Raw genomic sequence first — 57,671 nt, 5'->3', positions numbered from 1 at the left:
TTGGCTCTCTAGGAGTCTGGATTGCTTTAACTGCTAATTTCCTCGGAATACTTATTTACTCTGCTCGATTAGCAATGAAAAAAGAAGAGTTACTAGTAAGTGCTTCAACCCAAGGAGGTTTTGAACGTGAAGAAGTTGAAAACTTATATGAAGAACTGGGCGAATCAAATAACATTTTTGAATATGTTGGTCCGATTGAAAGAGCCAAAATTATCTATTTAATAAGCCAGAGAGGAAGAAACCTAGAGGAAATAAAAAAATTAGCAATTGTTATAGCTTTAATCTGGTACGTACAGAAGTTAGACCTTGAAATTTTAGTGAAGAAATTCGACAGATTATTGCGCTTATGGGATAAAACTGTTGATGATGCAATGGATGTTGCAGACACGTTGACAAAAGGGAACCAAATGTCAGCCGCTGATTTTGAAGAAAATTTAGATGCAATGATTGCATTCAAAGATCCTTTTTAAAAAACGCCCCCCAAAAAGGAAAATGTCAGAAAAGCCTCCCGGCACTAGCTTTTTTAAGTTCCGTTCATTATTTAGCTATTCAACATTCGTACGTCCCTTATGTGCAATCTCGCGAGACTGTAAAACTGCTCAACCGGAGTAAAATATGCTTCATTCAAGTGAATATTTGGAAGACCAAAGTATGCTTAAGGTAGGCAGTATTTGTTCAATACTTGCTGGTATTTTGTTTGCTGTGAGCGGTATTGTATTCATCATTTTCCTGCTTGGTCGTTTCGACTGGAACTCGATTGCCTCAATCACACAGTTCTTCATTGATAGACCATTGGCTTCAAAAGCTTGGCTGGTGGTCAACTGGGGGGCTTCGATTGCGTCCTTGTTAGCAATCGCTGGGGTCCTTGCAATTACCGATGTAATGCGATCTACGAATTCCGGCTTAGTGCGATGGCTATCTACCTTAGCGATCATTGGCTATGTGATCATTGCCGTTACCAACACAGCTGATTACTATCAAATCAACCGTCTTGCCTCTGGTTACAATCAGCTAGACGCCGCAGTCAAAGATGCAGTAGATCTCATCGGCATTGCTTCTCTCGATGCAAGCCTGAACCTCAGATTCGTCACCCTTAGTCCCTGGTTTTTCTCAATAGGCTACCTGACTTTTAAAAATAACCGGTTCCCTATTTCCATTGGCTATCTTGGAGTCATTGCTGGAATCGGAGGAATCCTAACATTCATCACATCATTTTTGGGGGATGATCAGATTATATTGATTGCAGCAGTCATTGCTATTGTCATACACCCTATATGGCTTGTCATGACTGGCCTTCACCTTGGGAGACTGGGCCGGGATAAGACAGTTTAATTTGGCAGTATTTTGCCTTGAGTACAGCATTTCAAATCATTGGTACGGACCGGGGATGGCGGCGGGTTTAATATCAAAAAGAAATATAACTAAGCCGATGAGCAACTGGTGAAGGGCCTCAAAAACCATTCCCACCTAAAACATTTTGACTAACCCCCCCCATTCGACTTTTTATTATTGCTATAATTTCATTTATAGTTTATAATATTAAGAATAGATCGTTTAAAAGAATTATGATAATCACTTCATTAAGTGGGGTGACTATTGGGTTAGTTAGTAACTTACCACAAATGAATTGGTATACACTTCCTGTTGAATATAGTTTATAACAACGTGTTTGATCATCTAATTCATTTGTGCTAGTTGGAGTTTGGTTTAGTCTTTACACATTTAAAAACAATGCTAAATATGGCTGAAGAAAAAATAATGACACTCCATCCTCAAGGTAAGCAAGGAGTTAATATCCTAAAAAGAAGATACGATACCATCAAAGAATTTATTCTTCAAACAATAGCTGACCATAAAGAAATTAGCTATGAGGATCTAACAGATTTGGCAGTTGAAAGTTTAGCCGACACATTTGATGGAAAGGTGGTTTGGTACATAGTAACCGTAAAACTTGACTTGGAAGCTCGCGGCATTATTGAACGTATTCCCAAGACTAGTCCACATAAACTACGACTGAAATGATGATGGTCAGTTATCCATAAAGAAGAAGGTGCATAAAAATCATTACTCCGGGCACAAAGGGTTGCAAGGCGGGGGTAATCGTTTACTGCTGCTTCTGCAATGGGTAGCCTAAAGAAACTTCGTGTTTTCATTGCATTTATTGCCTTCAAGATGGAACCCATTAAACAGCAAGCGCTACAGGAATTTTAAAATACAGCGCCTCTATTGAAACAACCATTAATCTCATGAAAAATAAAGTTCATGCTTATTTAAGGAAGCCAACAATTGTCATTTCCATCATATTAATCAGTTCTGTTCTTTCTTATTTAACAGGTGGATTGGGCTATATATTTGGAATAGCTGTGGCTTTGATAACTTTTTGGGCCAGCAACTATAATTGGATTGAATTCGGGATTGGTAAGCTTAAGTGGAGAAAAACATTCGTTCGGGCTGTTTTGTACGCAATGCTGATTTTCATAGTCATGGATTTAGTCATTCAACCGTTTGTTGAACTCCATTGGGGCTCCATCGATTTAAGTCAACTGGATAGTATTCGCAGTAACTTTGGTAATTATTTAATGTTTGTTGTGTTTATGTGGATTGTTGCCGCTTTCGGAGAAGAGTTCTTATATAGAGGCTTTTTTATGAAGAGATTCGCAGAAATTCTTGGCGGTACGAACAGGGACTGGTTAATTTCAGCATTTGCAATATCAACTCTATTTGGTATGGCTCACTTATACCAGGGTATTTCGGGAATGATTACTACAGGATTAATTGGTCTTATCTTGTCGATTATATTTTATAAAAACAGAGACAATTTAACTCTGAATATCCTTATCCATGGTATTTACAATATGATTGGCATAACACTCATTTATTTAGATCGCGAAAGAATGTTTATTGATTGGGTTCTTCAATACTTGTAACTCAATCCCTATTCCTCTTTGTGCTTTTATGTTCAAGTTCCTAAAAATACTTATAAACAGAAATGTAACAATCGAGATATGCAGTCTAAAAAATGGAAAAATTACCTTTTTGAAGGAACCCTGATCGTATTCAGTGTAATGCTTGCGCTGTTTCTGAATCAGGTTGTTCAAAATATTGAAACCTCCAGGCAAAAAGAAAAAGCCATAAACAAGATCACTGCAGAATTAGAAAGAAATCTTAGTGTGCTAGAAAACTGGTTAACGGTTCATGACCGGATCAGAATACGGACCGAACAAATTGTCGCAGGAGAGAGTGACAGTTTAAAACAGCAATTAATTGCTCAGCCATTTTTCAATTTGCAAATACTGACAGATGACCGCAGTTTCATCGATTCTAACCTGAGCAGCACGGCATGGGAGACTGCAAAATCTACTGATATCGTAAATGAATTTAATTTTGAAACCGTGGAAACATTAACCGGTGTCTATGCGCTGCAGGATGTAATATTCAATCAAACAATTCAGGATATATCTAAAATTTTTTTTGAACGTGAAACCCACAATCTCGAAAATATTGATGCAACGCTGATTCAGTTTCAGTTACGGTTTTCAGAACTGGTAGGCCAAGAGAGGCTGCTCATTGAATATTATCGGGAAGTAATTGATGGTTTGAAATAGATACATCAAAACGTTTAACCCGGAGATTGGGCGTACAACCACATAGGATGATGTATTTGTACAGTAGGTTAACAGATCCCTCAATGACGGACAAGTGCCTGTTCCTTATCTGCCTCCCATTTATTGAGTACTCTTAGCATCAAGCGGATTCAGTGCCATTCTTGCCCACTTCCCTTTTTATGGTTAATCTTTCAATTGTAAACAATTTCAACACTCCTGCGCCTGCCGGTTAATCAGCGGGCGTTAGCCCAACTACTTAACAAATAAGGGGATTCAGCATGTGTATCAACAAATACTGTTTGTCATTTTTACTGATCTGTTTTACCAATATCGCGGTAGCTCAAACAGCTCCTCAACAATCACTCCCCATTATTGATGTACATCTGCATGCCACAAATGAAGGATCTAAAAACATAAACTCGGATCTACCATCGGTACTGCAGCATATGAAAGACTATAACGTCGTGTTGTCTGTGTTATCTGGTGCTAACCGAACACTGGCTCGTCAATGGAAAGAGTCGGCCCCGGATAAATTCATAATTGGCCCTACCTTTCCCTGTACCGACGGCACCTACCCAAGAATGTATCCCTGTTTTAAAGAAAACAGCGGTTGGCCTGAGATTAGTTGGTTGGAAAAACAGTACAAAGCTGGACAAATGGATGTAATGGGAGAACTGCTATACGTCTATTATGGTATTAAACCCTCGCATGATCACCTGGACCCCTATTTCAACCTTGCTGCAAAATATTCGATTCCCGTGGGGGTTCATGCAGCTGATGGGCCACCCCCAAAGAAACGCATGTCGGGTTGCTGCCCAAACTTCAATGGGGAAATGGGGAATCCCCTGCTACTTAAACCGGTTCTGGAAAAATATCCGAACCTTCGAATTTGGTTGATGCATGGTGGGGAAGTCAAATTTCATAAACAGGCCATTGAACTTATGAAAACGCACCCCAATGTGTATGCAGATATGTCGATCCTAAACAGTATTTATCCGGATAAAATACATAAAAAGCTCTTAAAAGACTTTATTGAGGCCGGTCTTGGAGATCGCATTATGTTCGGTTCTGATAATGTACCAATAGGTTCAATGATCAAAGGACTAAATTCCTTTAAGTTCTTGTCCGACGAAGAACGTCGCAATATTTTTTATGATAATGCCGCTACTTTTTTTAGGCTCAGCAAGCAAACAATTGCAACACATCATGGCAAGTAATTAAACATTTTGGACTATCCCTTTTGTCAATTCGCCGGTAAGCGGAAGCGGTAGCTGGCAACACAACTATCTAGGATCTTCAGTCGGCACTATATCCTCTGGCGGTTGAAACCGACTGCTACAGGGGAAGCTCCCTTGAAGGGAGCTTTTTTGACAGCGGGATACTTTCGCATCAAGCGGATTCAGTGCCATTCTTGCCCGCTTATTTACTCTTTTATTTGTAATTAATTTGCTGCGTTGGGGCCTGCAGCTTATGCGCCAGTTTGTTATACCACTTACTCCTATCATCTCCACATCCTGGGAAATTTTAATCGAAGAGCTTAGAAATCTGCAGCTTCAATTTATTGAAGTGATTCAACGGATAGAAAAACCTAAGAGAAATTATCCTGGAGCTTGCGGTTCTTGGTCTCCCAAACGAGTTATTGCTGATATAACGGGATGGGATAAAGAAGTCATTCAATAATTTGGCTTTTTCCAAAATGGGCTCAAAAAAGCTATTGAAAACGACATTTATGATGTCTAATAAAGAATACAGAGACTGGATAGAAGTACAAATTGAGCTTTATATTCACCATACTGAGCAACTTAAAAATGGGTGTAGAGTGGTACAATAGCGCATCAACCGGCAACCCCGAAAGTTATACGGAATGGTTTCCGAGATCGATTATTTTAAATTTATAGCCATTTAGTAACTTATAATTTCCGCGCCGATTAAGCCCCGAGTAGTTATAGCACTTTCAATTCGAAATGAATTTATGATTAAGCATTGTATCAATAATCAAGAGCACAGATTTAAAAAAATCAGGAAAAAAGTGTGAGATATTAAATTCTCATGCGAATAATTAGATAAACAGTTAAACAAACACTAATTATTGTCACATGAGAATGATCAATAAACGCACAAAAATTCTTCTCTTTCTCACCATTATTGTATTTACAACAAATTCGACAGCATGGAGTCAGGCATCGGACAGTACCTCTGTTGTGGAAAATGCATTGAAGCTCATCCATTCCCCTGAACCCGAGTTTTCCGCTGTACCACAAACGGATACCGATCCACAGGTACTGGCTGATATGGGTTTTGAACAGGTGTATCAAAATAAGCCGTACCGTTTCAATGTCAGCGATGGTAAAACACTCTTTGCTTACAAATATCCGCAAGAAAACAGCATGACTACCATCCTTTTACTGCATGGAGTTCTTTCCGGCGCATTTATGATGAATAAAACAGCCGGGTTACTCAGAGAAGCAACAGATGCCGAGGTGATAGCGCTGGACCTCAGGGGCCATGGTCAATCCGAAGGTACACCGGGGGATGTTGAAATGATCAATCAATATGCTTTAGATGTGGTGGATGTTATTACTGCTATTAAAAAAGAAAAGTCCGATCAACGTATCATTTTAGCCGGTCATTCTATGGGAGGCGGAATAGCGTTACAGGTTGCTATGCTGAAAAAACCTGATCTTGTGGACGGCTATCTGATGTTCGCCCCTTTGCTTGGATATAAATCTCCGACTATTTCAAAGTCTCCAGCTACTAAGGCCGGAAGAAACAGCCAGCAATTTATGCGTATCCATATCAAAAGGATCATTGGGTTAAAAATGTTAAATTCTGTTGGCAATCATGAGTATGATCACCTGCCGGTGCTTTTCTTTAACCTGCCTGATAAAGTGCCCATCAGAACATATAGCTACCGAGCTAATGAAAGTATGACCCCGGAAGATTATAAAGTTGGCCTTGCAGCTGTGGACAAACCTCTGCTGGTATTGGTTGGCTCCAATGATGAATCTTTCGTAGCAACTGAATTTGAACCGGTTGTTACTGAAAACAGTGACGGAGAGGTTTTGATAATTGAAGGGGCCACACATAACGGCATTCGGCATGATGAAAGAGCTATGACAACGATTAGAAAATGGATTTCTAACCATAAACTGGGTGGTTATGCACGTTGGCAATAACAGCGAGGATTTTCTTAACGCACTCGCATCCCATAAAGGAATAGTATACAAAGTAGCCAACTCCTATAGCCGAAACGACGCCAGCAAGAAAGATCTGATCCAGGAAATAATCGTTCAGTTGTGGCTCTCGTTTGACAAATATGATGATGACTATAAGCTGTCTACCTGGATCTACAGAATTGCCCTTAATGTATCTATCTCCTACTACAGAAAAGAAAAACGAAGGAGAGTAATTAGTCAGCCATTGCCGGATGAATTGCTACATATTGATACCGTGGAAAAGGAAGTAAGCAAGCAGCCGGAAGTTGAAAAATTGCAGCGTTTAATTAAGGAACTCAAGGAGCTGGACCGTGCCATTATAATGCTCTCCCTTGATGGCTACGACCAACAGGAAATTGCGGACATCATGGGGATCTCCGTAACCAATGTATCCACCCGAAAGTCACGGGCTAAAAAAAAATTGCGACAAAAATTTGAAACCGACACCTAATAGCATCATGAAAGAACCTGAATTTGAAGAACTCTGGAAATCATACGATAAGAAACTGGAAGAGAACCTTTCCCTGAATAAAAAAAATGCCCGGGATATCACTTCGTTAAAAGTGCAGTCTCTACTATCCTCAATGAGACCCGTAAAGCTGTTTGCACTCATTACAGGTCTGCTGTGGGTAGGCATTGGGTTCCTTATTATAATCCCGATCTTTTTGTACGGATTTGAATCGGCAAACAAGTTTTTCCTGTTTTCAGCAACAATACAGCTGACCGTAACCGCAGCGGGACTGTGGATCTACCTATATCAACTAATCCTGATAAATCAAACTGATATTACCGAGCCGGTGTTGGAAACCCAAAAAAGACTGGCAAAATTAAAATCGTCTACCTTATGGGTTGCCCAGATTATGTTTCTTCAACTCCCGGTATGGACTACCTTCTGGTGGAACGAAACTATGTTTAATGAATGGAATCTTATTCAGTGGTCTATTGCCCTTACGGTAACACTCCTGGCATTATATGCGGCTGTTTGGCTTTTCATCAATATTGATGAGAGTAACAAAGATAAAAAATGGTTCCAGCTCCTGTTTGGAGATCAAGAGTGGAGTCCGATTATCCATTCAATAGAACTAATAGAACAAATCCAGGAGTACAATGATGAAAATAAATGAGTTTCCAGAATATCTGTTTTAAAATGGGACTGCCCTTCAAAAAGAAAAATGTAAAGCAGAGCCCGTCGAACGGGCCAGCCGGCACCTCCCTCCTTTCTGCTTCGCCGGCCGGTGGTTTCGGTGTAGTTTATCCCCAGTTTATTGCCCCCCTTCCTATTTTATAAGTTACCCTTTCGATTGGTAAACAATTGCCTTCACATAGCCCATAACATTAGATCTGCTTTACCAAAAGAGGTTCTGAATCATGAGCAATTAACACGTAGAATAGTTACTATGGTTCACTGGACATAATTCGAAACCACAGAAAAAATTAAGAGGTATCAATATTGAAGAATTTTCTAATTTTACATTACGGCTTTGAAAATCCTACGCCAAAAGATATGGCTGCCTGGAATCAGTGGTTTAAATCAATTGAAGCTATTCAGGTCGACCGAGGTGGGCTTCGAGGTGGACTAGAAATATCAAAATCAGGAACTACCGATCTCCCCTTTACTAAAGATTCTATCACCGGTTACACTGTTATTGAAGCGAGGGACCTCGATGAAGCAGAAAAAATAACTGCGAAATGTCCTATTGTTGATAGCACAGGGGTGTATGAAATACACAGAGGCTAAAACCCTCCTTTTAAAAGGGGGATGCCCCCTATAAAGTCCAGTCCCAGCCTGCGAGGCACCTCTGACAACCGGGGTCGGTGTCCTATTCTGGTATCCATGATTGCTGACCTGAAATAGAACAACCGACGTTAAATATTGGTATTTATAGCCCGTCTAAATTGGCTATATCAAACAGACCGGTTAAACCTCTTCTACCTAAGCTGAGATCTTCTACCCAAACTTAACAACGGTAACCATAATTAGTACTCAGATTCAGAAGATACTGTAAACTCTTTGAACGTAGCTTTGCTGACGGGTTGCTCCGATATCCAGGCATATCGGCCCGGTTCCAGCTCTACGGTAAAGTAGGCCGTATTACCTTTTGGCATTTCGTGGGTCCCTCCTATGAAAGTAGTGGGAGCTGGATCCTCAGCGGTAGAAACAAGCCCTTGAGCATTATTAAAGTCTATCCAGCTTTTTATATCCTCTGGATTATCATTTTCGCCTAATTTAGCAATATGCACATCTCTGGCGATCATCCCGGGATTTTCTTCATTAAACTGCACTTTAACCAGATGTTTGCCCGGGCTTATCTCCCCTTCGATATCCAAGCCATCATCGGTGGTAGTTACTACTACAGAAGGTGACTGTGGTGGTTGGACTTCCGTTGTATCAGAGGTAACATGTAGGTCTCTGGTCATCCCTTTCGTCCAGTGAAAAGTACCGTCAGCTGTTTTTATGTAACATTCCATTACATAACTGCCAGGCTTCATAAAAAGGGTGGTTTCGGTGGTCTGGCCGGGCGAAACGAATCCGGCGCCCCCGCGAAATACGACTTTCCCAAACCAGTCCGGAAGTTTCGAAAAGACTTCCTGCGCCGAGTCTTGTTTTCCCTCCATCAATAAATAAGAGGATTCCTGAAATACCGGACTTATCTCTGACAATAAATCTTCACTTGTCTTCCCTTTTGGCAAGTAATCAAAAAACAAAAAGTGCACCATTGGACTTTGATTAATGAATCTAAATGTAGTCCAACCAGCCGGTATAGTATCGGTTTCAGTTTTAAACAGGTGACGATCATTTTCGGCTTCGTAAATTGCACTAACCTCCACTAAAGTACGTCCGTCATCTGATGTTTTCTTCTCTTTCTTTTCGGTACAGGAAAGTAAACTTACGAATAGTATACCGAAGAGCACTGCTTGATAGAAATATCTCATAACACCTTTTTTAGTTTAACCCTTGTTTATTCAACCCTTTATATGTGAATATAGTAAACAAAAAACGGATAGCTTGAAAATTATATTTACTGATTCACATCTTATCCAAATAATATGTCTCCCTTTTTTAAAAGAAATCAATTAGCCTGCAAGCCAATAAGTATCAATTAGTATTAGCTCTTTTTTCAATATATTTTTTACTTACATTCTCTACTAAAAGCAAAAGCTCACACTTTTTTCTACAATTGCAGCTGATTTTTTACTATTTAAAAACTAACAATTCATCATTTAGAGAATATTTATGGAAAGTGAAGTCAAACAAAAATTCAGCTCATACCCTGATCATATAAAACCTAAGATGGAAGCACTCCGTAAGCTCATTTTGGAAGTAGCGCGTTCAACGGAGGGCGTTGGAGAGCTGGAAGAAACCTTAAAGTGGGGTGAACCGGCCTATCTTCCATCCCAAACAAAGAGCGGCACCACAGTAAGGATTGATTGGAAATCAAAAAGTCCCAAGCAAATAGGTATGTATGTGAGTTGCAATACCAGTCTGGTTCGTACCTTCAGGTCAATGTTTGAGGATGAGCTGCAATTCGAAGGAAACCGAGCGATTGTATTTCCGGTTGATAAACCAATCCCCAAGAAACAATTAATGATCTGTATACAAATGGCATTCCGGTATCATCTTGACAAAAAACAATAATGAATATTCCAGCACTCCCAACTCGATTACTTGTGAAGTAGCGTATCATCTTCCATCATCCCGCCTAAAAGAATTATCTACACGGACATATTCCATCTTTCTCAAATGATTGGTCTTGTGATAGCCATACCTCTTCAACAGCACCGACCAGCAAAGCTGTTCCATTGAGGGCCTAAGATCACTTATCATTCTCCATATAAAAAGCATTTCAAAGTACTGGACTTTTCGGATTGCCTTCTTTATTTACTGAGTCACTATTCTGCATCTTCAATACTGGTACAAGCTGCCTTATTTATCTGAATTCTGACTAATAACATGTGTACTGATCTCAACTTCTCCCTCGATGAAATTGCCGTAAAAAAGGTCCTGAATTACCCGAACCGCCCTACCCTGGTCTTTCTGCATGATTCCCTGGGCTGCATTGAACTCTGGCGGGATTTCCCGGAAAAAGTAGCAGAACGTACAGAATGCAATCTAATCATTTATGATCGGCAAGGATATGGGCAGTCACCGCCCTTCTCCTATTCCAAACGTGATAACAACTATATGGAGCTGGAAGCCGATATCTTACACGAACTGCTGGATTTCTGGGATATTGACGATGCCATTCTTTTTGGTCATAGCGACGGTGGTTCAATAGCCTTAATGGCGGCCGCAAAGTATCCCGAATCAATTTTGGGGATCATAACAGAGGGTGCCCATATTTTTGTGGAGGATATTACTATCAGTGGGATCAAAGAAGTTATAAAGCGATACGAAAAAACGGATTTAAAAAAGAAACTGGCAAAATATCACGGAGATAAAACTGATGATATGTTTTGGGCCTGGGCCGACACCTGGACATCAGACCGCTTTAAGAAGTGGAATATTGAAGACTTTTTACCATCTGTTACCTGTCCCTCGATGATTATACAGGGAAATGAGGATCAATTTGGCAGTCTGGAACAGGTCCATACTATTGTTAATCAGACCAGTGGAAGATCAGAAGAGCTGGTCATCCCCGAAACCAAACATACGCCCCACAAAAAACGGCCTGAACTCGTATTATCTGAATCCGCAAAATTTATTCAAGAACTGGTAGAGTATTCCTAGCGATTCTCAAATATTATGAAAATTACTGAACAGTAAAGGTAATAAAGGTAAATCATCATCGATATAATCTGAGTTCAGCTGATAACTGCAACATGAAGTAAGATCCCGGTGAAACCTCTCAGAGACCTTCCGCCAAGCAGCTTATATTAATTCTGTCTGGCTAAACCACTGCGATCAACTGGCCAGTGGTGAAGTTGCAATTCCAGTTCGGCAACCACCCCTAACCCCTCCTTGATAAGGAGGGGAACTTTGTAGCTGAGATCTAAAACTAATAGCATAATACATTTAAAGCAGTTCCTATATTTTAAGGCCGAAAATCCTAAGCCTTCATTACTGGCATGCTAACCCACTCCTGGCCTCTCCCTACTTCTCGCAGGGAGAGGAACGCTTATCTACAATATGTGCTAGGTTTAAATGCGCATATCCCTTCAGAGAATCTCGGTTTAATTTCCGGCTGATCACTTAATAAAAAAGTCTCTTCCCCTGACTCCAGGGGAAGAACAAGAAGGGGTCAGAACAAACAACCGAATCTGCTAAATATGTACCCTTTTTCCCTGTAGAGCAGAACCCAACTTTTGATTAGTGATCAAAATACCAAATCGACATGTCTTGGCTCGTCTATTTCTCCTCCTTATGAAGGAAGGGACCAAGAGGTGGTTGGAAATAATGGGGATTGGGCTGGTTAAAGGTCGAAAATCCTAAGCCTTCATTACTGGCATGCTGACCCACTCCTGGCCTCTCCCTACTTCTCGCAGGGAGAGGAACGCTTATCTACAATATGTGCTAGGTTTAAATGCGCATATCCCTTCAGAGAATCTCGGTTTAATTTCCAGCTGATCACTTTATAAAAAAGTCTCTTCCCCTGACTCCAGGGGAAGAACAAGAAGGGGTCAGAACAAACAACCGAATCTGCTAAATATGTACCCTTTTTCCCTGTAGAGCAGAACCCAACTTTTGATTAGTGATCAAAATACCAAATCGACATGTCTTGGCTCGTCTATTTCTCCTCCTTATGAAGGAAGGGACCAAGAGGTGGTTGGAAATAATGGGGATTGGGCTGGTTAAAGGTCGAAAATCCTAAGCCTTCATTACTGGCATGCTGACCCACTCCTGGCCTCTCCCTACTTCTCGCAGGGAGAGGAACGCTTATCTACAATATGTGCTAGGTTTAAATGCGCATATCCCTTCAGAGAATCTCGGTTTAATTTCCGGCTGATCACTTAATAAAAAAGTCTCTTCCCCTGACTCCAGGGGAAGAACAAGAAGGGGTCGGAAAATAGCAGCCAACCTGACTTGCAAAAGGTATAGCCCTTTTCTCCTCTAGGCCAGAACCCAACTTTTGATTAGTGATCAAAATACCAAATCGACATCTTTTGGCTCTTCTGTATTTCCTTATGAAGGAGGAGACCAAGAGGAGGTTGAAAAAAACGGGTAGTTAGGCTATTCAAAGGTCGAAAGTCAAGACTTCACTATTGGCATGCTGACCCACTCCTGGCCTCTCCCTACTTCTCGCAGGGAGAGGAACGCTTATCTACAATATGTGCTAGGTTTAAATGCGCATATCCCTTCAGAGAATCTCGGTTTAATTTCCGGCTGATCACTTAATAAAAAAGTCTCTTCCCCTGACTCCAGGGGAAGAACAAGAAGGGGTCAGAACAAACAACCGAATCTGCTAAATATTTACCTTATCATTGATAAACTCGTCGGTAGCAATATGGGCCCCAAAATGAGGAACAACGTGATTTAAGACGTAATTCTTCTGCTCTGCCGTAAATGCAGCGGAAGCATCCGATATCAAAATGGTGTTGTATCCCCTGTCGTGAGCTTCCCGAAGGGTCGACTCTACACATACGTGCATGGCATAACCGGTCAAATAGAGCGTATCGATATTGTTATTGCGCAGGTACACATCCAGGTTGGATCCTGCAAAAGCGCTACTGCCAACCCTACCGGAAACCACAAATTCATTATCTGCAGGTGCCAACGATTCATAAAAATTACTACCGCTTCCATCCCGGGGAAAGGTCCCTGCATTGGGGATCGCATTTCGCAACCCAAGGCTACCCTGCCCCATCTCCGGGTAACCGGACTGAAATTGCAATCCAACATGCACAACGTTTCGATTCTTTTCCCGGGCATCAGCCAAAAGACGTTCCAGATTCTTTACCGACTGCTCAAAAGGCTGTTCATCTTCAATATATCCCCGAAGTTTGCCATCACTTGCCAACCATTCATTCTGAGTTTCAATAAGTATAAGTGCTTCGTTATTCATCATTTTCAGTAGTATAAATTTGGGATTCCTGTTTTTGCTGTTGATAGGGTATTATGAGGTCAAGCATTGCTTCATGATCATCCGAAGAAGACCACTCTCTTAATTGATCCAGCTCTTCAAAAGTGAGATAAAGCAGGGTGCGGTCGTTTTGTTGAGGATCAAAAATTCGTTGTAACGACCGAAATCCTTCGTAGGAATCAAGGACATTTCGCACCTCTTCAATCCAGTCATCAAAATATTCTCTGCCATCCCGGTTAAGGAAATGTTCAACGATGACAACCACAGCATTACTTTCCATATTGTTGAATATCTTCTTATCAAGTAGATATTTTACTTTTATTGCAGATTATCTACAATTGATAATAACGGGAGTTATTAGTAACTTTTCAACAATTATTGTAAATAATCTACAATTGCGTTATTTAATGGAAAACAAACCCAGTAAAGAAGACCTGGCATTCGATTTTGATTTTTTGGATAAGCTCATCGTGGGCATCGGAGAGGTTTCCGATATAACCGGCGTTCCTACCCGGAAAATCCGCTATTGGGAGGATAAAGGAATCATTCATTCCTCTAGTGAATCGGGCAAAAACAGGCGATTCGACTATAAGAACATCAAAAAGATACTGCTGCTTAAAGAGCTGGTTGATGAAGGCTATACCCTTGAGGCTGCGTCAGAAAAGGTTAGTAAGCGCATGGAGATGATTAATAAGGCCCTGGCCTCCCTTAAAAAGAAAGCGGATGAGTAACCTTATCCTATAGCTCCTTTGCCCAACCTTAGTTGGGGCTCGTATTGCTCCTGAATTGCTTTCCTTTGAAGGTCTTCATCAGGAAATAGAGAAATGGAAGGATAATACAGGAGCCTACTATTAAAGCTATCACAAGCTGGAATAAAGTAGCCGAGGGTGCCGCGGTATTGTAAAAGGTTAAGGCTGCTTCTGATCCCTCCATGTTAATAACTACCGGGTACTGTATCCAAAACCAGGCCAGCAAAATAAGAACGACCTGACCAGCAGCCAATATTCGAGACCATACAACCTTTGCACCACGAAGGCTCATCCACAAAAGAGGTAACATGAGGGTCGCAACCGCAGCGGCAGTCAGCGCTACCGGGGAGTTCAAAAAGATGTCAAATAAAGGTAAGCCGTTGAACCCGGCAGCGACAAATACCAGTGCCCCTGTGATTACCGCTGCTCCATTTAGCTGTTTGGCAGATTGTATATAAGCATTGCGCTGCTCTGAATCAGTGGTTTCTCCAATCAGGTAAACTGCTGCTAAAAAGGTAAACAGTACCAGGCAAAACAATCCCACGGAAAAAGAGAACAGGTTCAACCAGGGAGCCATGAATGCCTGGTAAAAAGTATCAGCCTCGGGACTCATATTCCCCAGCATGACAGCCCCGACGAGCATCCCCAACACAATGGGCGTGACCACACTCGAAATTTTAAAGATTGCGTTATAGACTTGGTTACTTTGATCTTTAATGGCATCGTAGTTCATAAAAGTAAAGGCCGTGCCTCGGAATATTATACCAACCAACATAATGAGCAATGGGATATGCAGATGTAATGATATGGTGGAGTAAATTTTGGGAAATCCCATGAACAAAATGACCACCACAAGTATCAGCCAAACGTGGTTGGCCTCCCACACGGGCCCGATGGCATGGGCGATCGTTTGCCGGTCTTTTTTTCCTGATATAAGTTCTAAAACCCCCGCCCCGAAATCCGCACCGCCAAAAAGAACATAGAATACCAGTGAAAGTCCCAAGAAGAATATGGTGATATTTATGAGCATGGTTTTTCAGTTTACAGTGAACAGTTCATCAGTTTGCAGTTAACATTAGTCAGTTGCCTTCACCGTCTTTCATCAAATTATATTTTATCTGTGCTCGCAATTCCTAATTACAAAATTCCTAATTCGTAATTTAATGTGCGGATTCATAGCGATCACTCAAGGTGATAATCTGCCGGTACATTAGCCAGCTGACAACCGCAGTAAGCAGCAGGTACAGCACAGTAATCATGTAAAAAGAGTAGCGCAGCCCGGGCATAGGCGACAGTGCCTCTTCTGTTTTCATAATTCCATAGATAATCCATGGCTGGCGTCCCACCTCGGTGACGGTCCACCCGGCCTCAACGGCAATAAATCCCAGCGGCGTACAGATGCCCACTAACCACAAAAACCACCGTCTTTGAATGAGCTCATTCTTTCGCCACAGAAAGTAGAAGTACAGCAGGCCTACGAGCATCATCAACACGCCTGTGCCAACCATAACCTGGAAGGCAATATGAGTAATCAGCACCGGCGGCCACTCCTCCCGCGGGATTTTATCAAGACCGGTAACCTCGGCATCAAAATCACCATGGGCCAAAAAACTGAGCATATAGGGAATTTCAATCGCATAGTCTACCTCTTCTGCTTCTTCATCGGGAATGCCACCCAAAATCAGTGGGGCCGGCTGTGAGGTTTTAAAATGTCCCTCCATAGCTGCCAGTTTTGCCGGCTGACGTTCGGCTACATCTTTTGCTGCATAATCACCACTCAGCGGCTGCAAGATAGCTGCAATACCGCCTACAAGCAGCGCAATTTTAAATGCTTTCTGATGGAAGAGGTTATTCCGGTCTTTGAGCAATAGCAACGCATGCAGGCCGGCTACGGCAAAGCCCGTTGCCACAAAAGCCGCCAGCGTCATATGCAGGGCCTGCGAAAACCAGGCGTCATTAAACATAGCTGCAACGGGATCAATATTTATGGCCTCCCCGTTTACCCAGTCGAAACCGGCGGGGCTGTTCATCCAGGCGTTGGCGGCAACTACGAAGATACCCGAAGCCACGCCCGATATTCCCACAACTAATCCCGTACCCCAGTGCACCCAGGGACGGAGTTTATCCCAGCCATATAAAAACAACCCAAGAGCAATCGCCTCTACAAAAAAGGCTGTGCCTTCCCAAGAAAACGGCATCCCAAAAATAGGTCCGGCATGTTCCATAAAGGTGGGCCACAACAGCCCCAACTCAAAGGAGAGCACTGTCCCCGAAACGGCCCCCGTTGCAAAGAAAATGGCCACTCCCTTGGACCAGGCCTTGGCCAGGTCGCGATACACCTGCCGCCCGGTTTTTATCCATTGATATTCGGCGATGGCCATTAAAAACGGCATGGCCATACCGATGCATGCAAAAATGATGTGAAAGCCAAGCGAAACAGCCATTTGTAAACGGGCAGCGAGCAGATCTTCCATAACCAGATTTTAGCCTACGGGTTAACACTGTTAAGGGATAGAACCAATCAATTTATTATGAAGCATATATGAATATGCATATAAATATTAGATTAATTCTGATATCAGCGCTATCTGCTAAGAGTAATTTCAAAAGTGTATCCAGCTCTAATAGACTTTTAGCATTCTTCTCGTTATTGTCTACTAATAACGTTCATCTAGTTCTCTATATTAATAAACATTTATTCATTATGGTAAACCGAAAGGCTTCTCTCACCTTCATCCTGTTATCAACGCCTGTCATTGCGAATAAAGTGAAACAATCTACCTGAAATGATTTGGGTAATGCATGAACGCTTTTTTTGACGCTAGACGAACTTATTCTGTGAGATATCCCCGACTCCGCTACACTCCTCTCGGAATAACATGTTTTTTCAATCGGGGGGTCTGGGGGAATCGCGGGAAAAACTTGCCAGCAGCAACTACCGGGATAGAGCAGTACGCGATCTTATTTTTTAAACTTGAACAAAATCTACGATTCCCCCAGCAGTTTTTTCGCTGTGCCCCGTTCGACGTGGTCTATTTTTTGCTGACAAAAAATGGACAACACATTTAGTGGAGACTTATTCCAGCTATTTAACACTATACTCTCACAAATCGTAAACGGCCATCAATATGGGAGGCGATCCTTGTTATCTTTATTAAGTCAATAGGCCCACCCCACCCCGTACCTCGGCACCACTCCCCGAAGGGATTTTTCTTTGCTCTTAGCTGCTACGCAATCCTTTTCAAGGAGATCCTGAAAGAGATACTTCGGCAGGTCAACCTATGCCAAGGCTTCGGTTGATATACTCAGTACATGGTTCAGGATGACATTGCTTTTAAATTTCAAAACCAACGCTTCCCTCGGAATGGCCTGATTTTGTCAGAGAAAGGGGGTTCACTCCCTAAGGATTAGGAAGGGATCAAGGGTGGGTCATAAAAAATCTTTCAAAATCCTGCTTTATATCATTCGCCGGACGACAATACCAGTCGTCCGACGAGAGATGGGGTTGTGCTTGTTTTTCAACTGAGTTACCAGACAACCCCCATTCAGATTCTGCCTCTGAGATCTGGTTTTAAAACTTCTAATTTGACCCCTTGCTAATTATTTAACCCTCAGAAAGAAAAACAGGTATCGTCACTGTTTAATGTAATCCGTTCTTAATAAACGCAACCATCATCGTTATCACTTATGAACAGTTGCATTGAATGAAAAAGAAGAAAAATTCATTCTTTTATTTACCGAGCAGTATTATCAACAGTTGATAGATGAAGGGAGCACACTGTTGGAAAACTATTTTCAAAAAGAATAGACCTAAGAATCTATGCTTTATTTTGCCTATGGTTCAAATATGTGTAGCAAAAGACTAAAAAAGAGAGTGCCATCTATGGTAACGGTTACCATTGCTGCTCTACCGGGCCATCAACTGGCATTTAATAAAGTCGGTAGCGATGGATCCGCAAAATGTAACCTTGCCTCCTCTGAAGATTTTATCACCTATGGTGTTATATTTCAGATCGATGACATACAGAAGTCTACTCTCGACCGCATTGAAGGCAAGGGGTACAAGAATGTCCGCATAGATGTGGAAACCCATGCAGGTGTTTTCGACGTTTTTACCTACCGTGCCAAAGAATCGTACATCGATGATACCCTTTCCCCTTATAATTGGTATAAATCGCTGGTTGTTGCGGGGGCCAAAGAACACGACTTACCAGCACACTACATCAAAAGTATTCAGGAGATCAACTCTATTCCGGATACGGAAACTAAACGAGCCCAGGCTCACCTGCAGCTTTTATAAGCTAACTTTACAAACTTCATTTCGGTTTTAATACATTCCCAATACCATATTTAAGCATCTGCTATATTCTTAAATTGTATCTCTCAGTAGATTATAACTCTTAATCAAAAACTGAAACCTTTCTCTATATTCTCCGAATAAAACATAGATCTGTAGAAATAGACCATTTACACTTCATCAATAATTTTGAAAAAGTATTGGCCATTAATTTCAATATTGTGTCTGTTCAAACTGGTTATCCACTGGTTTGGAAATCAAAATTATGGATTTCACAGAGATGAACTCTTGCACCTGTCAGTTAGTGAACATCTGGATTGGGGTTTTATGGAATTTCCCCCCTTCATCGGATTGGTGGGCAATCTTAGCTACCTGTTATTCGACTATTCTCTAATGGGAATGCGATTATTCCCGACCCTTGCTGGTACTGCTATTTTAGTACTGTGTTGTTATATGGCTAAAGAGATGGGAGGCAAACGATGGGCCGTTATCTTGGCCGGGCTATGTGTACTGGCCTTTTTACCCTATTATCGAAATCACATGCTATTTCAACCGGTTGCATTCAACCAGTTTTTTTGGGTCCTCGGTTTTTTTGTACTACTCAAGTATCTGAATACCAACAAAACATATCTGCTATACCTTCTGGGAGTAATTGGTGGAATAGGGCTGATGAATAAATACACTATGTTAATATGGGGATTCGCATTAGCCATTGCATTTGTATTCCATAACAAAGCTCGCATATATAAAAGACCTGCTCTATATGGAGCTGCCCTTACGGCCTTGGTTATATTCTTACCCAATATTCTGTGGCAATCTCAATACGACTGGCCCATTTTGCGTCATCTCTCTGAGTTACAGTCAACTCAGCTAGGCGAACATAACGTTTTCGAATTTGGACTGGACCAACTGAAATATCCCTTTACCTTTGCCATCTCTTTAATTGGTTTTATTGTATTTTTTCGAGATAAACATTTGCAATATTATCGAACTGTAGGTATCGCAATTGTTGTTATCTTTTCTCTACTGTGGATTTTTCAGTCCAAGAGCTACTATTTTTTTGGTGCTTATCCTGTATTATTTGCTGCCGGTGCCGTAAAAGCTGAACAGTGGCTAAAGCAAATTAACATAAATTGGAGCTATGCGTTAGCAGCATTCATTTTATTACCTTCTCTCCCATTTATTCCTGAGTCGATTCCTGTACTACCAATTGAACAACATATCTCATATAGTGATAAAAAAGTACAAGATGGGCGTGTGGAACTGACAAGTGATTATGCTGATATGTTCGGATGGCCTGAACAGGTACAATTGGTAGACAGTGTTTACCGCTCGTTGTCTGCTGAGGATAAAAAGAATGCCATTATCTGGGCCGAAAACTATGGTGAAGCCGGTGCAATAAAGATTCTGGGTGACCAATACGGTTTACCTGACCCTATAAGTCGACACGGCAGCTTTTGGCTTTGGGGATATCAAAATCCAGATGCAAACGTATGGATCAGCATAGGCAATGAAAAAGAAGTATTGACAGAGGTTTTCGAGGAGATAACCCTTGTAACAATGATATCCCACGAATATGCTATCGATGAGGAAAATGGAATACCACTCTATATTTGTCGTAAACCCAAAATAGATATTCCAAAATGGTGGGCTGACTATGAAAAACATATTTTTGATTAGTAGTATCGGCTATAAGGTGTAGCAATCAACGGTAGTGCTTTCGCTTTGCTTCTAAAGCTTACAAATGGTATGCTATACAAAAAATGAACTGGACTGACAGCAGGGCCCTGAGACAGGTAACTGTTGATATCCACAGAACAACAGATTTATGAACCACCGATACCTGGCATTTGATATTGAAACGGCAAAAATATTGCCCGAAGATTTTGACGATCTCCATGCTCATCGTCCACTGGGCATAAGTTGTGCGGCTACCTGGTGTACCGATAACGATGAACCCGAAGTGTTCTATTCGAAGCTCTCCAATGATTCCCCCGCCCCAAAAATGTCTCCCCAAGATCTGTTTGCCTTTATCAAACACCTGGAATCAAAAGTTGAAGAAGGATATACTATCGTTACCCATAACGGGCTGGGTTTTGATTTTGATATTCTGGCCGAAGAGTCCGGACAATGGAACAGTTGTCGTAGTCTGGCTCGTAATCATGTGGATATGATGTACCATTTCTTTTGCGGCAAAGGATTTCCTATCGGGCTCAATGCTGCAGCAAAAGCCATTGGCATCAGCAAACCGGCAGATGTGGACGGTTCAGTTGCCCCTCAACTCTGGAAAGATGGTGAACATCAAAAAGTGTTGGACTATGTAGCCCAAGATTGCCGCCTCACACTCGATGTAGCTGAGGCCAGTGAACAAAACGGGCGGATCAGCTGGATTACCCAACGAGGCAGTCAATCTTCTTTCCCCCTACCCTCATCAGGGTGGCTCACCGTTAAAGAGGCATCAGAGCTTCCTCTCCCCGATACCTCATGGATGGACAATCCCTGGCCGCGATCAAAATTCACCGGCTGGCTCGAAGAATGAATATAGAGTAGTTAGTTATGCTCTAAAGTTTTCTTAGCAGGATATTCCAATGTATATCGAAGCTGTCTTTTTTGGGTTTCTTGCGGCTTCAAACCCAGTTGCCAGGTTATTTGCCCTGTAGCTTTTTCCAGAAGTCCCTGTGAATGCTTATGCAGTGAAACAGCAATTTCTTCATTTCTTGATACTGGAATCTGGTCTACTAACTCCAGCTGAATGGGTTGACTTTTGTTATTTTTAATCAACAGCTCCCATGCTTTGGTTTCTTTGACTTTTCTTCCAAAGAAATTCTTTTCGGAAAACGTTTTCACCTGCTTCCGTTCAACGCTTATCGCTTCATCTTTACCAAGTGAAAACCGCAGGGTGTCTCCTGCTGTTTGGGGTGACAGTGTTGACTGCCCCACAAAAGTTTGCCCAAAATAAAGATTGGTTTGCCCGGGCAACAGATTGAGTTCTTCCCAATTGGTTAGCCGGGCTGTTAGAAAGGCAATTTCTCGCTTTTTAGGTACAGCATAATATCTATAGTCTGCCGGTAAATTATACTCTTTAACAGCAACTGTTTTTGATTTTCCATCACCACTTATGGTATATGGTTGTTTGATCGTAAAGCTAAATGAAGTTTGGGTACTGGCTGTCGTTGTTTTTACCGGTCGGATGTTTTTTTCAGCCTTTCTGGCACTTTGAGCATCCTTCGCATAACCGCTAACCACTACCTCATTCAGCCCCTGAATGTCATGGTCCAAACGAACATTCATATTCCTGCGAATAGGTATTCGTTTTTTGCTATATCCAATAAAGCTAAATTGCAGCGTTTTTGCATCTGAGGGTACCGAGATATGAAAACTACCATCCTGTTCAGTACTGGTGCCAGTTGCTCCACTTCCTGTTGTTATATTTACACCGGGTAATGGTTTACCGGACTCCTGATCCACAACTCGGCCTGTAACTCTTGAAATCCCTAACTGCCCGGCATCAGGAAGATTTAACGCATCGTCTGTTTTCCCTTTGTATCTCGGTGCATAAGATTGCACTGGAGTATAAAAACCCACATAGTCTGTTTTTAGCAGGGGTATGGCAGAATTAAATGTAGGGTCTGCCGATGATATTGTTAGCTCAGCCTTTTTCCAATCTATACCGGTCGACTGCCTGATATTTGCCTTATAGACCATTTCCATAGGACTGGCAATATCCTTTACTCTCACATCGTAACTGGGTTGCCAACCGGCTCTGGAAACAAAATATGAAAAGTTTACCGAGACGTTCTGTTCAGAATCAGATTTAATCTCTGCAACTATTTCTGCCAACTGTCGATTTTCTTGCCTCTTTATCTTGTTCATTTGATTTCTAAGTTGCCGACGTTGAGCACGCAGTTGATCGACCTGTTGTTGCAATGCAATTTTTCCTTTCTCAATTTTACTAAGTCGCTCCCGGAAATAATCCATCGTCTGTTGTAATTCAGAAGAAGAAATAGCTCCCTTATCCCCTTTCAGTTTTTTGTTTTCCATTAAAATCTCAAGCTCATAATCTAATACCTTCTTTTCTGCATTCTTCAGCTTCAATTTATGTTCTATCTTTGCCAGCTGTTTCTCCAAAGAATCGAGCTGAACTGTAGAATGAACTTTTCGTTTACGTTTGCTCAGTGAAAGAATGGTGATGGGGGTATCCGTAGTTAGTGTAACTGATTTTTCATTTAGCACACTGCTTAAGTTTGTAAAAACGACTTTATTAACACCCGGAACTAGCTCTATCATGGCTGTTCGACTAACCTCTGCTCCGGACCGAAAAACTGTAACTTTATCAACGGTAGACTTTACCCTTTTTACCTCTGACTCAATACCGGAGTGGGCAAATAAAGAGAAAAACATTGTAGTAACAACAAGTAACATCTTCATGACAATAGTTTAAATGTAAAAATTAAAGGGGATGCTTCTGATACTGATCGAACTTATACCCATCAAAATGACATAAGTTATCTATAATGAGCAAAAACAGTATTTGCAACTTAATACTCTAAAGATGAATTGCAAGTAAGATCAAGAATTCCAAAAAGCGACATAAAACGATACACCAATATTGACTGGCTTTTTAGAATGAAACTGGCTATTTAGGAGATCCAAAATTGGATCAAACAACTATCAAGCACCAACTTATGAATATAAAATCAGGAACAAACAAGTACATGTTCTTAGGGGCTACCTGTAATGGTATTATTGCCCTATCCCATATAGGGTGTATCATATTTGGAGAAGCTTGGTATAGGTTTTTGGGGGCAGGTGAGAAAATGGCTCAAATGGCAGAAAAGGGAATGGCGTATCCAACTGTTATAACCTCTATAATTACAGTTATATTTATCATATGGATGTTATATGCTTTGTCAGGTACCGGATTAATCCCAAAACTACCCCTGTTACGCACAGGGTTATCTATTATTACTGCTATCTACATAGGGCGAGGTATTTTTTTCTTCCTTCTTATGCCCTATTTCCCTGGTAACAGTATATTATTCTGGATCGTAAGTTCTGCAATATGCCTCATAATAGGCATTATACACCTGCTGGGGTTAACTCAATTATAGTCCCCAGTAAGTGATTGACAAAAAGTTAGTCCCCAACTGATAAATAAATAGCCAAACATCTATCGAAATCTCGTAACCTTAACTCCAGCTGGCAGTTTAAAGGATTCAAAAATATTGACGATGCGCGTGAGTGGATAACCTCCTAAAATAATAGAATATACCACCCTTATTTAGCCTGTTTATAGTAGCCATATTCATGCCTTTTGGCCTGCATAATTTGAGATACTCTTGATAATTACTGCCGCCATTACTACCTACCCAAAATAAGAGCTTTTTATTGCTCTTTATAACAGCTGCATAAACATAAAGTACCAACTACTTCTTCTTTATTTGAATAACGATCCATATAATCTCTATAGGATACCATCTTTCTTTTCCCAATATTACCTGTAGATATAAAGAGATACTGTTATCAGTGATTTGCGCTTACCATTTCAGATTATTGCTTATAACAACAGTTGAATATTAATGTCTCAATGGCACTATCTGAAAGGGCACAATCATGGGTTGGACAAAACAAAAGAACGTCGCTCAATAAAGCCAGTCTAATTGGGATAATTTTATCCGCCGGGAGCCAAACTGACACCGGAAAAGCTAAACGAATAGCACTTCAAAACCCAAAGAGCTCTTTCTGGCGGGGCCTGTTTATGAAAGGTATGGTCCTTTTAAGGAGGTGGATGCGATATTCTTTAGTGGTAAACCATGGTATGGTGAAGCTCCACAATGTGACGGATACCCAAAAGAGAGATTATCGATGGCTTATGTTTCGCCCAAAGATCCTGGACAGTTCCTGGAAACGACATGCTACCGCCTCGATAATGGCAGTACTGTCATAAATATAGTGTGTATTTTTGCTGGTAACCTGGTACTCAATAAACGGCCCTACCTAAAAGCAAATAACGACCCCAATACTAAGCAGCCACTCAATCCCAACTTAATGGAAGTGCTCACCAACGGCTAAGTACAAAAGCTACAAAAACAAGGAGTGACGGTACTGCTCACTATCATGGGCGGACATCATAAGGGCGGCTGGTCAAATTTTAAAACAGAAGTAGTCGACAAATATGATCTGGATCGTATTGACATTGATGATGAATACCAGTCATTCTCTTCCCTGCTCGATGAATGCAAAAGCTTCTTAACAGAAAATAGAAGTGAGCTGCTCATCATGTCACTGATGGTTAATGACTGGTCTGGGCATGGCGGTGATCGCAATAATATTGTTAACGCACTGGAAAAGCTACTTTCTTCATATCTGATTGCAACTTCAAAAGTACTGCCTCAGATGGGAGATATACGAGGTGAAATTTTTTTATACAATCGGATCAATGATCAACTCCGTTTCGGTACCCCTATTAACTGGCCCGATGCCACCAGCGGAGCATATGCTAAAGATTCGCCAAACCGATTTTATCAGGTATATGTGCAGGATAAATACAAAGGGTTACCAAATTTTGGTGCTTTTTGCACCAAAATTTGGTAACCCTTTGCAAAACTGATCAGAAAAATGTAGTCTATTAGATAAAATAAAACTGGGTATTTTATGGTAGGTTTTGGCAAATCAATACTGTTCGGATGCACTCTAATAACCGGATTATTCATGTCAACCGGTAGTTATGGACAAACTACAGACCCAATAACCCTGCCCCGCCTACAGGGTTCTATTGAGTTAGATGGGATGCCTGATGAAACGGCCTGGCAGAAGATCGATCCCCTGCCTATGACCATGTACCTGCCGGAATCGGGCCAACAGCCTACCGAAAAATCCGATATCAAGGTTGGTTATACCGATGATTATCTCTATATCGGGGCCCGACTCTACGATTCTGAACCCTCTAAGATACAGACCACAGGCCTATCTCGAGACAGTGGTTCTCCCACTGACGACTGGTTGGCTATCCTCCTTGATACTTTCAATGACAACGAAAATATGCTCGGCTTTTATGTTACACCCGGTGGAGCCTTGACAGATCTCACGGTCTTTAATGATGCACAGGGAGACTTTCCACTTAATCCTAGCTGGAATACGTTTTGGGATGCCGAAACAGTTCAAAACGGGGAGGGCTGGTTTGTCGAGATGCGCATTCCCTTTAGCAGCCTGCGTTACCAAAGTACAGAAAGCGGTACAGTTACCATGGGACTTATTGCACATCGCTGGATTGCGCGAAAATCAGAATCATCCATCTTTCCCGCTATTTCCAATGACTGGGGTTGGTGGGGACAACACAAACCTTCGCTGGCCCGAAAAGTACAGTTTACAAACCTGGATCAGCAGCGCCCATTCTATGTCACCCCTTACCTGCTGGGCGGTTTTAGTCAACAACATCAGCTTAATGACCCCGAAACAGCCTACTACCGCGATGATGAATTTACTTATGATGCAGGGCTGGATGTTAAATATGGACTTACCAGCAATCTCACCATGGACCTTACGGTGAATACTGACTTTGCCCAGGTTGAGGCCGATAACCAACAGGTTAATCTAACACGATTTTCCCTCTTTTTCCCCGAAAAACGGAAATTCTTCCAGGAACGGGCCAGCCTTTTTAATTTTAGCTTTGGTGGTCCAAACCGCCTGTTTTACAGTCGCAGGATTGGTATTAATAGTGGTGAAGAAGTCCGAATCTTGGGAGGAGCCCGGCTAGTGGGACAACTGGGCAAATGGGACCTGGGGCTTATTAATATGCAGACCGCCCGACAGGGGCCTGATATCCCTTCCGAAAACTTCGGGGTGCTTAGGTTGCGACGCAAAATATTTAACAAATACTCATTTCTGGGCACCATGTTTACCAGCCGTATTGGGGATAACGGCACCTATAACTATGCCTATGGCCTTGACGGCAATATCCGTATTAACGATGACAACTACCTGACTGCCATCATTGCTCAGACCTTTGAAAATGGCAACGCCAACAATTTTGCCTCTCCCGGCAACAGCAGGGTACATCTTGAGTGGGAAACACGGCGAATCGATCGATTGGGCTACAGTCTGAGCTATTCCCGTTCTGGTGCCGCTTACAATCCCGGTATAGGTTTTGAAGTACGAGAGAACTACAGCCGATTGGGTAATAACATCTACTACGGTTGGTTCTCGGAGAAAGATTCCTCCCCTTTTGTAAACCAGCGTTTGTTTCTCAATGGATCTATCTTTTTTGATAACACTGACGGATCTACACAATCTGCCAGTATTGGTCCGCGCTGGAATGCTAACTGGAAAAACGGAAACTCTATCAATCTGGGACCTTCCGTGAGTTATGAAAACTTATCGGAGAGCTTTGAACTCTTTGGTCGTATTACCATCCCAAAAGGCGGTTACCGCTTTTATAACTTTAAAGGCTCATTCAGTACTTCAGAGGCCGATTTAGTTACCGTTAAGTTGAATTTAGGCGGTGGCCAATTTTTTGATGGATACCGGGGTACAGGAAACCTGGGGGTAAACTGGAGTCTCTCTCCCCATTTCAAACTCAACCCCTATTATGAGATCAATCGGGTTAGTTTTCCTGATCGGGATGACCATTTTACAGCTCATATTGGACGTATCCGCTTACAGTATTTCTTTAATACCGAACTGTCGGTGAGTACCTTTGCCCAATTCAGTAATGCTGCCGATGCATTTATCTCCAACTTCAGGCTGCGCTACAATCCCCAAGAGGGAAATGACCTTTATATCGTTTATAATGAAAATCTCAATACCAACAGGTTTGGTTATACTCCCGTGAAACCCCTGAATAACAACCGCACAATTCTGATCAAATACACCTATACCTTTGGGTATTGAGAAGCAAATACCTGCATCCTTTTTTACTACAGATTCAACATACCCTCCCGCAGCCAATCTCAGCAGAAATTAAATGAGTATCTCCTACATCAGCTGTTCCTTTGATCTGTTGAAAATACCATCATATATCAGTAGATAAGATTTAGAATATATTTCATCTTCAATAGTAAATAATCTATGCTATAAACAGCATAAAATTGTAATGGTTATACTTGGCTACGATCTTTAATCCCAAATTAATAAACAAAATGAGATTATTGTTTCTTTTCATCTTTGTAACAATACAGCATGTGACCTTTGCCCAAAATCTACCCGAATGGGCTCAACAAAAATTTCAAGAACAATCCTCATTTCTAAACATTAGTGATTCCTTAACTCCTAGATTTTTAGAAGCTGATTTTGACGGGGATGGGAACGAAGACATCGTTATTACGGTCAAAAATAAGGAGAAAGGAAACAAAATCGGCCTGATCTTTTATTTACGTTCAGGCAATCAACATATAGTTGGAGCAGGAGATCCATTTGGAGCCGGAGGTTCTGATTTTAAATGGGCTGACAAATGGACCATTTTTACCAATGAAAAAACCTATCAAACAACCTATAATTCGAATGGCGACATTCAAGGAACTGAGCAAATTCTACTCAAAAACCCAGCCGTACATATCCAAACCGAGGATGGCATTGGGGGACTTATTTACTTTGATGGCGAACAATTTATCTGGATCCAGCATGGAGACTAAACCCATTACAAACAAACCCATGATTCACTTAACTAAAAGGGAGCTTTGCAAAACCGGCATGTCATCCTAAACCTGTGCTACGAAGCCATACCTACACCTAAGGGTTTCGGCAGATTACACCTTGGCGTAGTAGTAATCAGTTCAGGATCTTGGTTTCAAGGTTAATAACTGAGATGCTGAAACAAGTTCAGCATGACAAGGTGCGACTATTTTTGCAAAACTCCCTGAAAATAGATAGAAATATAACCTGTTCCCGGAAAGTAAATTATTAAATACCTTCTTTGTTTCATATTCAAAATTTATGCAACGGCAATACAGCTTGTTATTCGAAATGCGATTTTATAGATTGGTAATAGTTCGTTACTAAAAGAGAGTTTTTTAACAATTGTAGGTGTAGGTTATCAAGAGTCTCCCTGTTAGTTCAACCAAGGAAGCAACCTGAATAAAGGGAACTAACTCAATGAATGTAGCTACCTTGTCTATCAAATTTAAATGAGATTCGTGTTCTGCTTCCATCGATACCCTAAATATCCTGACGAATAACATACAATTCGTTAGTGTACTTGAATGGAAAAAGGGTTCAAGACCAAGGCAGATGATTTGCCGACTGCTTATGCTAAAAAAACGGAGAAGTACTTTTAGCACCAATAGATCCATCAAATTGAGTATGAGATAACTGGAGCAATGTAATTCATCAAATAAAAATGTATAGCAACTTCAAGACATAAGAGAGTGCTATACTCAACCAAAAAGAGAGAAATACAATGAGTTCAATATCAGACCTTATTAAAAAAATCATCGATGGTGTCTCCAATTGGATTGAGCGCTGTATACCGGAATATGAGCCCAATGCTTGGAATGACGCTAACGGTATACAGTACAATAACAACTGCTATAACTATGGGTGTGACATACAAACCAATACCTACGCCCAACCAGGTCGCGCCCATGGCATTACCTTATCCCCTGGTGACCTTGAAGACTGTGATGCGGTACAAAATGGTGCCATCGCTGATGGTCTTAAGCCCGTCAATTGTGACGAAGGCTGCGGTTGTAAAGACTGCCAGCATCAGGTTGCCTTAGTAATTTGGCCGGGCGTTGATTACCATTGGTATCGTAAAGACCAAAATGGGAAATGGTCACACAAGTTGGGTGGTACGCCCGCCACGAACCTGGATAACAGCGGAAACTTGATATCAAATCCTAAAACTGCTGATCGAGGTAACTATACTTTATTCTGCGGGTGTTTCTGTGTTGATAAATCACAAGTCACTATTAATTGAGCCGCAAATCAATCATATTATTAATCACTAAACTTATTTACTGATGAAAGACGAAAATAAAGATAATATAACGGCAACTGTGGGACTTTTTTCGGGCCGTCCCAATCCCAAAATTACATTAGAAAACGACTTAGCTGCTGAATTCTCTGAAATGATTCATGCAGCAATTGGAAAAGAAGCAGCTAATCCCCCTCCCGCCCCCAAATTGGGATCATACTACGGTTTTACCGTAACTATGCCTCGTAATAAGGCCCAAGAATTGGAGCTTCCGCAACAGATCAGAATCAATAATGGGGTTTTAACAGTAACACGTAATAAGGAAGAGAACCACTGGCGGGATGTCGCCAATATTGAGGAACTGTTGATAAAACAGGCATATGAAGAGGGCCTCGGCGACCTACTTCAAAAATTTGATATTCCAAATCCCAAATAAGGCTTGCCACAAGTAGTATTCGTGCCGCCTTACCAAAAACCGTTTCTGATTATAAGGCAAATTACACAAATAATATCAAGAGGTTTCAGCAGAGTGCTGGGGATGCCGGCCCTGCTGTTAATTCGGCTCTATCAATATTTATTATCCGGTAAGAAAACAACCCGGCGGTGCCGGTATACCCCAAGCTGCTCGGAATATGCCTACCAGGCAATTATGAAATTTGGTCTTTTTAAAGGAATACAGTTGGCTCGTGAGCGCATCAGCCGGTGTACTCCTGACCATGAGGGCGGCCACGATCCCGTACCTGCCAATTATGACTGTAAGTCTAAACATTCATCCTGATATTAAATTTACTACCAGTCTTTTATGAGAACACTTAACTATTTTCTTATCGCCTCAATATGTGCCGTACACCTTCTATCCTGTAGTACTACCAAGCCTGATATCGTACCCACTGATCTATCATTTAACACGAATAATCGACTTGAAATAACATTCGAAAATCAGGATCAAGCTAATATACCGGCTAATACAGGGAACCTTGCGATTTTTATTAATGGAAAAAATATCGGCACATATAGTTTAGCGAACCTATCTGATCAATCTTTTCGCAACCCAAACACCCCATATACCTTAGAAACGAACTTTCGACTGGCATCTTCAAAATACCGGATTGGTGTTGCCCTGGATACCAATGATGAGATTAGTGAATCAAATGAATTGCAAAATACCTATAGTCGAACGCTAACCCCTCCTGCTATTTCAGGACCCGATTTTGTTATTAGTGACTTACACCTCAATAGTTCAAATGAGCTCAATATTACTATTAAGAATGTTGGTAATACATCCTCCCCAACCAATCTTCCAGTAGACATAAGGGTAATTGTTAATGAAACTGTTGCAGCAGATTTTACTCCTTCTATGCCATCCCTGGTACCCGGACAAAATACGACGATATCCCCAAACCAACCTGTTACCATTACCGGCAATAAGGAAGTCCGTGTTCTATTAAACACGCAACAGTTTACAGATGAAACCAATAACATTAATAATACCCGCGAAGAAATTCTGCCCTCAGGCCCCTCTTTTGGACCCTACCAGTCGTTGTTAAATAACAGCAGTATCTTTTCAAATATCAGATGGCAATATTCAGGTGGAATATCATCCTACAACAACTGGTCGCAATCGCAAAAAAATGATCTCCGTAATGCTATTATTAAATTAGAAAACGGCCGATCTCAAGCACTTGACTCCCCTCCTTCCCTCTCATCCGGGCGAATTTCGAAGGCTGACGCCTGGAAAATTTATATTCAGCATATAGCTCAAACACTGTGGATAGAAAAAAACAATTTGGTGCCATGGAGCATCCAAACATATTCCAACAGTGAGTTGCAGAACTTGTTAAGTAGTAAAGAATTAATGGTTTATGATTCTAATCAAGACCGTTATGCTTTTACAACATCTATCATGGGAAAAGTTACCCCGTGGAATCCCCGTATCAATTACCGTTTTCTTAAAAACTATGACATGATTAAGCAAAATCATCGACAAACGTTATATGCTTTTACAAATTGGATGCGGGCCCATTTACGGCACTGGTCAGGAAACGATACGTTATCTGACCTATTTGGCTACGAAGGATTTCCACCTGCAGATAAAGTATTATACCCACTGCCGGGAAAGAAACATATGGCTGCGGGCTGCTGGGGTACTTCGGGCCTGTATGCGGCCGTACTGCGGAGTGTTAATATTCCAGTAGAACATGCATACACAAAATTTGGCAGTACCAATGCCGTACACAGCCGCCCCTACTTCCCGTCGCTTGACCTGAGCATGCCACATGCCGACGACGTATATACTTCTTCATTAACTCCCTCAGGTAATATTATTCCTGCATCAAAACTATTTTACACTTCTCAGGAGATGGACAACAAGTTTCTTAACCCTCAGTTAGACTGTAACGGTACAGATTGTAACACTGTTGGAGAACAGGCCAGCTATAATAGTGGTAAAGAGCATCTCGAAATATCTTGGCAACATCATGCAGACTTTTTGTTATACCAGTATGCGAAATATGGTGAGAGTTATGTCTTGGGCACCCTCCGGGGACCTCGTATTGGCGGAAGTATTAAAGAATATGTGAATCCCTACTTCAATGCTTCGAAACGGCAAACAATGGTTGATGAAATTAAAGCATATTTAAAGATTTTGGGCGGGGGCGACCTCAGTGAGGGCAAGAATATTGTGATACAACGAGTGTCCAAATTCAGAGAAAATAAGTAACAAGCTGACTCTCAAATAAAAAGATCACAAATTTACCTATGAGCCGTATGGAGTACAACGCTGATAGAGTAACTTCTATGAACAACATCTAAGCGATCGGGCATTAAATAAGAACAAATAAACGTTATGCGGTTGCTTCTCCCCACTTCCGGATTAGAACACTACCAGTAGATATAGGAAACTAATACTCCGCTACATTCTTCATCGCTCCCTTGATCATGGTGTGAGTAATGGAACGCATGTTGGCAATATCGGAGGCCGGATCATTCTCCAGTACAATTAGGTTAGCCAATTTCCCCTGCTCAAGAGTCCCGAAATCATCCAGCCGCTCCATCGCCATGGCCCCGTTTTTTGTAGCCATCACAATGAGATCCCGTGCAGGAATACCCGCCTTTTGCATCGCCTCCATCTCCTCATAAATAGAGACACCGTGCAGCGTTCCCGGATTGCCAGCGTCGGTCCCCACCACAATGGGAATGCCCGCCTCATATACTTTCTTCAGATTCTTCATATTTGTAGCGCTCACACGATCCGACACCGGATCAAAGGATTTCAAACGCTCTTTAAAATCTACAGTGAGCTTGGGATGTTCACTGAATTGTGAGGCATTTGCCAGCAACTTATTTGTTTTGGGATCAACGCAGCCGTTAGGATCCTCAAACGGAAAAGGAGCAATTCCTGCAGCGGCCCGGTAGGCCAACATATAGCCCGAACCCACAATAAGCGTGGGATTATAGAGGGTTTCCTCCCGCTTGGCCAGATCAATAAATTCTTGATCTACCTCCTTGTCCTGTACGCTGTGTACCAGCAGCTTCGTACCATTTTCCAGTGCGGCCTTGGCCTGCTTCAGCGTAGTAGCATGGGCAATCATCTTATTATCTTGCCTTTCAATCTCTTGGGCCACTGCTTCCACGCGTTCCATATACTCCTCACTATCGGCATCCAACTGCCAAAATTTAATACCCGTCGAACCCAGAGCCGACATGTACTGTACCGTCTGGATACCGGCTTCTTTGGAATCCAAATGAACCAACACTTTATTCGACGGCAGATCAAAAGGGGCACCTGCTACAGGAGTAATCAAAGGACCGGCGGCAGCAACATGGGGTGCTTTTGGATTTTTCTCGGCACTCTGCTGCAGTTGCACCGACCAGCTCATACCGCCCACATCATACACCCCGGTTATACCGGAACATAAATAAGCATTATAATACCGCTGGGGATGTTGCTGCTGGTATGCAATCACCTCTCCCATCGGAAATGTGTCCCGAAGGTCCAGGGCATCGGGACGGCTGTCAAAAAATCCGGTCTGAAAGAAATGAACATGGGAATCAATAAGTCCGGGGGTTATATACTTACCGCTGACATCCTTCACTGTTGCCCCTCCCGGTATTGTGCAATCTCCTTCTCCTCCCACACAGTTGATAGTATCCCCTTTTATTACAATCACACTGTTTCCAATGGATTGTCCACCGGTGCCATCATAGAGGATAGCACCCTCGAGTACCAAATATTCACTTTTCTCATTCGTGGAAGTACAAGCTACACCCCACGCAAATATCATGCACAGGGTTGTAAGCAGGAGCTTTTGTTTTTCTTCGAATAGAAAGTTCATAATAGAAATCCTCAATTTGGGATGAATAAACAGACAGTTTGAAATCTATTCCGAGATAAAATCCCTCATCTTTACTGCCGTTTTACCTCTTCAAGATATTGCCTGATACGGTGTGCGTTGACGCCGATATCTCCGCGCCCAATACGGGATACCGAACGTACGTCGATCTTGCTCTTTCCACCGCCCTCTGCAGTATCAACACGGATAACTACATCATCTTTAAAACCGAACCACGCTAATTTATCCACAGCTTCAATTCGTCCTGTAGATTCATCGGCAGTCACGATCTTCTCCCATGGCATCTGTTTGGCTGCCTTTAATGCACGTTCAAAGGCCCCGGCATATTCCACATCCAGATAGAGAGTTTGAAGGTCCGGGTATGCTTCTCGCTGTGTATCGGCTTTCTCTTGATCCCCATAGGTAGTATCATTGGGAGCCTCAGCACGCAATGGAACTATCGCCTGAAAGGTCGGAGGGTTTTCTATATCGGTAGTGATATCATGAATAGGCGGATACTGCTGTGCTTCATTAAACCAGTACCCGATAGTTCCTATCACGGCCAGGCTCAGCACAACTCCGAGCATCGCCCACTTGGCCCCTTCTACCTCCGGTTTCTTCCACCGTAAAAAACCAAAAACAATAGCCAGCGAAAACCCAATAAGTGCCAGCACCCCACTGCCCGGGAGCAGCCAGGTAAAAGCAGTACCCAGTCCCCACCATCCCCATTGATATCCGTAGCCAGAGAGTATTAATACCAGTACCCCTAAAAAGGCTATGCCTATACTTGCCAACGCCCACTTCGAAATGTTCTTCTGCTCCATAACACTTTTCTCTTTATTGTGATTTGAAAAGAACTTAAGACACATTTTACCGAGCGGCAACTTGTTTATGAGACTTCACAAATTTTGGGACCTTGTAAAATCTATTTTTTCCCCAGCCTTAATCCCTGCAGGTTGGGAAACGCTTTGATGGGATCCATGGACTAAACGCCTTCTCATTTGGCATCAGCTCCCATCTCTCGTCGGGCGGCTGGGGCCGCCGTCCGGCGAATGGTACAAAGCAAGATAAAGAATGCTCCATTCGACTGACGCGGTAAAAGCACTGTCATCCTAAACGCAACGAAGTGAAGTTGAAGGATCTCCCCGAATATGTTCGCCAAATACACCGAAACCGTAACGTGAGCAAGTGCAAAACTGAACGTATTATGTTTTAAATGACTTCCTGATCCTGAAATAGACGCAATGACTCCCCCTTTGGGCAGTTTTTTACTGAAAAAGCACAGAGTGATGTCCGAAGGGGGCTTGGGGGATGTTACTGCTCATTTGTTTAGGGAGATTCAGCCCTCCGATTGTAAACCACATTAAAAGTAATGTCATCATGTCCATCGGGAGGCTGGACCAGCAGAGTTGGAAATGCTATAGTAGTTCGTAAGTCCATATAAGCCTATTGGTTTGAACGTTCTACACCTGGCAAACAAAGATCTCTCCCGCTGATCGAGATGACATTGGAGAGCCATCGCTGGATAAATGTTCCCCGTTAAAAAAACGAGTCATTTCGAGCGTAGCGAGAAATCCTTGTTTTTCCGTTATCCTGTTCCAATGCACATTCTTTCAGCCGTTTTCTGACCCACCCTTAATCCCTCCCTACAAGCAGGGAGGGAAACGCCTTACTCCAGCAAAAGTGCTGTCATGTAGCGAAGTCGGGAAATCGCCCATGATGAGTTCGTCTAGCGTCACAAAAGAAACCTTCATGTATTAACCAATCATTTCAGGGAGATTGTCACGTCGTACCGTCAAACCACAGTACTCCTCACAATGACGAACGTTGTTTAAAAAAATCAAAAGCAGTGTCACTGCGAGGAATTCCGGCGATTTTTCGGAAGACCGCGGCAATCTACCTTTCTTAATTCGCGAAGTCCACCGAAGCCTGATGTCGTAGGTGTGCGTAGGATATAAAGGGTAACCTTTATACATCAACCAATTGCTTCATGGAGATCGCTTCTCCGCCGGATGGCGGATCGCGATGACAACCGTTAAAGGGCAAAAAAAAGTCACAGCATTCCTTGTGGCGGAGGGGCGCGGACGCCTCATAGAAACCTACTACGGCGCAGCTAGGCCTTTATCAACGTGGCAGTACAAAGGCACGAGGCGTAGTGGATTACCCAAGAACAAAGACGTTATCCTGTGAAATTGCAATAGTAACATAAACCTTTCGCTGAAACAGATCACCGGCCAATAGCATGACGCTTCGTTTTCTTCAGCTGAATAAGCACCACAGCCGCAAGTACTAGCACCATACCCGACAGTTGGAAATACGTTAATACTTCATCAAAAAAGTAAATCCCCAACAAGGTAGCCACTACCGGCTCAATAGTGGCCGTAATAGAAGCCCTGCTGCTCTCTATCATCGAAAGTCCTACCGTATAAAGCATATAAGCCAAAGCCGTCGGAAAGAATCCCAGACCGAGTATATGAAACCACACTTTTGTTGAGCTTAACTGCGATACTTCAATGGTAATACCGCTTAGTGGTAACAGCACGGCAGAGGCAAAGACAAAAGTATAGGTAATCACCGTAAGAGAAGAATATTTTTTGAGTGCATGTTTCCCGAAAATGCTATATAGGGCATAACCGAAACCGGAACCCAATCCAATAAGAAAGCCAATCAGTGAAATCTGTTTATCTGCAAAAGGTATCACCTTGATAACGAGCGCACATCCGATAAGAGTTAACAGCAAAGCCCATATTTTGCGCCGGGTCATCGGTTCCTTAAACAGCAGCCACGAAAGAATGGTGACAAAAGCCGGCCCGGTGTACAGAAGAATAACGGCCACAGAAAGCGAAACCTCTTCGATTGCAGTAAAATAACACCAGTTGAAGAATACAATACTGAAGATACCGGTACCAATAAAACTGAACGAATCTTTGAGCTCGATCTTGAGCAGTTCAACATCTTTGATCGCTAAAAATACGGTAAGCATCACAGCAGCACTCGCCACCCGGAGCGTTACGATTTGAAAAACGGTAAAGCCGGCTTGAGCAAGCGCATCGATAAAGAGGCCGATAATTCCCCACAGTGCTGCGCCCAGCAGCACATATAAATAGGCAAGGCGATTGTTAGAAATGACCACGGTTAATTATCTATCCTATACTTTGTTCGTTGAATTAGCGAGCAGGATATTCCTTGTGAGACGAAATTGCAAATGGTTTAAAGTACTAGGAAAAGGAGTCCCCAAGAATAGGATCTTAGAATTGTGGCGGTTGGCAAAGGAGGTGATCGTGTATTTTCCTCCGGTCAACACACTGCCACAAGTTCTAAACTTACCAAGGTAGGGAGAGATACGTTCCGACGCAGAGCCCAACTATGCTAAAACTTCGTTGAACAAGGCATCGGAACGAGATAAACAATCCAATCTTTTAATTCTTCCCCTGAGTAACCAAAGATCTCTCCCGTCGGTCGAGCTGACATTGAGGAGTTGTAAGGACATAAATGCTCGCCATTTTTAATCAGCGGGTCATTTCGAATACAGTTAGAAATCTTTGGTTAAAAGCATCGGAACGAGATATATATGCAATCATCCTCCGCCACTATGTTAAAAACTTCGAGGCGCATAGCTGCACCTCCTTCGGATCATCTTTTCAGCCCCATCAGTGATAAAACCATAAGGAGGACTTATTCTTACGAACATCACAGTTTTGTTTTTGATATTATATAATCGCGCAAGCGTCGCGCTTGTGCGGTAACATTTGTAGTTAATATAGGATTTCACCTTTAGGAGTCCCTCTCCCTGCGCTTAAAGTAGAGAGGACAACTGTGGTCAGATGATAGGCCGATTTCATATACCTCTTATGGTTCAATAATATCTTTCACAAAATTGGGGAGGGCAAAACAACCTCGGTGCACCTCGGGATTATAATACTTTAACTCATCTTCAAAACGCATTACACCATTTTCGACCCGTTGTAGCACTACTTCAGCCAAAGGATCTGTACCCCCTTTACTGGCAAAAGAAAACGACCACATACCTGCAGGATAGAGCGGAATATAGGCCAGGTACATTTTCGAGACCGCATAAATATCATCCAGCGCAGTATATACCTGCTTCATGCTGGGATGATAGGATTCTACCCACGGACTTTCGGTCTGGGCTGTTAAAATTCCATCCTCCGATAACCCATCATAACAAGCCTGCATAAACTCACCTTCGAATAAGCCGGCAGCCGGCCCCACCGGATCCGATCCGTCGATGATTATAACATCATAGGGCACCGAAATATCCTTAACAAATTCGATACCATCACCAATAACGACATTCAGCTTGGGATTCCCCCAGTCCCCTACTTGTGGCAGAAACTCTTTTGATGCTTGTACCACCACTTCATCAATCTCTACCATATCCACCTTCTTTACGCTTGGATGACGCATCACCTCGCGGGCTGTACCGCCATCTCCTCCCCCAATAATAAGCACTCGTTCGGGTTGAGGATGACTAAACATCCCCACATGGGTCAACATCTCATGGTAGACAAACTCATCTTTCTCGGAAAGCATCACCATTCCATCGATAGTCATCATTCGTCCCCAGCTGTCGGTCTCAAGAATTTCGACCTTCTGATAGGGTGTTTGCTCGGAAAACAGGATTCCATTCACACCTATCGTGAGCCCCGTTTTTTCGTTATAAAATTCGTTAAACGTTGAAGACATGTTATCAGGATGCAAGGTTCAGGATACTACGTGATGCGTAATGCGTGATATTGGAAATTCCATTGTATAAAAACTCACTCATTACGAATTACGCATCACGAATCTTTATTCATACCATAGAACAGCACCGGCGAAGGTAGCCCCGCAGTTTTCAACCTGGTGCTCAATACCAATCGATTTAATCTCCTTCAGTGCCCTGTTTCGATAATCAAAAGCGTCAATAACCATCTGTTCTACGATCTCTTCTACATTTTTTAACCGACCGTGATCTTCATACTCCATAATAACGCCGGGTTCAGTTTCATCTTCCGGAATTCCAATAGCAACAGCTGAGGAGATATACCGTCCCGGTGTGGCAGAATCAATATGGGCATAAGCCAATGGAATCAATCCCCCGGCCGGCAAATCAACATCCTCGATATTGTATTCAACTGCCCCAGGAGGAACAATGCTGCTCATACGCATCAAATTTGTATCTCCCACCCCGGCATTTAACAGTGCATTATCAAATGCATTCAATCGTGTACGTCCTTCTGATGCTCCTTTTACCAGGCAATATATATTGGGGGTTTTCAACATCATCTGTTCTTTCGTTGAAGTAGTTGGTGATAGTTCTGGCATTATGGTGTTACTTCTCTAAGATTTGTTGTTGTGGTTTATGTAGCAGTTTCTTGCCGGCCTTGGGTTTGATCATCCCCCGTTTTATTTCCCTGCTGGATATCGTCTCGGCTTGGAAATCTTTTTTAAGAGTATCCCTGATTATCATTGGGTCAATGGTATCGCCACAGGTGAAAATATCGATAGCCGCATAGTTGTATTCGGGCCAACTGTGGATTGAAACATGGGATTCCGCAATCACCACAACACCACTGACACCATGGGGACTAAATTTGTGAAAATTATGAGATATGATGGTGGCTCCCGATGCCCGGGTAGCGGCAAGCATCGAAGATTCGATATATGCTACATCATTGATCTTTTCATTATCACAATTGTAAAGTTCAACCAATATATGTCGACCAAGTGCTTCCATTCAACCCCGAAAAACTAATTAAAAAAAGTGATTGTGAACCTTTCGCGCACGTTCAATAACTTAAATTATTATCATTACTGTCTAAACCCATGCTATTTTCCACCTCCATCTACTATCAATCTAAACAAAAAACCGTTACACTATAATTAAACAGTGATGTTTGAGTCACCAAGTTTATGAACCCTCTGCCAACTGAAAATCTTGATACGAGGGTTGCAATTATTGAATAACTGCTGCATGTTTGGCTCACGTTTTAGAACGAATAAACTACAGAATTTTCAGTAATAATTAATGATCCAGCCACAAAAAAAATTAACTGATCAGCAAGCCCTCGAACACTACAAGAATCTGCTTTTGCCTCGCCGTATTGAAGAGCGCATGCTTAAATTACTAAGGCAAAATAAAATCAGTAAATGGTTCTCGGGTATGGGACAGGAAGCCATTTCTGTGGGAACGGTATCGGCCCTCGCTGATGATGATTACTTGTTACCCATGCACCGCAACCTGGGCTTGTTTACCACCCGCGGCGTAGATCTATATCGACTTTTCTGCCAGTGGTTGGGCAAAACCGATGGTTACACCCAGGGACATGATCGCTCTTTTCACTGTGGTATCCCGGAAAAGCGCATTGTGGGTATGATCTCTCACCTCGCTGCAACTATGCCCGTAGCAGACGGATTAGGACTGGCTTCGCAACTTCGGGACAGTGGATTTGTGGCCTGCAGCTTTTGTGGCGACGGGGCCACCAGTGAAGGCGAATTCCATGAAGCATTAAACCTGGCTGCTGTGTGGGAACTGCCCGTCATTTTCATGATCGAAAATAACGGCTACGGCCTTTCCACCCCTACCAGTGAGCAATACGCCTGCGATGACCTGGTAGACCGTGCCCAGGGCTATGGACTAAAAGGCATGCAAGTGGACGGCAATGATGTCTTTGCCGTTATGGAAGCTGTTACGGAAGCAAAAGAGGCAGCTCTCGATGGAAATCCCACCCTTATTGAAGCCAAGACATTTCGCATGCGGGGACACGAAGAAGCCTCGGGAACCTTTTATGTACCGGATGAGAAGTTCGAAGAATGGGCTAAGAAAGATCCTATCGAACGAATGGCCAATTGGCTAAAAGAGCAAGGTATTGTTACCGGGGATGATGAATTTGAAGCTATCCGCGAAGAAGTTGATAATTCTTTTTTACCGGACCTGGATCGAGCACTAAATGCCGAAGACCCTATCTTTGATCTCCACAAAGAAAAAGACCGCCTGTTTACCCCTGTTGATCTGCCGAAAAAACAGCATAACAATGGCAGCGAATCTGAAAAACGAATGGTCGATGCTATTCAGTTTTCATTACGAGAAGCTTTTGAAGAAGATGAGGAATTTCTCATCATGGGTCAGGATATCGCCGAATACGGGGGCGTTTTTAAAGTTACTGAAGGATTTGTTGAGCAGTTTGGAACAGAGCGCGTACGCAACACCCCCATCATTGAAGCCGGGGCGCTGGGCTGTGCCGTGGGTCTTGCCCTGGAAGGATTCAAACCTGTGGTAGAAATGCAATTCGCCGACTTTATCTCCTGCGGTTTCAACCAGATTGTCAATAATATTGCCAAATCGCAGTATCGCTGGATGCCCCCACTTAATATTACTATCCGGGCACCACATGGTGCAGGTGTTGGCGCCGGGCCATTTCACTCACAATCCCCGGAGGGGTGGTTCATGCAGCATCCCGGACTTAAAATTATAGTTCCCTCGTCTGTTGAAGATGCTCAGAATCTGCTTTACAGTGCGCTCTACGACCCCAATCCGGTACTCTTTTTTGAGCATAAGAAGCTATATCGCAGCATTCGCACGGTTACCCCCGACTTCTGTACTCCAGAAGAGCTTGGAAAAGCAAAGGTTAAACGAGAAGGCACTGATGCCTCTATCATCACCTACGGCATGGGCGTACATTGGGCGCAAGATATAGCTCAACAATACGCTGAAAAAGATATCAACCTGGAAATAGTTGACCTTCGGTCGCTGGCGCCTCTCGACTTTGAAACCGTAAAGAAATCTGTAGAAAAGACGAATAAAGTTCTTCTGCTGCAAGAACCTTCTCAAACAATGGGACCGATGAGTGAACTCTCTTCCCTCATCAGCGAACAGTGTTTTGAAGCTCTTGATGCTCCAATCATGCGCTGCTCTTCACTTGATATACCCGTGCCTTTTAGTCCCAAGCTGGAAAAACACTACCTTGCTGATTCGCGCCTCGAGCGAACCTTGAATAAATTAATAGCCTATTAAAATACAGTTTAGTGGCCAAGCATAGCTTATGCTTTCGACTGACTCCCTAATAACCGGTCGTGACCTAAGCCGTGGAAAACCATAAACTCATTAACATTTTCCCGATCTACCGCCCCTACTAACTCGTCCCCTTCCAAAACCGGAAAAAACGACTTGGTTTTCGACTGTATCATGCGATAGATAGTTGTTAAATCATCACTGGCCTGGATGGTTTTAACATCCTTATCCATAATATCTTTCACCCTTAAGTCACTCCTATTGCTCTTAAAAGCTTCAATAAGAGCAGATTGATACAGAACACCTTTTACTTCCCCGTTTTGGGCAACGATAAAATCACGTTCAGTACCGGTAAGAATAATATCAATTACTTCTTCCAATCTATCCTCCGGCAGCACCGTCGTGATATTGGTCATCATTGCCTCTTCAACGTTGTGATCTTTAAGAATTGCAAGCTGCTGAACCATCACACTTTCTCCCTGAGCACCGAAATAAACAAATATAGCGATAAGGATGAGGATGGGATTATAAAACAAACCAATAAACAAGAAAAAGAATGCAACCAATTGTCCCAATTTAGCAGCCATTCGGGTAGCCTGTACTCTACTAAATTTAAGGGAAAGAAGTGCTCGGAAAATGCGCCCCCCATCCATGGGAAAAGCCGGAATCAAATTAAACAGTACCAACAAAACATTGGCTGAAAAGAGAAAAAACAAAAAATTTGAGCCATTAATGGTACTTAGTACCTCTTCTGCCATTTCAGGATCTTCTACAAGGAACTGCTCCATGGGTAGAACCATGTAAAGGATGAGCGCTATCACCACATTCACTGCCGGACCGGCAATAGCTACTAAAAATTCTTCTTTGGGATCTTCCGGCATTTTTTCAAGACTGGCTACTCCTCCAATTGGTAAGAGGGTAATTTGTTGTGTGGGAATATTGAACCTCTGCGCTGTTAAAGCATGTCCCAATTCGTGCAACACCACACATCCGAATAAGACCATTATAAAAAACGTGCTCCAAAGAATAGCCTCTGTACTGTTCCCCTTCGTTAATTCGAGTACAACAATCCACAATATCAGCAGTAAAAAGGTCCAGTGTACCTGGATTTTGATCCCGGCAATACGTCCCAGCTTTAGTGATCCTTTCATAATTATTGTAACCTATTTTGATAAACGAAATTTTCCTTCATGTTAAACCAAATATTTATATACCTATCCGCAATATTAAGATATATAAACTGGCATTCATATTGTACGGCTGCCTTTCCATGCTTTCAGTATTTGTCCGATGAAAAGCGGTGATAAACTTAACGTAAATACCACTATCCATCCACTCCATTCCGGTGCTGATAACTTCATAACCAGAGCTATTGGCGGAATGTAGAGAGCTCCCAAAATAAGAGCAATACATAACAGGATTGCACCCCAAACCCAATAGTTACGAACAATTGAATTATTCATTAATGTGGACTGCCTGCTGCGCATATTTAAAACATGCCAAAGCTGGGCAAAAGCTAAGGTTAAAAAACTTATCGTTACAGACGCTCTTTCTGACAGGTTTAACCAGTATAAACTGAGAAATAGTGCAGATAGTACCGCCATTGTTATTAATAAGCCATATCCTCCAATTCCCAGCCAATGCTGTTTTGTTAAAATAGGCTCACCGGATTTTCGAGGAGGCTTTTGCATAATATTATCATCTCCCTCCCCTACCCCCAGTGCCAGTGCCGGAAAAACATCTGTTACCAAATTGAGAAAAAGAATCTGCAGGGGTAAAACCGGCAATGGTGCTCCTACAAAAGAGGCCAACCCAACTACCATTATTTCACTGACATTACAGGAGAGTAAATAATAGACAAACCGGCGAATATTTCGGAAGATAATACGCCCCTGTTTAATAGCAGTGACAATAGTAGAAAAAGCATCATCCAGCAACACCATATCCGAAGCTTCCTGTGCTACCTGCGTACCTCGTTCTCCCATTGCAATGCCAATATCTGCTTTCTTAAGAGCCGGAGCATCATTCACGCCATCTCCGGTCATAGCCACAACCTCGCCCTTGCTTTGAAACAGATCGATAAGATCTAACTTTTGGGCCGGACTTATTCGAGCAAAAATATTGGTATCTACGAGTTTTTCATCACTTATCCTATGGTCCCCGGCTTTGGTTAACTCCTGCCCGTGAACTACACTGTCCTGTTCTCCTATTATACCCACTGCTTGTGCTATATATTGGGCTGTTTCCGGTTGATCGCCGGTAACCATAACCACACGAATACCAGCGCCCATACATGCTCCGATTGCCCCTTTCACATCACTGCGCGGGGGATCCAACAATCCGGCTAACCCTACAAACACCAACTCCTCATAAGGGTCTCCCTCAGCAATATTACTTTTTCGATAGGCCAGCCCAATTACTCGCAGCCCATCAGCCGCCAGTTTTTGATTCTGTTCTCTCCATTTGTCACGATCTTCTTCTGAGATCGGTTTTTCTTCTCCCTGTTCCAGCTTTTTCGTGCAATGAGCTAACACCGTATCCGGAGCTCCTTTTACCGAAATCCGATATAATTCATCATCTATAGCATTCCAGGTAGCCATCATTTTAGCTTCCGCGTCAAAAGCCTCTTCCCGTTCCTCCGGATATTCAGCAATCAACTCTTCGCGAGCTATACCTGCCTTTCGAGCGGCTTCAAGCAAAGCTACCTCTAGGGGATCTCCGCTCTCTTCCTCCTTCGCGCCATCATCAATTGTTGCATTATTACAGAGCACTCCAATTTCCAGCAACAGCCTGATATCATCATCCAGATCCTCGTTTATATCACTAAACTGCCGATCGGAAGTCGTTTCTTGTACACCGGCAAACAGCTGTTCTACGCTCATTTTATTTTCGGTAAGTGTGCCGGTTTTATCTGTAAAAATGGTAGCCGTTGCCCCCAATGTTTCTACTGACGATAATCGGTTAACCAGTGCATTTTTATTGGCCATAATACGCATCCCTTTGGCAAGGGCAATAGTAGCTACAATAGGAAGTCCTTCAGGCACTGCGGCAACGGCAAGAGCGATGCCGGTTTGTACCATTAGCATCAACGCTTTACCGGAAAAAACGCCCATAACAGCGATCAATACCACCAAAACAAAAGTCAATATTATCAGACGAAAGGCAAGTTGGTTAAGCCGTTCTTCGAGTGGAGTTTGCTCTTCCTCAGCCTCTTCGACCAGAGAAGATATATGTCCCAATTCAGTATCTTGACCGGTTGAAACCACGACACCTTCACCGGCACCACGTGTTACCGCCGTACCTTTATAAAGCATTGAGGTCCGCTCTGCCAATACTGTTTGTTGGTCTACTGCTTCCGCACTTTTTGAAACAGGCAGGCTTTCACCGGTAAGAGCCGATTCATCAGCCTGGAGTTTTGAAGCCTCAATCAGACGAAGGTCTGCTGTTATCACATCACCGCCCTCAAACAAGACGATATCCCCGGGAACCAGCTCATGTGCATCGATATGCTGGACCTTCCCCCCGCGCCGGACCCTTGTTTCAACAGTGCCAAGCTTATATAGTGCCTCCATAGATCGTACTGCTCTGAGCTCGGTAAAAAAACCGATCGCAGTATTAATAATAATCACTATAACAATGGCCCAACCCTCGAGGATATCCCCATATAAAAATGCTGCGACTGCAGCCGCAGCCAGCAACAATATAATGAGACTTTTAACCTGGTTATACAGGATTTGCCAAATACTCTTCTTCTTACTCTCTCGAAGCTTATTTTTGCCAAACTTATTTTGACGCTGGCCTAACTCATCGTCATCAAGCCCTGCATTCTTCGTTTTTAAAGCCGTCATAATGTCCCCGGAGTTTAGAGCCCATGCGTTATCCGGACGGCTAAAAGCAGCAGATCTATTCATATGCCATTATAATCGTTTCAGGTTCGCAGCTACTTCTCAATACTTGTTTCTAGTGTGAATTTACAACGGACGATTGATTTTCGTAGGCCCCGCTTTTTCTTTTGGAGATAAGACTTGCAATCTGGCTTCCAAGTTCCTCCATTGAATAACTTTCATCCGCCAACCCGGATTCGATAATAGATTTTGGCAATGTATCGGCAAACGCACTTACGGGATCTTCCACCATAATATGACCGCCTGCTTTTTTTATTGCCTGGGCTCCAAATATTCCATCTGTTGCGTATCCACTTACTAACACGCCCAAAACTTCACTACCATATAAACGAGCCGCCGACTTGAAGAGCACATCGATGGAGGGACGCACCCCGTTTTTTCGGGGACCTCGATGAAGTTTTAAAGATGATTGCATCCCCACTTGCTGCACTTCGCAATGGTATCCTCCCTTTGCAATCCATGCCCTATTGGGCATTAAGGTAATATTGTCCTCTGCTTCATTTACTTCTATTGGAGATAGCGAATCTAACTCATCTGCTAAAAGCCGGCTATATATTTTGGGCATATGCTGGACTACCACAATAGGTACAGCTAAGTCAGCTGGAAATTGCTTAAACATCGTTCTAAGTGTATTTATGCCTCCAATACTTCCACCAATAACAACTAGTTTAATTGGACTATCAGCAAAAGCTATATCTGCTGCATATTCTTTCTCTCTTGGAAAGGTTAGGCTGCTTTTTTGTGTAACTTTATCTTTCGTTATTTCATTAATAATAGGGAGCAACCGTTTTTCTAAATGATCTCCACACAGCAGTTGGGAGATCTTATGTTTGGGTTTAGTAATAAAATCTACCGCACCTTTCTGCAAAGCATTAAGCACCGCTTCTCCACCAATCTTTGAGCGCGAACCCAATACTATAAAATTGATATTCGGGAATGATACCTTCAGTTTTTTTAAATACCGTAAAGCTTCATCTACGGGGTTTTCAATATCCAAAAATACAATATCAGGATTCTGTTCCCTAATTACCTTTTCACTATTCTTAAGATCTTTAATACTATGGACATCGGCGCTATACTTGTTTTTTAGAATATTTGTGATGGCGCGACGGACCAATATATTTTGATCAATAACTACAACATTTAGTTTTTCCATAACCGGCGCTCTCTGTCATTCAACTTATTTGCTAGATTAGATTATAAACGATTCCACCCACATTATTTGTACGGCCTATCATGGGGGGAGGTGTGAGAGATTTTACCACATCATTTTAGAACATCTCCTATAAAGAGTCTGTGATCTGCAAAACTACGTTATGTTCTTTTTTGTCCTCTTCCAACGGTACTTTAGCTTTTCCCTCAGGGAATTCAACTGATTCGCCGTCAACTTTACCTTTTAATGCCCCTTTCTCTATGCCCTCAGGATTGTTGATATGGATATGGTATACGGTTTCCCCATCGTTTAACGTCCACTGAAGCTGATAGCTATCCCAGTAAGAAGAAATTACCGGCTCAATTATCAACATCCCATCATTCACTGTTATTCCTAAAATCGACTCCAGGGCCACACGATACATCCATCCCGCAGAGCCGGTATACCAAGTCCATCCCCCCTGACCGGTCAGTGGTGCTTCCCCGTAAATATCTGCAGCTACGGCATACGGTTCAACTTTATACTGTGCAACTTGAGCCTTGGTCAAAGCATGATTTACCGGGTTTATCATATGAAGATAAGATACTGCCTTATCACCGTACCCCATTTGGGCAAATGCTTTGATAGCCCACATAGCCGCATGCGTATATTGGCCTCCATTCTCGCGAACGCCCGGTATATACCCTTTGATATAGCCCGGATCTTTCTCCGTTTTATCAAAAGGAGGTGTTAGCAATCGAATAATCTTATTGTTATTTGATACCAAATGCTCCTCAATTGCAGAAAGGGCTTGTTCGGCTTTTTCGGGCGGGGCAACCCCGGAAATAACTGACCAAGCTTGGGCAATGGCATCAATTTTACATTCCTCATTTTCAGACGATCCAAGAGGCGTTCCATCATCATAATAAGCGCGGCGATACCAATTGCCGTCCCAACCTTCTTTATTCAGATGGGTTGCCAGATCTTCAGCCTTTTTACGGTATTCACCGGCCTTATCGTTGTGCCCCAGCATGTTACTATAGCCTTTAAACTGTTCGAGTATCGTATGCAAGAAAAAGCCCAACCAGACACTTTCTCCCTTTCCCCGGTGGCCAACCCTATTCATACCATCGTTCCAGTCTCCGCCCCCAATTAAAGGGAGTCCGTGGACTCCCATCTGCAATGTCACATCTATTGCCCGAATACAATGCTGATATAACGATTCTTGTTGCCCGGGATCGGTAATAACCTCTGGGTTCAGATATACTTCATGCTCGTCGTCTTCTAATGCTCTTGCCTTCAAATACGGGACCTGTTCATCCAGAATATCAGAATCGCCCGTGGCCTTTATATAATGGTCTACTACATAAGGCAACCAAAGCCGGTCATCAGTAATTCGTGAACGGATCCCACGCCCCGTTGGCGGATGCCACCAGTGTTGGACATCCCCTTGTTTAAACTGACGGGTAGCATGGAGTAAGATCTGTTTCCGGGTCATTTGGGGATCCACATAAAGAGCTGCCATCGAATCCTGCAACTGATCCCGAAAACCATAAGCTCCCCCTGCCTGGTAAAACCCAGTTCGCGCCCACATCCGGCACACAATATTCTGATACTGCAGCCAGCCATTCATCAACACATTTAGTGAGTTATCGGGTGTTTTTACCTGTACACGCCCAAGCCGACTCTTCCAATAGCCTTTCACCTTCTGCAGTGCATCGCGAGCCTGGGTCGCATCACTGTATTTTGTAATAAGATTTTCAGCCCTCTCCCTATTAGCCGTTTCGCCCAGCATTGTAACAATTGTTACCTCTTCCCCGGCCTCTAACGTTAACCTCTGATGAAAAGCGGCACATGGATCACAGTTATTATTTACAGTACTATCCAGCCTGTTTTCTTCTGATACTGCTCTAGCTTTAGGTAACGAGCCGTTTCGGCCGATAAATGCCTCCCGGTTAGAGGAAAATGAGGTGTCAGTTTGCTTCCCGGAGAGCTCTGGCATACAGGCAAAAGCAAGACGTTCAGCAAATTCATTATTATATGGGTTACGGGCAAAAAGTGCATTTTGGCCAGGGCTAAACTCTTGAACTACATGAGGAGCAGATGCTTCTCTTGTAATTCCCAACACCCATGCCGTATAGCTAAAAATAGAGATCTCTCGATTTTCTTCACTGTTATTTTTGAGTGTCAAAAGTGATATTTTTACAGAATCTTCTAAAGGCACAAAATGCACTAGCTCACTTTTAATACTGTGAGTCTCGTGTTCAAATCGACTGTAGCCGAAACCATGTGACACCTTATAGCCACTTTGCCCCGGCGTTGGTCCGGGAGTGGGAGACCAAAATTCTTTTCTCTGTTCATCACGAATATAAAAGGCTTCTGATGCCGGATCGAGCAGTGGATCATTTGACCAAGATGTTAATTTATTCTCGCGACTATTTTCACTCCAGCAATATCCGGCTCCTTTTTCTGTCATCAGGAAACCAAATGTCGCATTCCCAATCACATTAATCCACGGTGCCGGTGGGAACTGCAATATTGCTTCTTCTTCTGACGGTGTAATATGTATCTCGTATTCATTACCATCCTCAGTAAACCCTCCGAATCCGTTATAAAATTGTAGCTTCTCAGATAACTCTTTCTCTTCTGGACCCTGGCTATCCAACAACGGCGATACAGGTATATATAAAGGTTCCGCTTCTCCATCCCCCCCTTCAAAACGGGGCTCGGTTTTGTCCGGTTTGATCTCAATATCAGGCAATCTCCCTTCCGTCACTACCGATGCAACTGTTAGAATGAGTCGTAGATCTTCATCAGGAACACGATCAGAACGAATCATAAAAATATTGGCCTTGTCCATTTCTCGATAGCTGCTGTGGATACCCTCGATCGCCTGCTGTATTCCTTCCTGTAACTCATCAGCATAGCTGGGCGGATGATCATTTATAATAACAAGATCAACCTCAAGGCCCCTTTGCTTCCAAAACAGGTGACCCTTTATCATTTTCTCTAAAGAGGTCAGCTGGTCTGTTTCATTTATTCGAAATACGAGAATGGGAAGGTCTCCCGAAATACCATAGGCCCACAAGCCCGATTGTTGTTTAGTATTCGCGGAACGAGTTTCAGCAGGTGCCCTAAACTGATTGCTGGGATAAATCAGATATGCTGCTAATCTTTGAAAATACTGAGACAAGTTGCTGCTAATTCCAATATGCTCTTGCTCAACAGTATTATAGATATTTGCCATATCAAAGGCGCGTTCAACAGCAGGGGGATTATCAAACATATCGGCCAATTCCCCGGCTTCATCACGGCTAGCAGCCCATCCAATGCCAAAGGTAATAGTCCTTTTCTCACCTGCCCCGAGTGATATAGTTCGACGCAAACTCATTATCGGATCTGATATGTTACCGCGTGCGCCACTCAGTTCCTGGCCTAATGCTATAACTTTGGGATTTGATCTCCCTCGGCCACGACCAATAAAATTTGAACGTTCTGTTTCGAATTCCATGGAATCACCAGACAGATCGCTTTCCTCTTCGGCAACAGTATGTATCATATACATAGGGGACTCCTCGTCGCTGCGTGGTCGTCGCCAAGCAATTATAGCATGATGCTCCGGCAGATAGTCTGTTTGTATGAAGAGCTTGGAAAAAGCCGGGTGCGAGTCGTGATTTTCTGCCTCATTGAGCACTATCTCGGCAAAACTGGTAAGCTCCAGCGACCTTGACTGATCAGAATAATTAGTAAGGGTTATTTTTCTCAGCTCAATGGGATGCTCGGGAGAAATACAGATCTCAGTAGTCGTTTCAATCCATTCATCGACTCTTGAGGTTTGCAGCTTACTATTGTGGAACCAACTTTCATAACGATCGGGTTTACGTTTAACCGGCTGATGCATGGCCGACCAGTACTCTCCGCTTTCGCGATCTCTTATATATACAAATACTCCCTGGGGATCCTTGGTTGTATCTGCTTTCCATCCTGTAAGCCGGATATTATTAAATCGTGTACAACCGGTACCGGCATGACTAACGAAACTATGCAGATCACCATTCGAAAGCAGATGAACACGTGGTGGAGTCGCATCCAGGCTGGAGATATCAGAATGTTCTACAATATCTTGTACCTGCTGCTGTTCACCCGGTTCCATTTCGACATCAATGGGATATGGCTCTTTTACCGGAATACCTTTAGGAATACGCTCTTGTAACAGCAGTTCGCACCCTTTTATCATTGGCTCGGCGTGAAAATCATCCCGAATTTTCCAGTCATCCAATACATTTAAAAATGAAGCCAGAGCCATACCGTGATGATGAGCCATATACATTTTAACCACTTTATATGGCTCATCCCCTTCCATACGAGAGGGAGTAAAATCTACCGCATCGTAATAACCTTTCATACCCAATGCCCCTAACTGCTCCAGATCTTCGAGATTTTGTAACGCCGTTTTAGGTTCTATCATTAGTGCTAAAGCAGAAGCATAAGGAGCTACTACATAATCTTCTGCAAGTCCCCGTTTCAATCCCAGACCCGGTACTCCAAAAGAACGATATTGATAATGGAGATCCAGATTTAATCTATTATAAGCACTTTCTGAAAAGCCCCAAGGGCGGTCATATCCCTGGGCATATTCTCGTTGCCATTCGACAACCCGATCATAAGTATGACTTAACAATGTTGCTGAATAGGAACGATTGAATAACTGCGGCATCAAATATTCAAAGGTTGTCCCTCCCCACGAGAGTAAAAACTCTTTATCATTTCTGCTCGTCAAACGCCTCCCCAACCGAAACCAATGTTCCGATGGTATATCACCCTTGGCAATTGCAATAATAGATGCTATACGAGCCTCACTGGCCAGCAGGTCGTATGTACCCTTATCAAGCTCAGCCTTTTCAACATTATATCCAATACTAAAAAGGGATTTCTTTTTGAGATACAGAAATGTGAAATCCATCTCTGAAACCAACCGCTGACATTTATTTCTAATATCTTTTACCTTTATTTGCCACTCTTTTAGTTTCTTAATGGCATTGGGATATTGATCATCTCCCGACGACAATTGCTCCAGTGATTCGGCAGGCGATGACATTAATTCCTCGGGTGATATACCACTAAAATAGGACAACTCGTCTTTATAATTTTCAATTTGTTGTAGTGGACGCTCCAACCAAAAACGAAAATCTTCAACTCCCTTATCACCCAGTGAACTACGCAGCTGCATTAAATTTTCTCCACACAACCTACAGGCAACGTCTTTGAGCTTCTGTAATAACGCTATACTCTCTGCAACGGTGTTAGGGCGCTCATCATCGAGCAATATTAACATATCATCAACACACTGGTTCATGTTCTGGCAAATTTCAGAATATCCCGCTGTTTGCCTTTTCATATCACTAACCACGGACTGCACAGTACTAATAGTAACCTCTAATCCATCCCAAAACTTATTATTTAATGGCTGCTTATAGAATAGGCGTTGTACAGCCTGCTTGGTCACAATAAGACCCGCAGCTAAATTACCTGAATCAACCGTTGAGATATATTTTGGACTTAAAACCTCTCCCAGGCGGATTTCATACCAGTTATAGAAATGTCCCTTGTACCGATCCAATTCAGTGAGACTTGTCAATGTATTATGGATGCGATTTAAAAACTCATCAAAAGTTATATATCCTAACTCATGTGCAGCCTGGGTAGCAAGCAGAGTCAATCCAATATTTGTAGGAGAAGTACGTGCGGTAGTCGGCTGTGGCGGGTCTTCCTGATCATTATCCGGCGGCAACCAGAAATAGGTATCATTTACAAATTGCTCAAAATAGAACCAAGTACGTCGGGCATAATTGTGTATTTTATCCTTGTCAGCTTCAGACAGTTCTTCATCTTCTTTTTCATACGGTCGACCAGAAACCCAGGCAAGCCAGGGAGAACCAATCCATAACAAAGCAAATGGACTGACCAACCAGAGTTTTACGGGGTCGATGAAAAAAGCTGCTGTAAGAACACCAATCCCCAGTATTACTGAACTAATCATCGTCCTAAAGTAGTGCTTCAAAGTAGATGAACTTTCTTTTTCGGCCTGAAAGGAAGTTGTCCATTCTAGCAAATTCTTTTTTGATACGCTCAATCGCCACAGGCTTCGGCAGACAGCATCGACCTGGATAACAGCCTGGTGGGGTAAAATCGCCAACGTTGAAACAGATTGAATCGTATTGATTCTTAGATTTGAGCGAACCTTCTCAAAATAGAGTTTCCACTTAACTCGCTTGGGACGATTTACAATATCAGTGGAAAAACTTATAAAAATGGGAAAGGCGATAATGCCAAATGCAGCAAGGGTCCAGAAGATCGCGGACCCCGGCACTAGAAACCATGCGGAAATAAAAAACAGAGTTAAAAACAAAGGATTCAATGAGCGCCGGAGATTGTCAAATATTTTCCATCGTGAAAGCAAGTTAATAGGATTTTCAACCTTTTCTTCTGCAGTTGGTACCGTTTTGAACATCCATCGGGCAATTTGCCAATCGCCGCGCGTCCACCGGTGATTTCGTTTACTATAGCTGTCATAGTTTGTTGGATAGCCATCAAAAAGCTCGATATTTGTCATAAGCCCCGCACGAAGGTAGGTACTTTCTATGAGGTCGTGAGACAATATTCTATCCTCCGGAAACCGCTGATCTAAAACCCTGTAAAAAGCACGCACATCATATATTCCTTTGCCGGTATATACTGCTTCTCCCATCAAGTCCTGGTAAATATCAGAGACAGCGGTGGTATACGGGTCGATACCAACATTGCCCGAAAAAATGTGAGAAAACCACGATTTATTCGCTTCATCCGGGGGAATAGATATGCGAGGCTGGATAATGCCATACCCCTTAGTGATACGCTCTTCATCTTTATTATACCACGCCCTGTTCAGCGGATGCGAAGCAACTTCAATCAGTTCTATAACACTATCCGGAGGTGTTCGCGTATCGGCATCAAGGGTTAAGACATATTGCACCTCTGCTTTTTGAATACTTTCCCTAAAATCTCCAAAAACATATTCAAAAGGCATCTCTTTTTGGGGATTGCAAAGGCTCCTATTTAACTGCTCCAGCTTTCCACGCTTACGTTCCCACCCCATCCATTTATCTTCGGCGGGGTTCCATTTGCGTTTACGATGAAGAACAAAAAATTTATCTCCATAACGAGAAGAATACTGTCTGTTGAGTCGGGCAATACCTCGTTCCAGTTCTTTAAGAATTGCTTCATCCCGGGGCTGATTTTGCTCATCTGCATCAGTAAAATCAGAAAGCAATACAAACTGCAAGCCCGATCCCTTGTTCGCCAACGAGGAAATTTCAAGTTTCTCTAACTGCTCCCTAACCTCCTCCACAGAATGCAAAAGAGTAGGCACCACGACCATCGTCCGGGCCTTATCAGGTATTTTGTCAGTAAAATCCATTTTGGGCAAAATCCGTGGTGGAACCGAAAAGGCAAAAAAGCGATTAACAGCTGAAATTGATAGCTCCAAGGCCGGAAAAAAAGCGATCACCAAAGCGACAATGGTCAGAAACTGCGACTGCCAGGTCAAGTTGGTAACTGCTGTCAAGGTACCTAACAACAAAAAGGTTACAGTCCCAACGCATCCTATATAGTATAAGGTATTGTGTTCCAGTCGTTCACGAATACGTTCACCCAAAGATTTCTGATAACCAATTTGTGAACATAATTGATTGTATCCCTCCCCCTTCAAGTAATATCCGACGTGTTTTTTTAAAACCGTATAATCATCTAGTATATCCGTTTCATGCTGCCCTGAACCATTGAGATGCTGTTCAGCTAACAGTAATACCTGTTCGGCAACTTCTTTTTCTGAATAATTTGACCTGTTACTCAACCGTTCTATTGTATTCCGATACTGATCCTTTGTTTGTACATCCATATCTTTATAAACTCCCAGAGGATCGAGCTGTAATATCCTGTCAACTATAGAACAGTGAGCTACAAAGTCTTGCCACTGCGCTTCTGAGACCTGTCGCAGTGAACCGATAGCATTTTGTATGCTAACCTGTATCTTCGACTGGCGCTGGGCTTCCTGTCGAAGAGCCTCATCAACGGTAATGCCAAAATTACTAAGCTTATATTCAAACCATCTTTTTATCTCATCGGTAAATAGTTCAACCGAACGTAATTGCCGAATTAAATCGATATACAGCTCTCGCTCTTCGTACTCATCTTTTTCCTCTTTCAGCCAATCTGTAATACGATGTAATAGCCAACCCGGCTCGGTGTGATTGTCCGGATGCGTTAAATCGGCTATAAATTGTTGAATTTCTGAACGTATATTACGGTGCTTTATGACTCTATTGGCTTGCTTTTTTAGCTGTTTAAGCAGCGCAAAGCGCATCATAATCGGTATAGCCCAAAGTTCGCCGATCATCAACGTAATCTCTTCCTGATAACTATCGGTATACTGAGTAATATTATCCAGCCCAACATCATTGTCGGTATTCATCGCAAGGTTCTGCACCAATCCATAGACCCTGGGCTTTCCCTGGTTGGGTCCTGTGGTAAGATGTGGAAGGTTTCGTTGAAAGCCGATAGGAAAATCGTGCTCAACCTGGACAAGCTGTTCCTGAATAATATAAAAGTTGTCGATGATCCACTCAGCAGCCGGTGTAATCTCTTTATTTTGTTTAGCCGATGTTGCTAATAAGCGATATGCTTCGGTTAGCTCTTCTTTTATTTCGGCCAGCTGAGGTTTTATTGGAACTACACTCTTTTCGTCATATGAATAGGTCTGTCGTTGTGCCAGCTTTTTAGCATCTTTCCGCAACAACTCGGGCTGATACATTAAAGGAGTTTGAGTAGCCATATAATTACTACCTACCGAGTCTCAATAATGTTTTTGGTGCCATCTTTTTGAATAACTTCTAAATTAAGGATCCACCCCTCACGACTTTCAGACACATAAATTTCTTTTGGGTGATGTATTATTCGGTTCGAATCCTCTAATCGTATATCTAACAGATCCCCTTTTTCATCATAAGTAATACCGTTTAACAGCACCCATTTTGTTGCTTGTTGGGCTCCCATAGAATCGTCAAAAACACGAACTTCCGCATACTCGGGCTCTTCATCTTTTAAATATTTTTTAGAAAAAGAGTCGAAATATGCTTTCCATTTATTTTTCTCAATTTTTTTAATAGCCATAGTCCTTTCTTCTCTTTAATAATTTTGCACTTAATACTTACCTCAATTCGAACCTAAATTAAAGAGGGTATATCACGGTCATCAATGACAGAAAAAGCCCTACATAAACAGCATTGAATAGACATTTTTTTAATGCAAGATTAACAAAAACAGATTCCACTCCTACCCGTCTAAATGCCCAAAGCATAAATACTAAGGACAGGTATCCCTTATCAGGATTTTTCTTACGCCAATTTCAGCATCTCTTCTACAAGTAAACCCCATTGAGACCGTTATTTATGGACAACAGGTGAGAAAAACACTCTTTAATGCTAATGATAGAGAGCCCAACAATGAAAAAACTACTGCTCATTACTGCACTGTCATTAATAACTTGCCAACTGTCAACGGCCCAACAGACCAATTACAAGAGTGGAAAATATGTTCAGCTCACTAGAACTGATTCCATTCAAACGCAGTTAATGGCTGCTGCCCAGACTATCGATATATTTGGATGGTTGGGGAACGATCTGTTTGCGGCTGCCGAACTCATTTCTATTGATGGCTATGTTACTGATGATGCTATCCTTGCCAGCAGGCGTGCCACAATTCGCGGTACAGTTGGTGATCTCCTAGCCGGTGCTGCCGAAACATTCATTATCGACGGAGAGATAAATGGGGATGTTTTTGTGGCCGGCCGAATGATCCGAACACTCATCGAAATAGAAACTATCACTGCCGACGTAATAAATTCATTCGGTATTGAGGTAATTCTGCTGTTGAGTATCGTTGTTCTATATTTTTTCTACAAGGGATATAGAAGACGTATAGGTAATCGATTCTCATTTGATGAAATTGGTAACCAGATTATTCAAATACCGGCATATATATTAATCATCGGCTTGCCACTGGCATTTAGCCTATGCTGGACCTTTGGTATTGCCTTCGTCATCTATGGTAATTTCAATATCATGACCGCTACCCTGGGGCTACTGCTTTTTGGGATGGGGATTGATTTCGGTATCCATTTTTTTGCTCGATATACCGAACAACGGGAAAAAAACGAATCCGTTGCAGAAGCTAGCCATTCGATTTGGCGATCGGCTGCCGCTGGATTTACCACGTAACCACAAAAAATTAACAGCCCGGACAGAGTTCAGTTTACACACCCGAACTGAACAGCTACTTCACTGGTACATTTTTATTTCAAAGGCACGGGTCTTAAGCTCGTGCCTTTTTCTTTTACCTCCCCTATTTTGTATCCCTTGCATACCGAGATCCTGAAACAAGTTCAGGATGACAAGTTTTT

46 protein-coding genes (1 of these 46 running past the window's edge) are annotated in these 57,671 nt (G+C 42.5%); 29 read left to right on the top strand and 17 right to left on the bottom strand.

What is annotated here, in order from left to right; genetic code table 11:
* The 12 genes from G3569_RS16350 to G3569_RS16295 all read left to right on the top strand — a co-directional run.
* Positions 1-470, top strand: partial view of a hypothetical protein gene (locus tag G3569_RS16350; RefSeq protein WP_165271157.1) — the 3' portion only. Its footprint begins 145 nt before the window's first position; only the last 470 of its 615 coding nucleotides appear in the window; its start codon lies off the left edge, out of view; it ends in the stop codon at positions 468-470.
* A gap of 145 nt (positions 471-615) precedes the next feature.
* Positions 616-1,332, top strand: coding sequence for a DUF4386 family protein (locus G3569_RS16345; RefSeq protein ID WP_165271156.1), 717 nt, complete (start codon positions 616-618; stop codon positions 1,330-1,332).
* A gap of 408 nt (positions 1,333-1,740) precedes the next feature.
* Positions 1,741-2,022 carry a DUF6958 family protein gene (locus tag G3569_RS16340; RefSeq protein WP_165271155.1) on the top strand — a complete coding sequence of 94 codons (282 nt, stop codon included), beginning with the start codon at positions 1,741-1,743 and terminating at the stop codon, positions 2,020-2,022.
* Between the two features lie 224 nt (positions 2,023-2,246).
* A complete protein-coding gene (locus G3569_RS16335; protein WP_165271154.1) occupies positions 2,247-2,927 on the top strand; it encodes a CPBP family intramembrane glutamic endopeptidase in 681 nt (226 codons plus the stop codon).
* Between the two features lie 78 nt (positions 2,928-3,005).
* Entirely contained in the window at positions 3,006-3,605 is a 600-nt protein-coding gene (locus tag G3569_RS16330) for a hypothetical protein (RefSeq protein ID WP_165271153.1), read from the top strand.
* A gap of 278 nt (positions 3,606-3,883) precedes the next feature.
* Complete coding sequence (locus G3569_RS16325; protein ID WP_165271152.1) at positions 3,884-4,822, top strand: amidohydrolase family protein; 939 nt, start codon at positions 3,884-3,886, stop codon at positions 4,820-4,822.
* Positions 4,823-5,075: 253 nt separating this feature from the next.
* Complete coding sequence (locus G3569_RS16320; RefSeq protein ID WP_165271151.1) at positions 5,076-5,285, top strand: hypothetical protein; 210 nt, start codon at positions 5,076-5,078, stop codon at positions 5,283-5,285.
* A gap of 416 nt (positions 5,286-5,701) precedes the next feature.
* On the top strand, positions 5,702-6,781 hold the full coding sequence (locus G3569_RS16315) for an alpha/beta fold hydrolase (protein ID WP_165271150.1): 1,080 nt from the start codon (positions 5,702-5,704) through the stop codon (positions 6,779-6,781).
* Complete coding sequence (locus G3569_RS16310) at positions 6,765-7,271, top strand: RNA polymerase sigma factor (protein ID WP_165271149.1); 507 nt, start codon at positions 6,765-6,767, stop codon at positions 7,269-7,271. The genes G3569_RS16315 and G3569_RS16310 overlap by 17 nt, the downstream gene beginning before the upstream one ends.
* Positions 7,272-7,278: 7 nt before the next feature.
* Positions 7,279-7,944 (top strand): hypothetical protein, encoded by a 666-nt coding sequence (locus tag G3569_RS16305; protein WP_165271148.1) that lies wholly within the window; start codon positions 7,279-7,281, stop codon positions 7,942-7,944.
* Positions 7,941-8,108, top strand: a complete 168-nt coding sequence (locus tag G3569_RS16300; protein ID WP_165271147.1) for a hypothetical protein — start codon at positions 7,941-7,943, stop codon at positions 8,106-8,108. The genes G3569_RS16305 and G3569_RS16300 overlap by 4 nt, the downstream gene beginning before the upstream one ends.
* A 162-nt stretch (positions 8,109-8,270) precedes the next feature.
* Positions 8,271-8,558, top strand: coding sequence for a YciI family protein (locus G3569_RS16295; RefSeq protein WP_165271146.1), 288 nt, complete (start codon positions 8,271-8,273; stop codon positions 8,556-8,558).
* A gap of 239 nt (positions 8,559-8,797) precedes the next feature.
* Here G3569_RS16295 and G3569_RS16290 read toward each other — a convergent pair whose 3' ends face one another.
* On the bottom strand, positions 8,798-9,754 hold the full coding sequence (locus G3569_RS16290) for a hypothetical protein (protein ID WP_165271145.1): 957 nt from the start codon (positions 9,752-9,754) through the stop codon (positions 8,798-8,800).
* Positions 9,755-10,055: 301 nt separating this feature from the next.
* On the opposite strand from G3569_RS16290, the gene G3569_RS16285 reads away from it, so the two are divergent.
* The gene (locus G3569_RS16285; RefSeq protein WP_165271144.1) at positions 10,056-10,457 is read left to right on the top strand and encodes a DUF1801 domain-containing protein; all 402 of its coding nucleotides are present in this window, start codon (positions 10,056-10,058) and stop codon (positions 10,455-10,457) included.
* 315 nt (positions 10,458-10,772) lie between these two features.
* Positions 10,773-11,549, top strand: a complete 777-nt coding sequence (locus tag G3569_RS16280) for an alpha/beta fold hydrolase (RefSeq protein WP_165271143.1) — start codon at positions 10,773-10,775, stop codon at positions 11,547-11,549.
* Positions 11,550-13,221: 1,672 nt separating this feature from the next.
* Here G3569_RS16280 and G3569_RS16275 read toward each other — a convergent pair.
* Together G3569_RS16275 and G3569_RS16270 are read right to left on the bottom strand one after the other, a co-directional pair.
* A complete protein-coding gene (locus tag G3569_RS16275) occupies positions 13,222-13,824 on the bottom strand; it encodes a cysteine hydrolase family protein (protein ID WP_165271142.1) in 603 nt (200 codons plus the stop codon).
* A complete protein-coding gene (locus G3569_RS16270; RefSeq protein ID WP_165271141.1) occupies positions 13,814-14,119 on the bottom strand; it encodes an antibiotic biosynthesis monooxygenase family protein in 306 nt (101 codons plus the stop codon). Before G3569_RS16270 ends, G3569_RS16275 begins: the two co-directional genes overlap by 11 nt.
* Positions 14,120-14,246: 127 nt before the next feature.
* Between G3569_RS16270 and G3569_RS16265 the strand changes: the two genes are divergently transcribed.
* Entirely contained in the window at positions 14,247-14,570 is a 324-nt protein-coding gene (locus G3569_RS16265) for a MerR family transcriptional regulator (protein WP_165271140.1), read from the top strand.
* A gap of 28 nt (positions 14,571-14,598) precedes the next feature.
* On the opposite strand, the gene G3569_RS16260 is transcribed toward G3569_RS16265, so the two are convergent.
* Both G3569_RS16260 and G3569_RS16255 read right to left on the bottom strand, forming a co-directional pair.
* Positions 14,599-15,618: a cytochrome d ubiquinol oxidase subunit II gene (locus G3569_RS16260; RefSeq protein WP_165271139.1), complete on the bottom strand. Its 1,020-nt coding sequence runs from the start codon at positions 15,616-15,618 to the stop codon at positions 14,599-14,601.
* 130 nt (positions 15,619-15,748) lie between these two features.
* Positions 15,749-17,062, bottom strand: coding sequence for a cytochrome ubiquinol oxidase subunit I (locus G3569_RS16255; RefSeq protein WP_165271138.1), 1,314 nt, complete (start codon positions 17,060-17,062; stop codon positions 15,749-15,751).
* 1,346 nt (positions 17,063-18,408) lie between these two features.
* On the opposite strand from G3569_RS16255, the gene G3569_RS16250 reads away from it, so the two are divergent.
* The 3 genes from G3569_RS16250 to G3569_RS16240 all read left to right on the top strand — a co-directional run bounded on the left by G3569_RS16250 (position 18,409) and on the right by G3569_RS16240 (position 21,424).
* On the top strand, positions 18,409-18,888 hold the full coding sequence (locus G3569_RS16250) for a gamma-glutamylcyclotransferase family protein (protein ID WP_165271137.1): 480 nt from the start codon (positions 18,409-18,411) through the stop codon (positions 18,886-18,888).
* A 324-nt stretch (positions 18,889-19,212) separates the two neighbouring features.
* Positions 19,213-20,565, top strand: coding sequence for an ArnT family glycosyltransferase (locus tag G3569_RS16245; protein ID WP_205720255.1), 1,353 nt, complete (start codon positions 19,213-19,215; stop codon positions 20,563-20,565).
* Between the two features lie 148 nt (positions 20,566-20,713).
* Entirely contained in the window at positions 20,714-21,424 is a 711-nt protein-coding gene (locus tag G3569_RS16240; protein ID WP_165271134.1) for a ribonuclease H-like domain-containing protein, read from the top strand.
* 11 nt (positions 21,425-21,435) lie between these two features.
* On the opposite strand, the gene G3569_RS16235 is transcribed toward G3569_RS16240, so the two are convergent.
* On the bottom strand, positions 21,436-23,313 hold the full coding sequence (locus G3569_RS16235; protein WP_165271132.1) for a DUF4139 domain-containing protein: 1,878 nt from the start codon (positions 23,311-23,313) through the stop codon (positions 21,436-21,438).
* A gap of 257 nt (positions 23,314-23,570) precedes the next feature.
* Between G3569_RS16235 and G3569_RS16230 the strand changes: the two genes are divergently transcribed.
* The 9 genes from G3569_RS16230 to G3569_RS16190 all read left to right on the top strand — a co-directional run bounded on the left by G3569_RS16230 (position 23,571) and on the right by G3569_RS16190 (position 32,513).
* The gene (locus G3569_RS16230) at positions 23,571-23,996 is read left to right on the top strand and encodes a hypothetical protein (protein WP_205720254.1); all 426 of its coding nucleotides are present in this window, start codon (positions 23,571-23,573) and stop codon (positions 23,994-23,996) included.
* Between the two features lie 754 nt (positions 23,997-24,750).
* Entirely contained in the window at positions 24,751-24,957 is a 207-nt protein-coding gene (locus G3569_RS16225) for a hypothetical protein (protein WP_165271130.1), read from the top strand.
* A gap of 24 nt (positions 24,958-24,981) precedes the next feature.
* Positions 24,982-25,479, top strand: coding sequence for a PI-PLC domain-containing protein (locus G3569_RS16220; RefSeq protein WP_165271128.1), 498 nt, complete (start codon positions 24,982-24,984; stop codon positions 25,477-25,479).
* 117 nt (positions 25,480-25,596) lie between these two features.
* Positions 25,597-27,774, top strand: coding sequence for a carbohydrate binding family 9 domain-containing protein (locus G3569_RS16215; protein ID WP_165271126.1), 2,178 nt, complete (start codon positions 25,597-25,599; stop codon positions 27,772-27,774).
* Positions 27,775-28,022: 248 nt separating this feature from the next.
* Entirely contained in the window at positions 28,023-28,514 is a 492-nt protein-coding gene (locus G3569_RS16210; protein WP_165271124.1) for a hypothetical protein, read from the top strand.
* 764 nt (positions 28,515-29,278) lie between these two features.
* The gene (locus G3569_RS16205) at positions 29,279-29,797 is read left to right on the top strand and encodes a hypothetical protein (RefSeq protein WP_165271122.1); all 519 of its coding nucleotides are present in this window, start codon (positions 29,279-29,281) and stop codon (positions 29,795-29,797) included.
* Between the two features lie 43 nt (positions 29,798-29,840).
* Positions 29,841-30,230 (top strand): hypothetical protein, encoded by a 390-nt coding sequence (locus G3569_RS16200; protein ID WP_165271120.1) that lies wholly within the window; start codon positions 29,841-29,843, stop codon positions 30,228-30,230.
* Between the two features lie 3 nt (positions 30,231-30,233).
* Entirely contained in the window at positions 30,234-30,572 is a 339-nt protein-coding gene (gene yidD / locus G3569_RS16195) for a membrane protein insertion efficiency factor YidD (protein WP_205720253.1), read from the top strand.
* A 24-nt stretch (positions 30,573-30,596) separates the two neighbouring features.
* Entirely contained in the window at positions 30,597-32,513 is a 1,917-nt protein-coding gene (locus G3569_RS16190; protein WP_165271118.1) for a CARDB domain-containing protein, read from the top strand.
* A 181-nt stretch (positions 32,514-32,694) separates the two neighbouring features.
* Here G3569_RS16190 and G3569_RS16185 read toward each other — a convergent pair whose 3' ends face one another.
* The 6 genes from G3569_RS16185 to speD form a co-directional block, all read right to left on the bottom strand.
* Entirely contained in the window at positions 32,695-34,128 is a 1,434-nt protein-coding gene (locus tag G3569_RS16185) for an amidohydrolase family protein (protein ID WP_165271116.1), read from the bottom strand.
* A gap of 71 nt (positions 34,129-34,199) precedes the next feature.
* Positions 34,200-34,949, bottom strand: a complete 750-nt coding sequence (locus G3569_RS16180) for a DUF1499 domain-containing protein (protein WP_165271114.1) — start codon at positions 34,947-34,949, stop codon at positions 34,200-34,202.
* Positions 34,950-36,352: 1,403 nt separating this feature from the next.
* Entirely contained in the window at positions 36,353-37,258 is a 906-nt protein-coding gene (locus G3569_RS19000) for a DMT family transporter (RefSeq protein WP_205720252.1), read from the bottom strand.
* A 716-nt stretch (positions 37,259-37,974) separates the two neighbouring features.
* On the bottom strand, positions 37,975-38,832 hold the full coding sequence (gene speE, locus G3569_RS16170) for a polyamine aminopropyltransferase (RefSeq protein ID WP_165271112.1): 858 nt from the start codon (positions 38,830-38,832) through the stop codon (positions 37,975-37,977).
* 105 nt (positions 38,833-38,937) lie between these two features.
* The gene (locus G3569_RS16165; protein WP_205720251.1) at positions 38,938-39,453 is read right to left on the bottom strand and encodes a pyruvoyl-dependent arginine decarboxylase; all 516 of its coding nucleotides are present in this window, start codon (positions 39,451-39,453) and stop codon (positions 38,938-38,940) included.
* Positions 39,454-39,460: 7 nt separating this feature from the next.
* Positions 39,461-39,865 carry an adenosylmethionine decarboxylase gene (gene speD, locus G3569_RS16160; protein ID WP_165271110.1) on the bottom strand — a complete coding sequence of 135 codons (405 nt, stop codon included), beginning with the start codon at positions 39,863-39,865 and terminating at the stop codon, positions 39,461-39,463.
* 291 nt (positions 39,866-40,156) lie between these two features.
* Here speD and G3569_RS16155 point away from each other — a divergent pair, with 291 nt between their 5' ends.
* Positions 40,157-42,142, top strand: coding sequence for an alpha-ketoacid dehydrogenase subunit alpha/beta (locus tag G3569_RS16155; protein ID WP_165271108.1), 1,986 nt, complete (start codon positions 40,157-40,159; stop codon positions 42,140-42,142).
* Between the two features lie 26 nt (positions 42,143-42,168).
* On the opposite strand, the gene G3569_RS16150 is transcribed toward G3569_RS16155, so the two are convergent.
* The 5 genes from G3569_RS16150 to G3569_RS16130 form a co-directional block, all read right to left on the bottom strand.
* Positions 42,169-43,290 carry a site-2 protease family protein gene (locus G3569_RS16150; protein ID WP_165271106.1) on the bottom strand — a complete coding sequence of 374 codons (1,122 nt, stop codon included), beginning with the start codon at positions 43,288-43,290 and terminating at the stop codon, positions 42,169-42,171.
* A 96-nt stretch (positions 43,291-43,386) separates the two neighbouring features.
* The gene (locus tag G3569_RS16145; RefSeq protein WP_165271104.1) at positions 43,387-46,050 is read right to left on the bottom strand and encodes a cation-translocating P-type ATPase; all 2,664 of its coding nucleotides are present in this window, start codon (positions 46,048-46,050) and stop codon (positions 43,387-43,389) included.
* A gap of 49 nt (positions 46,051-46,099) precedes the next feature.
* Positions 46,100-47,200, bottom strand: coding sequence for a chemotaxis protein CheB (locus G3569_RS16140; protein ID WP_165271102.1), 1,101 nt, complete (start codon positions 47,198-47,200; stop codon positions 46,100-46,102).
* A 127-nt stretch (positions 47,201-47,327) separates the two neighbouring features.
* Complete coding sequence (locus G3569_RS16135) at positions 47,328-56,045, bottom strand: GH36-type glycosyl hydrolase domain-containing protein (protein WP_165271100.1); 8,718 nt, start codon at positions 56,043-56,045, stop codon at positions 47,328-47,330.
* A gap of 11 nt (positions 56,046-56,056) precedes the next feature.
* On the bottom strand, positions 56,057-56,383 hold the full coding sequence (locus tag G3569_RS16130; protein WP_165271098.1) for a DUF5335 family protein: 327 nt from the start codon (positions 56,381-56,383) through the stop codon (positions 56,057-56,059).
* A 332-nt stretch (positions 56,384-56,715) separates the two neighbouring features.
* Here G3569_RS16130 and G3569_RS16125 point away from each other — a divergent pair, with 332 nt between their 5' ends.
* A complete protein-coding gene (locus G3569_RS16125; RefSeq protein ID WP_165271096.1) occupies positions 56,716-57,489 on the top strand; it encodes a hypothetical protein in 774 nt (257 codons plus the stop codon).
* The last annotated feature ends 182 nt before the right edge of the window (positions 57,490-57,671 follow it).

The organism is Fodinibius halophilus, assembly GCF_011059105.1.
Taxonomy (GTDB): Bacteria; Bacteroidota; Rhodothermia; order Balneolales; family Balneolaceae; genus Fodinibius; species Fodinibius halophilus.
The sequence above is the reverse complement of the archived record's forward strand: the minus strand, read 5'-3'. Positions and strand labels throughout refer to the sequence as shown.

Bases quoted from the DNA above. Each gene is read 5' to 3' on its own strand.
- G3569_RS16200 (WP_165271120.1), top strand. From the start codon at position 29,841: ATGAAAGACGAAAATAAAGATAATATAACGGCAACTGTGGGACTTTTT.
- G3569_RS16210 (WP_165271124.1), top strand. From the start codon at position 28,023: ATGAGATTATTGTTTCTTTTCATCTTTGTAACAATACAGCATGTGACC.
- G3569_RS16225 (WP_165271130.1), top strand. From the start codon at position 24,751: ATGGCTTATGTTTCGCCCAAAGATCCTGGACAGTTCCTGGAAACGACA.
- G3569_RS16300 (WP_165271147.1), top strand. From the start codon at position 7,941: ATGAGTTTCCAGAATATCTGTTTTAAAATGGGACTGCCCTTCAAAAAG.
- G3569_RS16130 (WP_165271098.1), bottom strand. From the start codon at position 56,383: ATGGCTATTAAAAAAATTGAGAAAAATAAATGGAAAGCATATTTCGAC.
- G3569_RS16125 (WP_165271096.1), top strand. From the start codon at position 56,716: ATGAAAAAACTACTGCTCATTACTGCACTGTCATTAATAACTTGCCAA.
- G3569_RS16190 (WP_165271118.1), top strand. From the start codon at position 30,597: ATGAGAACACTTAACTATTTTCTTATCGCCTCAATATGTGCCGTACAC.
- G3569_RS16265 (WP_165271140.1), top strand. From the start codon at position 14,247: ATGGAAAACAAACCCAGTAAAGAAGACCTGGCATTCGATTTTGATTTT.
- G3569_RS16250 (WP_165271137.1), top strand. From the start codon at position 18,409: ATGCTTTATTTTGCCTATGGTTCAAATATGTGTAGCAAAAGACTAAAA.
- G3569_RS16215 (WP_165271126.1), top strand. From the start codon at position 25,597: ATGTCAACCGGTAGTTATGGACAAACTACAGACCCAATAACCCTGCCC.
- G3569_RS16145 (WP_165271104.1), bottom strand. From the start codon at position 46,050: ATGAATAGATCTGCTGCTTTTAGCCGTCCGGATAACGCATGGGCTCTA.
- G3569_RS16155 (WP_165271108.1), top strand. From the start codon at position 40,157: ATGATCCAGCCACAAAAAAAATTAACTGATCAGCAAGCCCTCGAACAC.
- G3569_RS16335 (WP_165271154.1), top strand. From the start codon at position 2,247: ATGAAAAATAAAGTTCATGCTTATTTAAGGAAGCCAACAATTGTCATT.
- speD (WP_165271110.1), bottom strand. From the start codon at position 39,865: ATGGAAGCACTTGGTCGACATATATTGGTTGAACTTTACAATTGTGAT.
- G3569_RS16310 (WP_165271149.1), top strand. From the start codon at position 6,765: ATGCACGTTGGCAATAACAGCGAGGATTTTCTTAACGCACTCGCATCC.
- G3569_RS16140 (WP_165271102.1), bottom strand. From the start codon at position 47,200: ATGGAAAAACTAAATGTTGTAGTTATTGATCAAAATATATTGGTCCGT.
- G3569_RS16245 (WP_205720255.1), top strand. From the start codon at position 19,213: ATGGAATTTCCCCCCTTCATCGGATTGGTGGGCAATCTTAGCTACCTG.
- G3569_RS16150 (WP_165271106.1), bottom strand. From the start codon at position 43,290: ATGAAAGGATCACTAAAGCTGGGACGTATTGCCGGGATCAAAATCCAG.
- G3569_RS16240 (WP_165271134.1), top strand. From the start codon at position 20,714: ATGAACCACCGATACCTGGCATTTGATATTGAAACGGCAAAAATATTG.
- G3569_RS16315 (WP_165271150.1), top strand. From the start codon at position 5,702: ATGAGAATGATCAATAAACGCACAAAAATTCTTCTCTTTCTCACCATT.
- G3569_RS16330 (WP_165271153.1), top strand. From the start codon at position 3,006: ATGCAGTCTAAAAAATGGAAAAATTACCTTTTTGAAGGAACCCTGATC.
- G3569_RS16325 (WP_165271152.1), top strand. From the start codon at position 3,884: ATGTGTATCAACAAATACTGTTTGTCATTTTTACTGATCTGTTTTACC.
- G3569_RS16205 (WP_165271122.1), top strand. From the start codon at position 29,279: ATGAGTTCAATATCAGACCTTATTAAAAAAATCATCGATGGTGTCTCC.
- G3569_RS16180 (WP_165271114.1), bottom strand. From the start codon at position 34,949: ATGGAGCAGAAGAACATTTCGAAGTGGGCGTTGGCAAGTATAGGCATA.
- G3569_RS16185 (WP_165271116.1), bottom strand. From the start codon at position 34,128: ATGAACTTTCTATTCGAAGAAAAACAAAAGCTCCTGCTTACAACCCTG.
- G3569_RS16230 (WP_205720254.1), top strand. From the start codon at position 23,571: ATGAATATAAAATCAGGAACAAACAAGTACATGTTCTTAGGGGCTACC.
- G3569_RS16345 (WP_165271156.1), top strand. From the start codon at position 616: ATGCTTCATTCAAGTGAATATTTGGAAGACCAAAGTATGCTTAAGGTA.
- G3569_RS16260 (WP_165271139.1), bottom strand. From the start codon at position 15,618: ATGCTCATAAATATCACCATATTCTTCTTGGGACTTTCACTGGTATTC.
- G3569_RS16305 (WP_165271148.1), top strand. From the start codon at position 7,279: ATGAAAGAACCTGAATTTGAAGAACTCTGGAAATCATACGATAAGAAA.
- G3569_RS16280 (WP_165271143.1), top strand. From the start codon at position 10,773: ATGTGTACTGATCTCAACTTCTCCCTCGATGAAATTGCCGTAAAAAAG.
- G3569_RS16255 (WP_165271138.1), bottom strand. From the start codon at position 17,062: ATGGAAGATCTGCTCGCTGCCCGTTTACAAATGGCTGTTTCGCTTGGC.
- G3569_RS16340 (WP_165271155.1), top strand. From the start codon at position 1,741: ATGGCTGAAGAAAAAATAATGACACTCCATCCTCAAGGTAAGCAAGGA.
- G3569_RS16135 (WP_165271100.1), bottom strand. From the start codon at position 56,045: ATGGCTACTCAAACTCCTTTAATGTATCAGCCCGAGTTGTTGCGGAAA.
- G3569_RS16270 (WP_165271141.1), bottom strand. From the start codon at position 14,119: ATGGAAAGTAATGCTGTGGTTGTCATCGTTGAACATTTCCTTAACCGG.
- G3569_RS16290 (WP_165271145.1), bottom strand. From the start codon at position 9,754: ATGAGATATTTCTATCAAGCAGTGCTCTTCGGTATACTATTCGTAAGT.
- speE (WP_165271112.1), bottom strand. From the start codon at position 38,832: ATGTCTTCAACGTTTAACGAATTTTATAACGAAAAAACGGGGCTCACG.
- G3569_RS16285 (WP_165271144.1), top strand. From the start codon at position 10,056: ATGGAAAGTGAAGTCAAACAAAAATTCAGCTCATACCCTGATCATATA.
- G3569_RS16165 (WP_205720251.1), bottom strand. From the start codon at position 39,453: ATGCCAGAACTATCACCAACTACTTCAACGAAAGAACAGATGATGTTG.
- G3569_RS16235 (WP_165271132.1), bottom strand. From the start codon at position 23,313: ATGAAGATGTTACTTGTTGTTACTACAATGTTTTTCTCTTTATTTGCC.
- G3569_RS16320 (WP_165271151.1), top strand. From the start codon at position 5,076: ATGCGCCAGTTTGTTATACCACTTACTCCTATCATCTCCACATCCTGG.
- G3569_RS16275 (WP_165271142.1), bottom strand. From the start codon at position 13,824: ATGATGAATAACGAAGCACTTATACTTATTGAAACTCAGAATGAATGG.